The following is a 57,671-nucleotide window of genomic DNA, read 5'->3' as shown; positions in this document are numbered from 1 at the left end:
CCTTCGACGTGATTCACAACAATTCGCTGCATTACCTGCCCGTATCGATGGCCGATACCCTTCCGATGCCGATGGTCACGACCCTCCATACGCCACCATTCTGCTGGCTGGAAAGCGGTGCGCGACTGTGTGATGCTCCCAATCACAGCTTCGCAGCCGTTTCACGTTCCGTTGCCGGACTATGGGATCACGTTGCGAGAACAGACCAGGTCATTCTCAATGGCATAGACCTTCAGAAGTTTGCCTTCAGCGCAGCACCGCAGCCGTCGCCCTATCTTGTCTGGTATGGACGAATTGTCCCCGAAAAGGGGCTGCACTTCGCCATAGAGGCTGCAAAATTGATCGGCTTGCCGTTACGCATCGCGGGTCCGATTCTTGATCAGGAATATTTCAACGACTTGATCAAACCGCATCTTGGCCACGAGGTGTTTCATGTGGGCCATCTTGACCATAGTGCCCTTGCCAGGTTCGTAGGAGGGGCACGGGCCTTTTTGTGCACGCCGATGTGGGATGAACCCTATGGTCTGGTTGTCGCTGAAGCATTGGCCTGCGGGGTTCCGGTCGCGGCCTTTGGGCGGGGCGCAATCCCGGAAATTCTTGATGAAAGCTGTGGCGCGCTTGCGACACCCAACGATGTGGTCTCGCTCGCACAGGCTGTGCGAATTGCTGTCACGTTAAGCCGTGAGGATTGCCGCAGGCGAGCAGAACAGACGTGCGATGCCCGCCGAATGATCGATAGCTATGAGGCTCTCTATCATCGGCGGATTGCCGCCAATCATGGCGGTGCAGAAGCTGCAAATGCGGTGCCCTTGCTCCATGCGTAAGGAAAAAATGGCACCGCTTTTGGAAAAAGGCCTGGATTTGTGCGTGTGCGTTCCTGCCCGTAACGAGGCTGCGCGCTTGCCAGTGCTTTTTCGTGGGCTTGCTGCACAATCGAGACCTGGTCCGATCAAGGTGATTGTCGCACTTAACAACACGACGGACGACAGCCATCAGGTCCTTGCCCAGGCCCGATCGGACTATTGCGGTCGTCTCTACATTCATGTCGAGGAGGCGACGTTTGCGGCCGAGCTTGCCCATGCCGGCTCTGCTCGCCGTCTTGCTATGGATGCCGGCCTGACACTTTTGCCATCCCACGATCAGGGCATCCTCGTAAGTACTGATGCAGACACGTTCCCGCCGCCCCATTGGCTGGATAATATGGTGCGTGCATTTGCGCGCGGCGCTGATCTGGTAGGTGGGCGCATTGCGATTGATACAGCCGAGGAACTTCCGAAGAACGTTCTTGCCTTACGGCAGGCATGGGAAGCCTATTGGGAAGCGGTCAGGGCTATCGAGGATAGCCTGGATCCGTTGCCATGGAACCCGGCACCTCGGCATGGTGATCATACGGGGGCGTCTTTAGCTCTGCGCGCATGCCTTTATACTCGCTGTGGGGGGGTGCCGCTCCTGCGCACTGGCGAAGATCATGCGCTGGTTATGGCGGCAATTGCCCATGGCGGGCGCCTGGCTCATCCGGCCGATGTTTTCACCTGGGTATCGCCGCGTCGCGAGGGGCGGGCTGAAGGGGGCATGGCGCAGGACATGCAGGATCTGTTCGATCTGGCAGCGTCGGGCAGTATGCCGTGCGCCCCCGGTTTCGAGCATTGGCAGGAAAGGGCGAAGTGGCGAAAGCGTCTTCGCTCGCGACCGGAAGGCCACAAAAGGATCGTACGCGAAGAACCGCTATTGCCGCCGATGCCTCGCGATTTGGTTCTGGATGTGCTGTCGTGATTGAACGACCGATCGGCTACTACGTTCACCACCATGGTGCCGGGCATCGCCAGCGTGCCGAGGCAATACGCTCGGTAGCGGACAGACCTGTGGTCCTTTTAGGCACCGGCATGGACGACAGCGGCATCGATCTGCCCGACGATCGGCCTTTGTCAGGCCGGTTCGATGGAAACGATGCGGCCACGTGCCGCCCCAATGCGCTGCACTATGCCCCGCTCGATCATGACGGTGTTCGTGCGCGGGCTGCCAGGATCGTAAACTGGATTGCGCAGGCGAAGCCCAGCTTGATGGTCGTCGATGTTTCGGCAGAGGTCGCGATGTTAGCTCGGCTAGCGTCTGTGCCGACAGTCTATGTGCGGCTCGGTGGCGAGCGAAGCGATCCGGCTCACCTTGAGGCTTTCAGGGGCGCCTCGGCAATCCTGGCTCCCTTTCACGCCGCATTGGAAACCGACGGCACGCCGGATTGGGTCCGCGAAAAGACGTTCTACGTGCCCGGGATCGCCAGTTTGCCGGCTTGTGAGGAAACGGTATTTGACCGCATCCTCGTTGTTTTCGGCCAAGGCGGTCGCCCGGGCGATGGAACGCTGATTGCCGAGGCCGCACGCGCATGTCCACATTGGCAATGGCGTGTCATTGGTCCCGCCGTAGCGCCGATCGACTGCCCCGCAAATCTGGAGTTTGCCGGATGGGTCGTCCGCCCAGAGATCGAAATAGCTCGGGCAAGGATCATTGTCGGGGGCGCCGGAAATGGCGTGGTCGGAGCAGTCATGGCCGCAGACAAGCCCTTTATCTGCTTGCCGGAAGATCGTCCCTTTCAGGAACAAGCTGCAACAGGCAGGGGCCTGAAATCGTGGGGAGCTGCGCTCGTTCTTCCCGAATGGCCGGCAGGACGGTTCTGGCCGCGACTCTTTGAGGATGTGCTCGATATGCCGGCAGCGCCCCGGCGTGCGCTTTATGACCCACAAGCGGCGCAAAAAGTCGCCGCATGGCTTGGGCAGCATGCAGATATCTCGATCAAGCGTGCGGAGGTCGCGGCGTGAACCTGTCATCTATCCTTAAGAGCAAGACGGATACCCCGGTGGCCCGAGCCGGCGCGATAGCGGGACAACTCGAAGTTCTGGGCGCGCGATATGATGCCGCGCCCGTCTTTCCGTCGGAGAGTATGCGCACCTTGGCCAGAGCCGGGCTCCACCGGGACTTTGCTTGTGTCGATGCTGGCGGTACCGCTTTCGGCGATACAGCGCACCGCTATCGCTCTTTAATGGATGTCTTGCGAATAGTCGGCCGCGCGGATTTGAGCGTGGGCCGTCTGTTTGAAGGTCACGTCAACGCGCTGGCGCTGTTCGAATGGTACGGATTGCCCGAGCAGATTGCGCATCTTTCCGGTCGGCTTGCTGCTGGGGCCTTTTATGGCGTGTGGGCGACGGAGCCCGCCCCCGGCGTCAGGATTGTCGTTGGCACTGATGGCCGCAGGCTGCTTGATGGTTCCAAAACATTTGCGAGCGGAGCGGGGGGGCTTTCGCACGCTATTATCACGGCGAGGCCGGCGCAGGGAAGTCGGCAACTCGTCATCGTCGCCGGCGACGAGGCTGCACGTGCTGATCTTTCAGATTGGCGGGTTCGAGGGATGCGCGCGAGCAATAGCGGCAGGTATGATCTGACAGGAATGCCGATCACGGACCACGATCTCCTTGGCTTGCCAGGCGATTACGACCACGATCCCAGATTCACGACTGGAGCTTGGCGTTTCGCCGCTGTCCAGTTGGGCGGTATCGAGGCCTTGTTGACAGAAACGCGTAAGGCCATGTCCGATAAGGCACGCACTGACCCGCTCCAGCGCGCCAAATTCGCAGAGTGTGTTGTGGCAACTCGGACGGCTTATCTTTGGGTGCGCGAATGTGCGGCCCGTGCCGCCGCCGAAGATGCCGACGGGCCAGCATTTGCCCGGCTAACGCGCGGTGTCGTCGAGCGGGCCGGGCTCGACGTTATGGAGCTTTCCGCGCGCATCGTTGGCACCTGCAGCGCAATGGACGGTCAGCGCATTGACAAGATCACTCGCGATCTGTCGCTCTACCTGCGACAAGCGGGGCCAGACTATGCTCGCGATCAGGCGGCTTTGGTCTGGCTTGATCACGATGCATGGGGCTGCGAGGACAGCTTGTGGTAACCGGCACGCTTGGGGGCCGCCCTTGGGGCAACCGGCGATGGTTGGTCCTGGCACCGCACCCGGATGATGAGACTCTCGGCGCCGGCGCCCTTATTGCCCAGGCCGCCGCGCAAGATCGATTCGCGGCCTTGGTATATCTGACTGATGGTTCTGGCTCGCACCCTTGTTCCGATGGATGCGCTGGCAGGTTTATAGCGGTCCGCCGTCGCGAAGCTGCCTTGGCCTTGTTCCGACTGACAGGGAGCCGCAAGCACGTCCCTGTTCATCTGGATTGGCAGGACGCTAGGCCAGCCAAGCTGGGAAGCATGGAATTTCATCGAAGCGTTTGCGCGCTGGCTGCGCTCTGCCGTCAGCTGCGCGTCGATGCGATCGCCGTCACAGCACTTCACGAGCCGCACTGCGATCACGCGGCGGCAGCACAGCTCGCCTATGCAGCCGGCCGTTCTGCAAAACGACAAGTCATCGTGGCGGAATTCTGCGTCTGGTCCAGCCGTCCTACTGGAAGGCTCATTCGAGTCATTCGCACCGAAGCGATGCCGCCTGGAAAGCGCAGAGCAGCGCTGCGCTCGCATCGTAGCCAATTGACGGCTTCATATGGCCAAGGCTTTCGGCTTCCTGCCGAAAAACAGCGCATGCCGGCACGCGACACTCTCTATGTATGGAGGCATCGATGACCCGCCCTGAGACAAGCCTGCCTTCTGAATACTTCGAGAATATGTTTCGAGGAACGCTCGATCCCTGGAATCTGGAAACCAGCCCCTATGAGCAGCGCAAGTTCGCGCGCTCCGTCGAGGTTCTGGGGGCAAGAACATATGACCATGTCTTCGAAATCGGCTGTGCAAAGGGCGTTTTGACATCACGGCTCGCGCCGCAGGCGACCTCTCTTTTCGCGATAGATGTGAGTGGCACGGCGCTGCGGGCGGCGCGGGAGAGATGCGCAGATCTGGGCCACGTCGGTTTTGCCAACATGCGTTTTCCGGCGCAGGCGCCCCACGGCAAATTTGACCTCGTTGTCTTGTCGGAGGTCGCCTACTATTGGAATGACCGCGATCTTGGCGAAGCGGCGGAATGGCTTGAACGCCACCTGATCGCCGGGGGCGATGTGCTGCTGGTTCATTGGACCGGCAAGACAGATTATCCGCAGAGCGGCGACGGCGCCGTGGACAAGCTCAAGGCACATTTGGGTGAAACGATATCCGTATGCATAGCGGAGCACGGCGCTGACTATCGGCTGGACCTTTGGCGAAAACTGAAATGAGCATCAGCGTGTTGACGATCGTCCGCAACCGGTCAGGGCACCTTGCGCAGTTGATTGAAGGTTTGCGCCGCAGTGAGGCTTTTCCCGATGAACTGATTATCGTTGATATGGCAAGCGAGTCTCCCGTCCAGGTGGACGACCTGCCTTTTTCCTGCAGAACCGTTCGCTTGGCCAGCAAAGGACTGCCCTTGGCAGAAGCGCGCAATAAGGCTGCTTCGGTCGCTGCAGGTGATCAGCTGCTATTTCTTGACGTCGATTGTATTCCGATGCGCGGTCTGGTTTTGGCCATCGCAAAAGTGCTTGTTGATCACGATGCCCTGGTATGTGCCCAAGTCCGCTATCTAGGACCCAACGATGCTCGCTCCCAGTGGGATGAAACGGCGCTTCTGGCCCATGCCCACGGTCATCCTGCCCGCAGTTTCCCATCGAATGGATTGCAACAGATCGACAATCCGGGCTTGTTCTGGTCGCTAGTCTTCGGAATACGACGCGAGCGATTTAGAAACCTTGGCGGATTTGATGAGAGCTTCTCCGGTTATGGTGCTGAAGACACCGACTTTGGTTTCAGGGCCAAAAACGATGGATTGCCGCTCTTGTTTATGGGGGGGGCAGGTGCATTTCATCAGCACCATGCCAGCTCCGATCCTCCCTTGCAGCATTTTGAGGATATCGTGCGTAACGCGCACATCTTTCACAAGAAATGGGGCGTGTGGCCGATGGAAGGCTGGCTCGCCGCTTTTGCGGACGCTGGTTTTGTGATTTGGAACGAGGATATGCTGGCCATCGAGCGGTATCCCTCGAACGCCGAGATTATCGCGGCTAACGTGGCGTGAACACAAGCGCACTGTGGCAGCCTGAGCGGAATGAGTCTGAACATCTCGAACCATGTATGTCGCCGACGCGGTCTGAGCAGGTATGTCTCGGCCATGCTTGCCCGACTGGTTGGTCTGTTTCCTGTGTCGCGCTGGAGCTCCAGGACATAAAGAAACGGATGCGTTCGGACAATGTTACTTAATCCCATTGCTGCCGAGCGATCCGTATGAATGGGGATGTATCATCTATATGGCTGCCTTTAAGAAATAAACATATGTTAAATACTATGTTGAAAACTTGTATAAATCACTCTGGCATCTTTGTGCACAGGCAATATGATATTCGCTGGATCGTATTTTCGGAGGTGTCATGGCTCTTGATTCACAGGCCAATCAGGACACGATACAAAGTCTGGTCGCGGCGAATTTATCGACGTTTAATGGGCTTTCCGTGTTGCTGGTAAGACTTGCCAAAAAAGGGATGATCGACGTCGATGATGTACAGGCGCTAGAGCGGGCATCGCGGGTCCCGCTGGATCACCCAGATTGTGCAACGAGCGAAGTCATCTCCGAGCTATATCGTCAACATGATCAGCTTTTTGCATGGTTGCGGGACATACTGGGTGGTTCTGGTCAATCGTAACCGTCTGATAACCGCGTTTCAGCGCGACGTGGGCAGACACTTGTGTGCGACCACCAAGACAGAATTAATCGTTGAAGTATAGAAATGTTATAGCGCAGAGCACTGCAAGCCTTCAGTATTATTAGGCGACCCGAAGGGCCCTAGAGGCCTGTGTTGACCTGGAGCAGAAACTGCTCCAGGTCCTTTTTGATATTGCGCGCTCAAATTTCAGGCGTCGCGGGTGTCGCGCTTCTGGATGACCCGAGTAGCCCCCAGACCTTACGTGCGTGCGGTGAGGCTGGCCTCAGCCTCGGAGTAAGTAGGAAATGGGGGCACGTCGGAAGGGCCGGCGCCGATCCCCATGCTTAAACGAGGGCGAACCATGAGTATCCTCTAGACTGGATGTTCGTGCGGAAAGCTGTCCTCGAGTTACCGCCGGACCTGTTCCATTGACCATTTGCGGCCCGGTTTTGTAGATACGGTGTGAACTGATGCGGTGGATGCCTCCCTTCATCGGGCATCGTATGATGCTCAATAGCGCCATGGCGGCGCATGAAGGAGGAGCATATGGCGAATGCACACATGCTGTCGATCGACCTGGCAAAGCGTAGCTTCCAGGTCTGCGCGACTGATCGAGCAGGGTCGTGTGTGGATGCCTCCCAGATTGCAAGGTGATTTTCTGAGTTTGCTCGGCAGAGCGCTTCATCGGTCGTGTGTCAGGCCTCTGGTGTGGCTTGCTGACGCCACGGGCCGTTATGCAGTTCGAACGATCCGGGCCACATCGGTTCAGCGAGCTTGGTTTGCTCTCGCCCCGGGACTGGTTAGCCGTATCGTGAACATTGAAGTCCTTGCCGCATAGTATCAGTCGATCTCCTTGTCGGGGCCGAGGCCCCGAGCGCTATGGCAGTTACACCATCACGCCAAACGGTAGTCTTCCTCGCGGGTCATCATCGCCCAGATTGTCCGTGCCATTTTGTTCGCCAGTGCTACGGCGACCACCATTCTGGGCCGTCGAGCCATCATGCGGCCCAGCCAGTTGTCGGGGAGAACGCCTTTGCGCACGATCCATCGTATCCTGCTCATCGCACCGACGACGAGAAGTTTGCGAATGTCGCTTTGACCCATTTTGCTCATGGACCCGAGGCGGGATTTTCCGCCCGTTGATCGCTGCTTGGGCACGAGGCCGAGCCATGCTGCGAAGTTTCTGCCGCTGGCGAAAGTCCGCAGATCTGGTGCAAACGCCATGATCGCACCAGCGGTCACCGGGCCAACGCCCGGCACCGTGCAAAGGCGGCGAAGCTCGACGCCGACCGCCATTGCTTCCCGTAGTCTGAGTGAAAGCTCGTCAATCTTCGCGGACAGGGTGTCGATGTGCTCGAGGTAGAGTCTTGCGATCTCCCGTATACCGGGAGGCACGTCGACATCATCATCGTCCATGGCTGCGCGGATTTCCTTCAGATGAGGAACTCCTTGAGGGAATACCAGGCCGAACTCGGCCAAGTGTCCTCGTAGCGCATTGATAGTCTGCGTCCGCTGGCTCACAAAACACTGATGGGTACGATAGGCCACAGCTCTCGCTTGATGCTCCGCGCTTTTGACCGCAACGAAATGCAGGTTCGGGCGCACAGCAGCTTCGGCAATGGCCGCCGCGTCTGCAGCATCGTTCTTCTGCCTCTTCACGAAAGGCTTCACGTAGATTGGCGGGATCAGCCGAACCTCATGACCTTCCGCGCCAGCAAATCGGCCCCAAAAATGGCTCGTCGCGCAGGCTTCCGTAGCGACTATACAGCGGGGCTGCTCCCTGAGCAGTGCCTCCAGTTTGGACCGGGAGATTGTCCGATTATATAGAACCGACCCTGCTCGATCAGTCGCGCAGACCTGGAAGCTACGCTTTGCCAGGTCGATCGACAGCATGTGTGCATTCGCCATATGCTCCTCCTTCATGCGCCGCCATGGCGCTATTGAGCATCATACGATGCCCGATGAAGGGAGGCATCCACCGCATCAGTTCAGTTTTATCGAATGAAGATGTATTCGATTTAAATGATGCGCGATGATTGGTCGCGAGGCGTTATCGGCCGGGAAGAGATGAGGGGCTTTGATTTTTCACTGCCTTACGATTCGAAAATCCAGTCTCGCCCATACCAAGTAATACGGGAAGGACTGCGATCGCTACGAACGCAATCATCATGCCGGGCACGAATGGAGCGCTTAACTTATCACTCAGCAGTTGCGCGGTGTAAGGTGCGATCCCGCCGAAGATCGCGGTGGCGCCAGTAGCGCCGATGGCCAGTCCGCTGAGCCGGCTCGCAGTGGGAAAAAGCTCTGCGGTTGCCACTGCACCGACGGCACTGACAGCGCCGCCGAGCACGGCCAGAAGCAGAGCCGCGACAGGGATCATGCCGGAAGGGCCGCTGCTCATCGTGGCGAAGAGGGCGATGGGCAGCGGGATCGCGCAAAGGCACACCGTGAGAAGCACGGGTCTGCGCCCGATCCGATCACCGGCGATGCCGACCAATGGCGTTATCGCAATCACGGCGAGCGCGGCTGCCGTGGAGAGCCGCAAGGCGGCAACTTCCTGCATTCTGCCGATATGGGTCAGGAATGTGGGGACGTAGGTTATGCCGATGTAATACGTGATCGAACCCAGCGCGGAGATGGCAAAGCCCTGGGCGATCGCCCGGCGATGATGGCGCAGGGCGTCGAATAACGGGTTACTCGGCGTGCGACCGGTTGCGACCTGCTGCTGGAACGCTGGAGTTTCCTCCATGAATGAACGAGCGATCCAAAGCCCCGCTGCAAGCAGGGCGCCCAGGAAAAAGGGTATGCGCCAGCCCCAGTCGGTCAGTGTCTGCGGGCTCATGAGGCTGACCGTGATGGTGCAGACGGCCGCTGCCAGCAGTCCGCCAACTTCGCTCGCCGCTGCGGCAAGGGACGTGACAAGGCCTCGGCGACGGGAAGGTGCGCTTTCCAGCAGGTAGGCGACCACGCCGGTATATTCGCCACCGACCGAGAACCCCATCGCACAGCGCAGAATGACCAGCAGAATGCCCGCTGTATGGCCGATCGTCGCACGGGTCGGCAGGCAGGCAGTGGCAAGCATGGCAAGGCTCATCAATCCCATGGAGATTAGCATCATGCGCCGACGACCGAAGCGATCGCCGATATGGCCGAACACCGCGGCGCCCAGAGGGCGCATGAGATAGGCCACCGCAAAGCCCCCCAGTGTGGAGGCAAGAGCGGCGTTGCCCTGGCCGAAGAACACGCGGGAAATCACCGTCGCGAAGTAGAGGTAAAGCGTGAAATCGTACCATTCGACGATCGTCGAGAGCGCCGCGACGATGATCGACATCTTCGAAACTCTGCTTGTCTCGTTCGTCGTCATGCCCGACTCTGGGCCTTGCGCTCCAGGCGGCGTTGCAGGAAGGCCAGAACGAGAGCTTCTTCCGGGCGCAGCGTCGTGACATCTTCGCGCAGTTCCGTCTCCACGGCGTTCCTGGCTTCAAGCACCAGTTCGTTGTTCAGGTAGCTCTCGAAGATTTCGGGGTGGATATAGCACTTTCGGCAGACCGTGGGCGTATTGCCCAACCGCGCGGCGACGGCTTCGATCGCGCTGCGGACATTGCGCTTGGCAGCAGCCTCGCTATCCACCTTTTCATATTCCGCCAGCGCCATTGCGGCGAGCACGGTCCCGTTCCAGGTGCGGAAATCCTTCGCGGTGATCCGGGTGCCGGATATTTCTCCCAGATAGGTATTGATGTCGCCCGAAGTCACTTCGCATTCCTGCCCATCTTCGCCGATGTACTGGAACAGGTGCTGGCCCGGCAGGTCCTGGCTGCGTTTGACGATGGCGGCAATGCGCCTGTCTTTCAGTTTCAGGTTCCACTGCTTGCCGCTCTTGCCCTTGAAACGGAAGCGCAGTTCCGAGCCGTTCACCGTGACGTGGCGATCGCGCAGTGTGGTCAGTCCATAGCTCTTGTTCTGTCTGGCGTAATCGCTGTTGCCGATGCGGATCATCGTGCTTTCCAGCAGGTGAACCACGGCGGCGAGAACTTTCTCTTTGGGCAGGCCGCGCCGGGAGAGATCGGACGCGATACGGCTGCGGATGGCCGGCAAGGCCCGCGCGAAATCGAGCATGTGCTCGTATTTCGTGCTGTCGCGAACTTCGCGAAAACGCGGATGATAGCGGTATTGCTTGCGGCCCTTCGCGTCCCGTCCGGTTGCCTGCAGATGGCCGTTGGGGCGGGGACATATCCAGACATCGGTATAAGCGGGCGGAACGGCCAGAGCTGCCAGCCGATGCAGTTTCTTATCGTCCTTTATCAGGTGGCCTCGGGTATCGTGGTAGCGAAAGCGCCCGCGATAGGGTGTGCGGGTTATGCCTTTGCTCTCGTCCGAAACGTAGATGAGCCCCGCGTTTTCCGCGGCTTCGCGGGGATCGACGATGCCGCCGTCATACCGCTGTTCCGATTTTCCTGCCTTGGCCATACATGCTCAAGGCGTAACGGCGCTTCGCGTTCCTTAACCTAGGACCGGCCGCGCGATTTTCATTGCCCACACCGCCTAGGTGTCTTTCCGCCTTTGAAGAATCCGGCCACAGGCCCGCTTGATGTCTGCACGGTGCGTTGCCCACGATGCCATGATCATGCGGAAGGCGTCCGGGGACATGGCTTGTTCCTGCGCCCGTGCTTCATTGGATGTGGTGTGAGGGTTCATGCGTGGAACATCTCGGATCGCGGTTGTGATTGTCGCGATCGTAACATGATGCACGCGTGACCGGTTCCTCTATGTGGCTCTGCCAGCCCTTCTTATGGAGCAATCCGTCGCACAAAGGCGCTGTGAGGCAGAATGTTGAGCAGGGCATGCATCTTATCCGGCCCCTTGCCGTTACGAAGGCATGGCGACTGTACTGGAAACATCGCGTGCGCCCCGCAGCGCCGCATTTGCGCGCTTTCGGGCAGTAAGAGCGCTTTCGCAGGCGCTTGCCGATCCGCTCTCGGACGCTGATGCCACGGTACAGTCGATGCCAGATGCCTCTCCTGCGAAGTGGCATCTGGCGCACACCACCTGGTTCTTCGAGACTTTCGTGCTGCGCGATCATAGTCCGGGCTATCGCCTGTTCGATGCGGATTGGGCCTATCTGTTCAATTCCTATTACGAGGCCGAAGGGCCACGACACGCGCGTCCGCTGCGCGGCATGCTCACCCGCCCCTCTCTGGCAGCGGTGCTGGATTACCGCCATCACGTCGATCGGGAGATGGAGCGGTTGCTGGAACGGGACGACCTTGCGGACCTGATCACGCTTGGTCTCAACCACGAGCAGCAGCATCAGGAATTGCTGCTGACCGACATCAAGCATGCGCTGTCGCAGAACCCGCTTGCGCCTGCCTATTCTTCCGTATCGACGCCGCGCCCCTGCGTTGTCGATGCCGACGATTGGTGGCGCTGCGATGGAGGGATCAGGTCGATCGGGCATTCCGGCGAGGGTTTCGGCTTCGACAACGAAGGTCCGCGCCATCAGGTGGTGATCGAGCCCTTTGCGCTTGCGCGGCGGCTCGTCACGAATGGCGAATGGGACGCGTTCATCGCGGATGGCGGCTATCGCAATCCGGCGCTGTGGCTGTCCGATGGCTGGGCATGGATCAACGCGCAGGAGATCGAGGCGCCGCTCTACTGGCGCGACGAGCAGGCGTTCACGCTCGCAGGCCTGCAACCGCGTTAGCCCGATGCGCCGGTGGCCCACATTTCGTTCTACGAGGCCGATGCCTACGCAACCTGGGCGGGCTGTCGCCTGCCGACCGAATTTGAGTGGGAAGTGGTGGCCGGCGATCACGATCCCCTGACCGGTGTTCAACTGGACAAAGCAGAAGCCGTGGCGCCGTCAGGCTCGTCGGGACTGTTCGGGGACTGCTGGCAGTGGACCCGCTCGGCCTATCTTCCCTACCCGCGCTTCCGACCGGCGACAGGCGCGGTGGGTGAATACAACGGCAAGTTCATGTCGGGCCAGTGCGTGCTCAAGGGCGCCAGCTGCGCGACGCCGCGCGGCCATTCGCGCGCCAGTTACCGCAATTTCTTCCCCCCCGAGAAACGCTGGCAGTTCACCGGCCTGCGCCTGGCAAAGGACATCTAGACCCATGGCTACCGCAGTACACGATCTGATCGACACCGATCGCGACCTTTTGCGCGCGCAGTTCCGTCGCGATGTCCTGACCGGTCTGGCCCAGCGGCAAAAGGCCATCCCCGCACGGTGGTTCTATGACCATCGTGGCAGCGAACTTTTCGAGGCCATCACCCGTCTTCCCGAATATTATCCGACCCGCGCCGAGGCGGGTATCCTGATGGCGCATGCGCCCCGGATCGGACGCATGGTGGGATCGCGCCACCATGTCGTGGTCGAGTTCGGTGCAGGCAGCGCAACGAAGACACCGTTGCTGCTCGACGCGATCTGGACAGCGGCCTACGTTCCCATCGATATCTCCGGCGACTTTCTGGAGGAGGCCTGCGCTGCACTGGCGCAACGTTACCCCGATCTGCCGATCCATCCGGTGGAAGGCGACTTCGGCACGCCGACGCGTCTGCCACCCGAAGTGGAGGGCCATCCGCGCCTCGGTTTTTTCCCCGGTTCCACCATCGGCAACATGGAGCCGATGGCGGCGGCGGATCTGCTGCGCGCGATGCGAAGTACACTGGGTGAGGATAGCCTGCTGTTGATCGGCTTTGACCGGATCATGGCAACGACCGAACTGGTCTCGGCCTACGACGATGGCGAAGGTGTCACGGCGGACTTCAATCTCAATCTGGCGTGCCGGATCAATCGGGAGCTGGGCGGCAATATGCCTCTGGAAAGCCTCGCGCATCGGGCGGTCTGGAACGACGAGCGCGCACGGATAGAGATGCATATCGAGGCACTCGATCCCATCCGCTTCGATGTCTGCGGACGCCGCTTCACGATGCAGGCGGGAGAGACCATCCACACCGAGAACAGCCACAAGTACGACCCGCGCAGTGCCAACACGCTGCTGCTCGCTGGTGGCTGGGAGCCGCTGCACTGCTTTGGAGATGCAGAGGACAAATTCATGGTGATCCTCGCACGTGCCATCGGCAGCGAGCAAACGGCCTGAATTGACAAGAGCGCCGGTCGCGGGCGCTATCTTGCGGTTGTGAGCGCCCGGTACAGCGCGCGGAAATGCGGGTGTTTCGCGGCCAGACGCGCCGTGATGTCAGGGTCCGGGTCGATACGTGCGCTGACGGGGCCGGGTTTTGCGATACTGGCGATGTCGTCCTCCCCCAGCGCCAGTCGGGCAAGGTGCGCGGCGCCCAGCGCCGGGCCGACGGCAGCGCCGTCATGCCAGACGAGGGGACGGTCGAGTGCGCCTGCAATGATCCTGCCCCAGAGGGCCGAGCGTGAGCCGCCATTGTTCGAGAGGGTTACAACCTATGACACGGTTGTTGGGAGCACGGATATCAAGCCAAGCGAAGGGCCTTGATCTTGCGTGGAAATACTCGCAAGCGATGGGCTTTCCAAAAAGGATGTCCAGGCAGGTCTATGCAAGCCCCTTTGAACCGTGCCGCCTCGCTTGCCCATCGTGGTGGTGCAAGAGGTATGGATCCACGAACAGCGTTCGGCCTGTTTGCGGCGGTCCTGTTCTTCTTTGCCAGCGGTACAATTGCCTATCGCAATGTGACGATTCTTCGCGATGACATGCATCAGATCGTTCATTCACATGAAGTGATTGTGGCCCTGAACGCGCTGGAATCCTCATTGCAGAACGCAGAGACAGGCCAGCGAGGGTATCTGCTGACTGGCAAGGAAAAGTATTTAGACCCCTATAATGCCGCAATCGGCGATGTGGACGCCCGCTACCGGTCGATTGAAGGGCTCACACGCGACAATTCTAGCCAGCAGGCGCGCCTTATACCGCTTCACCGCCATATCGATGCAAAGCTGGCAGAGCTCAAGGAAACGATCGACGTTCGCAGATCGGCAGGCCCTGCGGCCGCGCTGATGATTGTGAACAGCGATCGCGGCAAAATCGAGATGGACGCTGTTCGGGCGCAACTGTCCGTCATGCAACAGGCCGAAATCCGCCTGCGGCAAGACCGCATGGTAGAGATGGATCTGGCCTACCGTTCGGCCTGGATCAGCGGCGTGATGTCCTGCCTCTTGGGAATTGCTCTGACCCTCGTCATAGGCTTTCTCATACGCCGCGCTGCACTGGCGACAGGTCGTCGCCAATGGCTGCAGCAAGGACAGGTGGACCTTTCTACAGCGATGCTGGGCGACAAGGGAACGCGCCAGCTCGGCGAAAGCGCCTTGAACTTTCTGGTGCGCTTTACCGGCGCGCAGGCCGGTGCCGTCTTCTCGGGACAAGGAGATCATTTCGCGCGTGCCGCCGTTTATGGCGTGCCTCCCGAAGCCGGTATCGTCGAACGTTTCTCGCTTCATCACGGGTTGCTCGGCGAAGTCGCAGCCGATGGCGAGCCTGTTTTGCTGTCTGATATCCCGGACGGTTATCTCACCATTGGCTCGACTTTCGGACGCGACAAGCCTCGCCATCTGCTGATCGCGCCGATGCTTGCGGATAACGCCGTTGAAGGCGTGATCGAGTTGGGCTTCCTGCACCCCGTGAGCGAACAGACGCTCGAATTCCTCTCGGAAATCTCGACGACGGTGGGAACGGCGCTGCGCTCGGCCCGCTATCGCACCCAACTGCAGCACCATGCCGATGAGCTTCAGGTACAAAGTGAAGAGCTGCGCGTCTCCAATGAGGAACTGGAAGAGCAGGGACGAGCACTCAAGCAGTCGCAGGCCAGTCTCGAGCAGCAGCAAGTGGAACTGGAGCAGACCAACTCGCAGTTGGAAGAGCAGGCGCAACTCCTTGAAACCCAACGCGATGATCTGGCGCGATCCAATGCCGCAGTGGAGCTCAAGGCGCGAGAATTGGAGCAGGCGAGCCGCTACAAGTCCGACTTCCTTGCCAATATGAGCCACGAATTGCGCACGCCGCTCAACTCACTGCTGATCCTCTCCAGGTTACTGGCCGAAAATCGTGCCGAGAATCTCAGTGACGACCAGGTTCGATACGCCACGACCATAGAGTCTGCCGGAAACGACTTGCTGGCGCTGATCAATGACATTCTGGATCTGTCCAAGATCGAGGCCGGGCATCTCCAGATTCAACCCGAGTCGCTTTTTGTGGAGCGTCTTGCCGGCGATCTGCGGACGATCTTCCAGCCGATTGCTCAGGAGCGGGGCCTCGCGTTCGAGATTGCGATCGCACCCGATGCCCCAAATTCGATCATCACGGATCGCCAGCGCCTTGAGCAGATACTCAAGAACCTGTTGTCCAATGCCTTCAAGTTTACAGCTGCGGGCAGTGTGCGCCTTGAAATCGAATGTGATGGGGCGCACGATATCGCGCTGTCGGTAGAGGATACCGGCATCGGCATTCCCGAAGACCAGCAGGCCGTTATCTTTGAAGCCTTTCAACAGGCCGACGGGACCGTCAGCCGAAAGTATGGCGGGACGGGGCTGGGGCTTTCGATCTCGCGCGAATTGACCAGGCTTCTGGGCGGAAAAATCGGGTTGTCCAGCATCGCTGGGAAGGGCAGCCGGTTCACGCTTCTGCTTCCGGTGACCTATGATCCGGACAATGTCGCTGCGCCGGCCCAGCCCGTTCGTCCCCTTGCCGCGATTGAAATCCCACCTATTCCTGCGCCATCTGCAGTATCGACCAATTCGCCGCAGGTTCTAACCCGGCAGGTCGCCGATGACCGCGATGCGCTGATGCCGGGGCAGAGGGTCCTGCTGGTGGTGGAGGATGATGCCTCGTTTGCCGCGATCGTGCGGGATATTTCGCACGACATGGGATTCCAGTGCCTCGTGACCAGCACGGGCGAAGATGCTTTGCAACTGGCTCGTACCTTCAAGCCGCATGCCGTTGTGCTTGATGTCGGGTTGCCCGACCAATCGGGACTGGCATTGCTGGATCGATTGAAGCGCGATGTGGCGACTCGCCATATTCCGGTCCATGTAGTTTCGGGTAGCGACCATACTCAAACGGCATTGTCTCTGGGGGCAATCGGATACCTCGTGAAGCCGGTGAGACGCGAGGATCTGGCTGGCGTACTGGAAGCCTTGGCAGCCAAGCTTTCGAGTGATGCGCGACGGGTGCTGATTGTCGAGGACGATGACGTGCAGCGCGATGCGGTCAGCAGGCTTCTGGCATCGGGCGACGTGGAAACCGTCGGTGTGGCCAGCGCCGCGGAATGCCTTGCGAAGCTCGAGGCTGGCACGTTCGACTGTATGGTGCTGGATCTCAACCTCCCGGATTCGAGCGGGTTTTCGTTGCTGGAGACGCTGGCGCGTGAAGACGCCTATTCATTCCCGCCCGTCATCGTCTATACAGGCTATGACCTTTCCGTTTCGGACGAGCAGCGCCTGCGCCGGTATTCGGACTCGATCATCATCAAGGGCGCCCGTTCACCAGAACGGCTGCTCGACGAAGTTTCGCTGTTCCTGCATCAGGTCGTAACCGAGTTGCCGGCCGAACAGCAGACGATGATCCGGGCAGCTCAGAATCGTGATGCCGTCCTGGAAGGTAGACGCATACTTGTCGTTGAAGATGATGTGCGCAACATTTTCTCGCTGACCAATGTCCTGGAACCCCATGGCGCTATCGTGGAAATCGCGCGTAACGGGCAGGAGGCTCTCGATTTCCTGGCCTCGCAGTCTGGCACGATGGAGCGACAAGTCGATCTGGTGTTGATGGACGTAATGATGCCGGTGATGGACGGGCTCACGGCCACGCGGGCAATCAGGCAGGATCCTCGATGGAGCAAGTTGCCGGTTATCGCACTTACGGCCAAGGCCATGCCGGATGATCAGGAGCAATGTATCGCCGCCGGTGCCAACGACTATATGGCCAAGCCGCTCGACGTTGACAAACTGCTGTCGTTGATCCGAGTCTGGATGCCACGCTGATCATGTCCGATAGGGAAGGTACGGGCGAGAGCGCCGAGGCTGCGCATCAGATCGAGGATATCGAGATCAGGCTTTTGCTCGAGGCGATCTATCAGCGCTATCACTACGATTTTCGCAACTACGCCAAAGCCTCGCTCAGGCGAAGACTGCGGCAAGCGCGCGACCGCCTGGGTGCGCGATCTTTTTCGGCGTTGCAGGAAGTAGTGCTGCATGATCAAGTGGCAGCCGCCAAGCTGATGCGTTTCCTCACGGTGCAGGTGAGCGATCTTTTTCGCGACCCCTCCTATTTCAAAAGCTTGCGCGAACAGGTTCTGCCGCGTCTTCACACTTATCCCTCGCTCAAGGTATGGGTCGCAGGATGCAGTACAGGGGAGGAATTGTACTCGCTTGCAATCCTTTTTCGGGAGGAAGGGCTTGAAGAGCGGACGATTTTCTATGCGACCGATATCAATCTTCAAGCGCTTGATGCCGCCTCGCAAGGAATTTATGCGGTTGATCGAATGGCAGCCTTTTCAGAGAATTACAGACTTTCGGGTGGGAAAGGCAGCCTCTCAGATTATTATACAGCAGGCTATGGTGGGGCAGTCTTCGACAACAGTCTGCGCGATCGTGTCGTATTTTCCGACCATAGCCTTGTGACCGATGCCGTATTTTCCGAAACGCAGCTTGTATCCTGTCGCAATGTCATGATCTATTTCGATCAGACGTTGCAGGACAGAGCCGTTGGACTGTTTCGCCAATCCCTGACCCGTGGCGGTTTCCTTGGCCTTGGAGCGAAGGAAAGCTTGCGCTTCTCCTGTCACGTCGACGCCTTTGTGGTCTTCGACCAGACGGAAAAGATCTATCAGCGACGCAGCACATGAAATGTCGCCGGGCGCAGGCCGTGGTCATAGGGGCATCTGCGGGCGCAATAGATGCCTTGTTGCGCATACTCCCTCGTCTTCCGGCAGATTATCCCATCCCGGTGCTTGTCGTTGTCCACCTGCCGGCAGGACGGCGTAGCGAATTGTCAGCGGTGTTTGGCGCTCGATGCGCGCTGACAGTGCAGGAGGCAGGGGACAAGCAGTCGGTTTCAGCGGGGGAGGTGATATTTGCACCGCCGGACTATCATTTGCTGGTGGAAGCAGGAGGAAATCTTTCGCTATCTGTCGATGATCCTGTCTTTTTTTCCCGCCCGGCAATAGACGTACTGTTTGAAAGCGCGGCCGATGCCTACGGGCCAGGTCTTGTCGCAGTGATCTTGACAGGGGCTAGCCGAGATGGGGCTGCAGGGTTGTCTGCAGTGGCCCGAGCAGGAGGAGAGACGATAGTGCAGGACCCTGATACCGCGTCTGCCCGAACGATGCCCGATGCTGCGCTCGGGGCCTGCCCGCAGGCGCGTGTTCTGGGCATCGATGAGATCGCTCTGGCACTATTGGACGTTGCCCGCCCGTGAATACGGTAGACCGTCCTGTTCCTGTATTGCTGGTCGACGACGTGCCAGCCAACCTTTTGGCTCTGGAGGCGGTGCTCGCAACGCAAGGCGTTGACGTACTTAAGGCCTCATGCGGAAATGAGGCACTCGAGTTGCTGCTGCAGCATGATGTCGCCCTCGCTTTGCTCGACGTGCAAATGCCCGAAATGAATGGTTTTGAACTCGCGGAATTGATGCGGGGGGCGGAAAGGACCCGTCATGTGCCTATCATTTTCGTAACTGCGGGTGGATCGGATCTGGAGCGCAGGTTCCGAGGGTATGAGGCAGGCGCCGTCGACTTCATTTCCAAGCCAATCGAGCCGACCGTGCTGCAAGGAAAAGTCCGTGTCTTTCTCGATCTCTATCGGCAACGGTGCCAGATTGCCGCCCAGCGCGATGATCTCGCAAGCGCAGCTGCGGCCCTGCAACAAGCCGATCGTGCCAAGGATCATTTCCTGGCTGTGCTGGCGCATGAACTGCGTAATCCGCTGGCGGCGCTCAAGAGCGGATTGAACCTGCTCGGAAAGCCTCGCGGACAGCAGCAGGCAGAAACGATTCGCAGCGAGATGGACCGGATGCTGGGCCATCTGTCCCGGCTGGTTGACGACTTGTTGGATATTTCGAGGATCACCGAGGGCAAGGTGATCTTGCAATTAGAACGGGTAAGGCTTGACGATGTCGTGCAATCGGCCATCGCGGGAAGCAGGCATCGATTTGAAGAGGCTGGTCACGAGTTCTGTGTGACGATGCCGGATCAGCATGTATGGCTGGAGGCTGACCATACCCGTCTTGCCCAGGTGCTTGCCAACTTACTGGGCAATGCCGCAAAATATACCCGTGCACCAGGTGTCATCCGGCTCGACTGCGATGTGGAGGACAACGAGGTCGTCCTTCGAGTACAGGATACTGGCATCGGCATTCCCCTTGAAATGCAGAAACACATTTTTGAAGTCTTTGCACAAATCGACGCTCACCGGGAGCATTCCCAAGGTGGCTTGGGTATCGGCTTGGCGCTTGTCCGCAAGCTGGTGATCCTGCATGGCGGCAACATTGAAGTCGCTAGCGAAGGAATAGATAAGGGCAGCACTTTTACAGTGCGCCTGCCCCTATCCGGTAAGGATGATCGGCTGTCGCCACGATCTTGATGGCCTGAAAAACATTGCGGAAAATGGCCACGACAGTGTCTCCCGACGGTTCTCCCGGCATTAGTTGACCGCAGGCCATCGCAAGCGCCCCTCGCGTTGACGCGTTTTTTCAGGTGCTACTTGCACAGATTTGGGCAGGTTGGCGCCTGGTCACCCACTCGCCGTTTTTTCGAACCGGGACGGTCAGCCATTGGTTTCCTGTGACATCCGCCACTCGATTCGCGTCTCCAACGACCGGGAGGCAATATGTTTGAGCAAGCAGGTATCAAGGCCTGCGGGCCGCGAGAGCAAAAGTGCGCATAGGAGCTTTTGCAATACGGCGGACGTTGAACGTGATGCAGAGGCATTGGCCCCCGCCAAAAGGAGAGATACGATGACCATCAAGGGTGAAATCAAGGAAGCCGCCGGCTACATCAAGGAAGAAGCGTACGAGCACGGCAAGTCTCCTGAAAGCCACAAGAAGGCGCAGGAAGGCCGCGAACTTCGCAACGAAGGTCGCATCGAAGATGGCAAGGCGCCGAAAACCACTGAGCCAGGCACTGGTCATCCGGACAAGTAAGGGAAAAGAGGTGCCCGTCTTGCCGACGGGCGCCTCATCTCTGTCGATAAGAGTTGGGTACGCGGTCAACCTGGACTCTCGCAGATCACGATTTCGTTTGCTTCTGACAGGCGAAAAATGGGGCAGCGCCTCTCTGCGTTCGTGGATTGAACAACAGATGGCTATTTCGTGGGGTTAAGGCCGCGTATCACTGGCAAGCAGCATGCCAGAGCCCAAATGTCCCCGCTGACCCGCGCCTTCCTCAAGCGTGTCGAACCGTTTTTCGCCGGTGACGAGATCGCCGGCGGACCTATGCTATTGGCGACTATTGCTGCGCTTGTACTGTCGACCAGCCCTTGGGGTGCCGCCTGGAAAGCTGCGTGGGATCTTCCCCTGCAGATCGGCCTTGGTCCCCATGTCGTGTCGCAATCCTTGGCTCAATGGGTCGATGACGCATTCTTGCCCATCTTCTTCGTGATCATTGGTGCCGATCTGAAACGTGAAGTGGTCAACGGCGCGCTGGCGCATTGGCGCACAGCCGCATTTCCGGTGTCGGGTGCGCTTGGCGGGATGCTTGTCCCAGTCGGTCTTTTTTTGCTGATGACCCGGCATGCCGAGGCTGCCAGCGGATGGGGTGCGGTAATGGTAACCGACACTGCATTCGGCCTTGCGTTACTTGGCATGTTTGCGGGGCGGTTCCCGCCAGGAATGCGAGCATTGTTGTTGGCATTTGCCGCTGTTGACGACCTGGGAGGCCTCATTGTCATCGCAGGGATATATACAAAACAGCTTGTTCTGCTGGGGCTCATCGTCGCAGGGGTGGCTTATCTGGCCATGATCGTTTTGCGCCGTGCGCGCTGGATTGGCTCCATGCCATACATCGTACTGGCGCTGGTGATGTGGGCAGGAGTGTTTGTATCCGGTGTTCATGCAACGATCGCCGGGGTTTTTCTCGGCTTCATAACGTCGAGCAAGCCGAGGCTTGCCGAAGGCGCTTTTGCCGGAAAAATCCAGGGCCAGATCGATCGCTTTCAAGATGAATATAAGCGAATGGAGGAAGCGCAGGACGATCCGCATGCGTATCGTCGAGAGCGACACGATGTGCAGTCTCGCCTGGGGTATCTTTCCGAAATGGCCTTGGCCACGGACGTGCCAGGCGAACGTGTGGTAAGTGTATTGACGCCTTGGGTGAGTTATATTGTGCTTCCCCTTTTCGTGCTCAGCAATGTGCATGTCCCGATGACGCTATCCGCTCTGGGCGAGGCGTTTTCCGGAACACTGGCCCCCGCGATCCTTCTTGCTCTTGTCTTGGGCAAACCCTTGGGATTTCTTCTTGCCACCAGTCTTGCGACATCCTTGCGACTAGCGCAACGGCCGGAGGGCGTGACCTGGATCATGGTCGCCACAATCGGCCTTTTGGCAGGTATCGGATTTACCATTTCGCTGTTTATTGCGGATCTGGCTTTTGATGGGAGCGATCTATCACATCAGGCGTCGATCGGAGTGATCGGCGCATCTGTACTGGCCGGATTACTGGACTTGGTAGCACTTCATTTTGTCTCTCGGCGCGAAAGCTGAAAAAAGCCGATGGATGTTCGCTTGGTACGACGCATCCCTGTTTCGCTCCTGCAATAGACAAGGGATGTCATAGCCTTGCAAACAGGGCTCAGGCTGCTACGCGCCCAGGGCCTTGACGCTTTGCGGTGTACAGCGCCGCGTCCGCACGGCAGATCGTTGCGGATAATCCGAGATTTTCTGGCAGGCTGAAGGCAGTACCCATGCTTACAGTCCATGGAGATGCACGGGGAAGGGTTCGGATACCATCCTCAAGGGTCTGCGAAACGATCCGTGCACCATGTTCGTCGCCGTCGGGAAGGAGAATCAGAAACTCGTCGCCTCCAAGACGGATCACTTCGCCATTATGGGGCCCGGCCGCTGCCATCGCCAGCATGGCGAGTTGTTCCAGAGCGACATCGCCAGCCGCATGGCCGAAGCTGTCGTTCAATGGCTTGAAGTTATCGATGTCGAGCGCGATGACGGCCCAAATTCCTTTGCCGTGCTTTCGTGCAGCGATTTCAGCAAGGCCGGCGCGGTTCCAGCACTTGGTCAAGGGGTCACGCAGGGCAGCCTCGCGAAGTCGGACGTGGGCCTGCTCATTGGGCACTGCAAGAAGCCCCAGGTTAAGCACGCCCAGCAACAACTGGTCGGAAACCATCGCGACCAGGGCGAGCCCACTTGCTCCGGACGACCACCCAAGCTCGGCAGCGATCGCCAGTAAATAGCCAGGAATATAGGCCAGCATGGCGCACCCTGCGATCGCGCCCGCCCGGGATGCGCTACGCTTGCCAGAGCGGATACATGCACCTCCGGTGACGGCCATGGACACGATCAGGCCTGACGCATGTGAAATCGGAATGAGCGAGACGGGCAATGCAGGCCAAATCCTGCAGGCCAGTACTGGAATGGCGAAGAATGCCATCGTCGCACCTGCGAGGCCAATCATCCACGGCGCAAATGCCGGGCGTCGTTCGATGCGGCGGAGCCCGGACACTGCCAGGATATTCACGACGGTCAGCATGCCGTACAGCATCATCCCAACGGCAAGCGGAGCCCTTGGAAAAACTTCAAAGCCGATGAGGTCCAAGGCATAAAGAAGCGAGCTCGCGGCCCAGTATAGCAGATGATCGTCCCTTCGCCGGCCGCGCCAGAGCGTCGCGAAAACCAGGCCAAATGCAGCGCTGGCCAATGTGCTGCTGAGGCGCAGCGTGAAGAGATCGAGTTCGGGGTGCATAACAGGTCATCTGCTCATAGATGACCAAACTTAAGAAATCCTGCTCTCTGTCTGTCTGCCGGCCCATGTTCGCAGCAGCCATTACGGGCAGGTCCATGACGGTATGACCCATTCTTATGTAGATGGCTATATGCTCACCTTTCTGCCTGAGTGCTGCAGCGAAAAGTGTCTGGCTTGATGGAAAGGCGCACCCCGAGCGAGACCCCCGCTCGAGGTGCGAAATGGTGTAGAAATTATTCTGTCCGCAGATGGGTAAGGTGCATGTCGGCCTTACCGAGGCCTGAAGTTTGCTCACCCTGAATTGAAACGGCCGAACCCATGCCAGGTGCGGTTGATTTGCCGCCCAACTTTGCACGCACCCCTTCTTCGATGCGTTCGCCGGTTTCCGCATCGATGTTTCGCCAGTATTCGAAGGCACGCAACAGCACCTTTTCGCTGACGCCGTCGCAAAGGTGCCCGACCACGTTTTCGACGAGACGACCACGGGCTGCCTCGTCCATGACGTCGCGCACCAACGCGCCTGCCTGGCTCCAGTCGTCGTCATCTGCGCGAAGGGTATAGGCCGCGCGAACCAGTTCGCCATCGGCCTGCCAGATCCCGGCTTCGTAAGGATCGGTCTGGGCTGCAGGGCCGCCGTAGCTGTTGGGCGCATAGACCGGATCGGAAGCTTTCTCGATGCGCATCGCACCAGCTGTCGAATAGCTGTTCACGGGTGCTGTCGGACGGTTCACCGGGATTTGCTTGTAGTTGACGCCAAGTCGCGCGCGATGGGCGTCTGCATAGGAGAATCCGCGAGCCAGCAGCATCTTGTCGGGCGAAAGGCCAACGCCGGGGACCATATTATTGGGTTCGAAAGCCAGTTGTTCGATTTCGGTGTGGAAATCGGTGGGATTGCGGGTGAGCGTCAGCTTGCCGACCTCGATCAGGGGATAGTCCTCATGTGGCCAGACCTTGGTGAGATCGAAGGGGTTGAGCCGATAGGTCTTGGCGTCTTCATAAGGCATGACCTGCCAATAGAGTGTCCAGCTGGGATGATCGCCGCGCGCGATGGCATCGAACAGATCGCGACGATGGTAGTCGCCGTCCTTGCCCGCCATCGCGTCGGCATCGTCCTGGCTGAAATAGGCATTGCCGTCGCCGAGATCGGTCTTGAAGTGGAACTTCACCCAGAACCGCTCGCCCTCGGCATTGATTAGCGAATAGGTGTGACTTGAATAGCCGTTCATCTCGCGCCAGGTCTTGGGAATGCCGCGATCGCCCATCAGATAGGCCACCTGATGGGCGCTTTCGGGCGAAAGCGTCCAGAAGTCCCACTGCATATCGTGATCGCGCAGGCCATTATCGGCGCGGCGCTTCTGTGAGCGGATGAAGTGCTGGAACTTCATGGGATCGCGGATGAAGAAGATCGGCGTGTTGTTGCCGACCATGTCGAAATTGCCTTCCTCGGTATAGAACTTCACCGAGAAACCGCGCGGATCGCGCCAGGTGTCCGGGCTACCGCGCTCGCCTGCGACGGTCGAGAAGCGCATGGCGGTATCGGTCTTGGCACCCGGCTGGAAGACCTTCGCCTTGGTATAGCGGGTGACATCACCGGTCGTCTCGAAATGTCCGAAAGCACCACTGCCCTTGGCATGAGGCTGCCGCTCGGGGATACGCTCGCGGTTGAAGTTGGCCATTTGCTCAAGCAGGTAGTGATCGTTGAGGACGATCGGGCCATCGGCGCCGACACTCAACGAGTGCTCGTCGCTCTGGATCGGGATGCCCGCATCGTTGGTTGTGCGCGGCGCGGTACGGTCGGTCATGGGAGGCTCCTGCTTTTGCTTTACAGCAAGGCTTACGGGTGAGCGGCGCAGATGTTCCCGGTCGCTATCGTCTATATGACGGAAGGGCGTTGGGGAGCCGGCAGAAGTGGAGGCAATGACTCGCGCTGCTTTTGCCGCATGGCCGCGTAGCTGGCGATTGCAGCCGAGCCGAGGAGCGCAAAGATATCTTCCGCAATGGCAACGGGGCGATCACGTCCGATAGCTCGGGCCAATGCGAGTCTCGCCCGGTAGCTGAGATAGCCTCCGGCGATGGCGGCTGCGGCCCCAATGCCTGCCGAAAGCCAGGCTTTGCCGGGCCGGGCGGCGGCTGCCCCTGAAACAGCGCCTCCAAAGGCGCGACCGGCAAGGGCGGCAGGGGTGGTTCGTGCTGCGATCCCCGGCTGTTTGTCCGCGAAGAATTCCGCAAGCGCTGCAGCGCCGAGCACCGTGCCAGTCCATTTCGAGTTGAGAATGGCCAGCGGCGTGCCGCCAAGGCCAAGGCCGCTGCCGGCAGCGGCCAGGGTAACGGTGGCGGGCGGCGTGAAAGTGCGCTGACCGTTGATGAAACCCAGCATCAACGGCATGGCGATATCCTCAACCGTTATCGTGCTGTACGTTGTCGCCGAGGTCCGATTGAGCCGCTCGCGCAGAAATCGGCGCGTCGCTTCCGTGGCCAGGCCGAACACCAGATGCGAGGCATAGCCGTACAGGTGGGTTCGCAGCGTATAGCGCCAGGGTGGCCGTGCCAGGCCGAGCAACGGCACAGCCAGTTGATCGACAAGCGTTGCCGCCACCAGACCGAAGGCGAGGCCATGCCATCGGGTCAGCTTTGGCTGTGTCTCCGCCATGGCACCGTAAAGGGCGCCGGTAGCCGTTCCGACGATATAGTGTACCGCCGTCCCGCTGGCGGTGCGATCTTCCTTGGAAATGCCTGAACCTGTCAAGACGATGGCGACGCGATCGGCAGCCCGCTCGGTTGCAGGGGCAAGCCCGGCACTGGTGGGCTCGAAGATCGGCGAAACCAGCCGCTGGAAACCGTTCATGATCGCCGATCCCGCGATGCCGGCTACACCGCCTGCTGCAGCACCTGCACCGATGTCGATCAGGGTGTCGACCCCCACGGTCGTGGGACGTCCCGGAGTTTGGGCGGCGTTCGAAGGGATTTGCAGCATAGCAATTTTGCCTCGTCAGATAGCGGGAAGGGCTCTGCGTTCACTAAGGGAAGGCTCGCGGCTGCCTCGCAGTTCCCGAGGCCAAGGAGACTTCCTTTCGTCGTAGGGGCAAAATCAAGGGCAACGGGAGGCGGAACGGAAGGTTACTTGCAAAGGCGATCGCGGTGCCGACACTTCTCGGGGAGACTAAGGAGCATGGACGAAACGGACGAACGTTGGATGCGCCGAGCAGTGGAATTGGCCACTAAGATCAAAGGCACATCGCCAGCGGATACGCCGATTGCCGCTGTCATCGTGAAAGATGGCGTGATGCTGGCGGCCTGTGTCAATCGCACACGCGAGACGTGCGATGCGACGGCGCATGCCGAAATTCTGGCGTTTCGGTCTGCCGGGCAAACGCTGGGCGACATGGAACTGCGCGGCGCCACGCTGTATTCCACGCTTCAGCCGTGCGGCATGTGCACAATGGCCGCGATCTGGGCGAAGGTTTCCCGGATCGTTTACGGGGCCGGTCGCGAGGATGTCCATCGCATGTATTTCGAGGATCGGCACCTCGATACCCTCGACTTTCTGGCCGATGCCTGGCGTCGGGATCTTCTGATCGAGGGAGGGTGCTTCGCGCAAGTCTGCGCGCAACTCTATTATCGCCCCGATGACAAGGTTCCCTTGGAAGAACAGGGGAATATCTGATCCAGCGGTTCGCGTGTTATCAAGAGCAGCGGGCTGCAACCATACGGCGTGCCTGTGCATTGCAAAGAGGAAGCGTCCGGCATCGTTCGGGTACGCGCTTATCCAACCCTCATTCTTGCAAGGAGCGCTTATGACCAAAGTGCGCTATGCCGTCGTTGGCGGTGGACAGATTTCGCAGCAGGCTTTCATGCCGGGTATCGGCAAGACCGATAATTCGCAGCTTGCCGCCTTGGTGACCGGCGATCCGGTCAAGGCCGAGAAACTCGCTGCAGCCTATGGCATCAAAGCCTGGCATTACGACCAGTACGAGGATCTGCTTGCCTCGGGCGAAATCGATGCCGTCTATGTCGCCACGCCCAATTTCCTTCATCGCCAATACGCCGAACCGGCATTGCAGGCAGGCATTCATGTCCTGCTCGAAAAGCCGATGGCCTCAAGCCTTGAAGATGCCCAAGCCATTGTGGCGGCCCAGAAAGCCTCGGGCGCCAAGATGATGGTGGCGTACCGGCTGCATCACGAGCCGGGCAATGTCGAGATGTTCACGCGGGCGAGGCAAGGAGACTTTGGCCTGTTGCGTTCGTTCTCGGCAAGCTTCACGCAGGATGTTCGCGAGGCCAATTCCCGCGGGCACAACGGCTATTGGGGTGGCCCTGTGCCGGATATGGGCACTTATCCCCTTAATGCGGTGCGCAATCTCTTCGGTGCCGAGCCGATTGCGGTACATGCGGTTGGATCGAGCGACCCCGCACGCGGCTTCAATTTCGACGATACCGTTGCCGTGACGCTGACCTTTCCGGACCAACGCGTGGCACAGTTCGTGGCAAGCTACGCGACCGCTTCTTCGGAGAACTTTACTCTGGTCGGGACGAAAGCGACGATCCATGCCTCGCCCTGTTTCATGTTCGGGCCAGATATTGCTGTGACTTATGTCGAGACGCGCGACGGCAAAGCCGAAACGCACCGGTTCGATCCAGTGGAGCAGTTCGGCAACGAGACGCAGTATTTCTCGGCCTGCATTTTGCAGGACATGATGCCCGAAGCGGATGGCGAAGAAGGCTTGATGGACATGCGGGTGCTGGCTGCCGTCGAGGAATCGCTCAAGACGGGCAAGACCGTTCAGCTCGATCCAGCCGATCGTGATCGCCGGGTGAGTGCCGATCAGGCCCTGCACCTTCCGCCTGCGGACGAGCCGGGCGAAGATGCGCTGATCAGCGTGATTCCGCAGTCGCCCTAAGTCACTAGCGTGGCAGGCAGACAAACAATCCGGCGGGTTTTTCCGCCGGATTTTTCCTGGTCAACGGCCTTGCCGGCTCGCCAGAAAGCGATCTGCGCAGCGCAGCGACAGCGCCATGACGGTGAGCGCCGGATTGGCGCAAAGCGCGCTGGGAAAGATCGAGTTGTCGCAGATATAGAGATTGGGCACATCGAAGCTGCGTCCGTCCCTGTCGACAACAGCAAGGTCACCATCGCTGCCCATTCTGCAGGTGCCGATGGTATGGGCAGAGCGTGGCATGGCGACCACGTCTTGTGCACCGGCAGCTTCCCAGATCGCGGTCATGACGCGACGGGCGTGTTGGTCTATGGCCTTCTCGTTTGCTCCATAGCTGAAATCAATCCGCGCCTTGCGCATGCCGAGGGCATCGACTTCATCGGACAATGTGAGCCGGTTGTCCTCGCTCGGCAGACATTCGCCGTTGATGCCAATCCCGGCTAGGTGGTTGTACCCAGTGAGATGGCGCACGAGTTTTTCGCCCCACAGGCCGCCTCGTGCAAATGTGTTGGCGAGCGTGACAGGCTGCACACCCAGACTCTGGATGAGATAGCCGCCTGCAAAGGTTACACCCGCGGGGCGCACCATGTCTTCGCTGATCAGCGAAGACGGGTAGCCCCGGTTCATGCGCATGTCGGCCGTAAACCGACCCCAGACCTGCGTGGCGACATGGGCCATGAAGTTTTGCCCGACCTGACCGCTTGAATTGGCAAGATCGAGGTTGAGCAGCAGCCTGGGCGTCTCGATACCGCCGGCGCACAGAAAGGCGGCGCGGCATCGCTGGCGATGATTGATCCCGCCCTGGCGATAAACCACGGCTGTGATGCGCCCTTCGCTGTCGCGGTCGAGATCGTGGACCATCGCGCTGGGGCGGATTTCCGCGCCATGTGCCTGAGCCATCGGCAGGTATGTCACGTCCATGCTGGCCTTGGCGGCATTGCGGCAGCCCTGATGGCAACTGCCGCAGTTCACGCAAGCATGGCGCTGCCCCCAATGGGGCACCATCGTGTCGCGCGTGACGAGCGCCGCGGGGGCGTCGGTGGCCATAAGATCTGTGGCGGCACAACCTTTTGCCATCGCTTCGGCAGGCGCATTTCGCGCAACAGGAGCCTGCGGATAGCGGCGGTTCGTATCCCACGGATAGGAGGAGGGGCCGGAAATGGCGAGGACCGTCTCGACTTCCTCGATATAGGTCATGAGTTCCGCATGGGCGATCGGCCAATCCTCAACCACTCCGCAGAGCGAGCGCAGTTTCAGGTCACGCGCATCGGGACGCGGCGTGAACGCGCCCCAATGCAGCGTGGAGCCGCCGACGCCCATGCCCGAATTGTTGGCGCCGAAGGCCGTGGGATCGTTGCCGCCGCTCAGGCGCTCGTCCATCCAGTAGATGTCGGCGGCGCGTTCATCAGGTGTATGGTCCGCCGGGCTGCAGCGTCGTCCGGCCTCCAGCACGACCACCGACAGACCGGCAGCGGCGAGACGCGAGGCAAGCGGCGCGCCGCCCGCACCGGAGCCGACGATTACGGCATCGACGATATCGTCGCACGCGAACTTGCGGGTCATGCGACGCCCTTGGGGAAGGGAGATTGCCACGGCTCGCGCTGGTCCGCACCGGTGAGGTGGTAGCCGACAAGCCGGACCCCATCAGCTCCAGTGGCAAAGCCGTCATAGCCGATCCGGGCCATGGTGTTCGGGTGCGCGATCCAGGTCTGGGCAATCAGGGCGCAGGCATCCTGGAACCAGTGCCGGGTCTGCTCGGGTGACCACGAGCCCAATCTCTTGCGTCCTTCGCTCATCGCCTGAAAGCACGTTTGCCGGGCCTGTGTCGATGAGCCGACAAGGTCGGACAGGCCATCGAGGGCTATAGACCATGCCTCGCGATCCGGGGGAAGATCTGCAAAGCGCCAGCCATCGCCCTGGCCCTCGCCAAGCGCCTTGGCGACCTGCCGAGGAAGCTCCATTTCGGTCGCGATGCCGGGCAGGATGAGGTTCACGAGGGTTTCCAGCGTTTCCATCTGGCACTCCGAGAAAGGCGGCGGCGAAGTCGGCGCCCAACGCCGTTGGTAATGCACCCGGCGAGTTCGCGTGCTGGTCCGCGAGGAGGCGATAAGTGTGCCGGTCTCGGGAGGCAGGATAAATGGCGCGCACCTTGCCCAATGCCCGATGATCCGCTGTGCCAGCTCTTCCGGCTTCTCGTAAGGCGCAAGGTGCGCGGTCCCGGCAATGGTTTCGACGGCTCCCCTGACATAGTGCGGCAAATTCAGGCGCAGCTGCGCATCTGTTCCCAGATCGCCGTCCTCGCTGCCGGCAAGAATCAGAGCGGGGCAATCGAGCGGTTCAAGTGCCGCAGACCAGTCCTCCCGGCATCCGCGCTCGAGCCAGGCTCGCCAGGCAAAAGGCGACGATCGCATGACATCGCGCTCGGCGCGATCGCGCCGGCTGGAGGAGAGCGGGTTGGCAGTATTGTCGCTGACAAATGTTCGGGCGTTTTCGACGTCGATCGGACCGTCGGCCACCCATGCCAGCATGCTCTCGCGCCGCGCCTCGTCGATGGGTTCGGGCGAGGGCGGTGATGCCGAAACGAGCACGACGCCGGACAGCTGGGTGAGGCCCATCTCCCCGCTTTGCGCACGTGCGGCGAGGAGGGTCGCAAGCTTTCCGCCCATGCTGTGGCCAACGATCATCCATGGACCGGTAACCTGCTCGCGTATCGTATCGGCGATTTCCTCGACCATTGTGATCGTTTCAAATCCCGTCGCTGCGGCACGGGCGCCAAATCCCGGCAGATCCAGTGCGAGACAGTCGGCCTGCGTACCAAGAGCCGCAATGACGTCATCCCATTCGCATGCACTGGACCCGAGTGCGTGAAGTAAGACCAGTGTCGGGCGAATCACCGGCCCTCCCACGCTGCCTCGACTTCCAGTGACTGGCGGTCGCGCCCGCAGGTGACGAGGGCCTGATCGTCTCCGTTTTCGCGCATCACAATGGCCACATCTCGCTCTGCCGGATCGCCGTCCACCTTGCGATCTTCAGGGCTGTCGACATGGCCGATATAGCGCAGATTGAGATCGTACTGGCCCGACCAGAAGAAGGGGAGGGCATCGAATTCGCCTTCGACCTCGCCAAGCAGATGGCGCGCCAGCCACTGTCCCATGCGCTGGGCCAGCGCCCAATGTTCGACGCGAATCGCATGCCCGAGACGCGGATCGGGAAACGCTGCGATATCACCGATCGCGTAGATGTCGGGCACGGACGTCTGTAACCTGCCATCGACGGCGATGCCGCCGATCTCGTCAGGCGCAAGGGTCAGACCGGCGGCCTGTGCCAGTTCCACGCGAGGGGACACGCCAGTGCCGAGCACCAGGAAATCGCCGGTAACGCTTTCGCCATTGTCGAGGAGCGCCCGCGTTCCGTTCCACTCCCGGATTTCGCGATTCAAATGAAAGCGCACGCCCTTGCTTTCATGGAGATCCTGCAAGACCTTGCCGAGTTCAGGACCTGCGGTCTTTTCCAGCGGAATGTCATCGGTCGAAACGACATGGACCTGAAGCCCCCGCTGGACAAGCGATGCTGCCACTTCAAGGCCTATGTAGCTGGATCCCAGGATGACTGCGCTTTTGGCCTCCATGCTGGCGGTAATCAGCGCCTCGGCATCATCGAGCGTGCGCAATTGATGAACGTCTGTCCGATCGCTGCCGGGAAAGTCGGGGGAGACCGGCGTCGCACCGGTGGCCAGGACCAGCACATCATAGGGAAGGATTTCTCCCTCGCCGGTTTCGACGACCTTGGCTTGGGGGTCGATGCGGGCAACGGCAACCTGCGTGCGGACAGTCGGGCGGGGCATACCGCCCTGCGTCTCCAGCGGGAGGTCGATAGCGTCGCGATCCGTAGCACCGGCAAGGAAGGCTTTCGAGCAGGACGTGCGATCGTAAGGCAGATGATCGTCGGCACTGAGCACGGTGACGTAGTCTCCGGCCCCGTGGCGCCCGAGCATTTCGGCGCAGGCATGACCGGCTGCACCACCGCCGATGATCACCACGCGCTTTGAAAACGCTGGTGCTGCGCGGGCGGGGGCTTGTGTGGCAGCAGCTTCTCCGGTGACAAGAATGCGTCCGTTGTCTTGGGCCACCTCGAACCGTGTGAGCGGTAGAAACGCCGGTGCGGCCACCGCCTTGCCGGTTTCCAGATCGAACCTGGCGTGATGGAAAGGGCAGCGGATCTGGCCGTCTGTCACGATGCCTTTGGCCAAGGGCGCCTGCAAATGGGTGCATTTTCCCGCCAGTGCGCAGACTTTTCCGCCGTGACGCACAAGCACAACATCCTGCCCGCGCCAGGTTCCGGCAAGTGGCTGGGTTTCCGTCAAGTCGCTGGCATCAATGCCGTGTTCGAAGTCTGGCATGGTCATGAGGGAAGCCTCCATCTGTCCTTTGCCGCTCCACAGCGCGCAAGCCATGGCGCTGCAAAAAGGGTTGCAGCGGCAAGCACTTCGGGCGGTGGGAGCAAGTTTGGGTGTTCAGGGATTGCAACTGGTCAGGGCAAAGATCGGTTCCCGGGGGCTCGCCTGTTCCTATGGTTCAGAAGCTTCGTCCTGCCTCAATCGCAGTCTTCAGCGCGGTCCAGCGTCGCCAGCGCGGTGAGGTGGGCAAGGTGGCTGAGCCCCTGCGGCAGATTGCCCAGGAAATCGCCGCTGACCGGATCGATCATTTCGGGCAAAATACCGCAGCCATGGGCAAGGCTGCGGGTAAGGGCGTCCATTCGCTCTCGCGCCTTTGCGCGTTCTCCGAGCAAGGCCCATGCTTCCACCATCCAGAACGAGCATGCCAGAAAGCAGCCTTCCTCCTGATCCATACCGCTATAGCGGTAGTGGAAAGCATCTGCACCCAGCGTACGGTCGATGGCCTCCATCGTCAGGCGCAGCCGCTCGTGGCCGTCGAAGCCGAAGCGTACGGCCAGCGCAAGCGAGGCATCGATATCGCCACTGCCGGGATACATGACAAAGGCGCGCAGATCCTCAGACCAGCAATTCTCCTCGATCCAGGCCTTGATGCGCTCGCGCTCACGCTTCCAGCGATCGCGACAAGTGGTGGGCAACTGCCCTTGATCGGCAAGTTCCACGGCGCGGGCGAGGGCCTGCCAGCAACTGATCTTGGACATCGTGTAGTGCTGTTCCTCCTCCAACTCCCAGATGCCTGCGTCGGGAAGGCGCCAGCGGTCCGCGCAGGCATCCGCCAGATGGGCGAGCAATTCGGCGCTCGCGCTATCGAGGATATTGCCGCAGTTCACGAACCGGGCCGCCGTCTCGAAGATATCGCCGTAAACCCCGTGCTGGATCTGCTCGCCAGCCCGATTGCCACTTACGACGGGGCCCCGTTCGCGATAGCCGGGAAGCGGCCAGAAGGTGGCTTCCGGGACCGGGCCGCCGGTCAGCGCATAGCAAACCCGGGGGCCATAATCGCGTAGCTGGCGCAAAAGCCAGGTAAAGGCCGCCTTCGCTTCCGCTTCTGCTCCTGCTGCCAGAAACGCATCGATCGTGTAGCCTGCATCGCGGATCCAGGCATAGCGATAGTCCCAGTTCTTGGGCGCCGAGAAGCTCTCGGGAAGCGATGTCGTGGCGGCAGCCGTGATGGCACCCGAAGGTGAATAGAGCAGCAACTTGAGCGCCAGAGCGCTGCGCAGGAAGACACTGCGGTCAGCCCCTTGGATGCCGACATGGCGCGTCCAGTCGCGCCATTCCTTGTCTGATGTGTCGATGCGGGCATCGACTTCCGCGATGCCCGGCGCAACGAGGGGTTCGTCGCTGCCAGCGACCACGGCGAAGGTATGTCGTTCGCCTTTGGCGAGCATGAGCGACCCGACAACGCCGTCATCGCTCCATTCGCAAGCGACGTTCTCGTCATGGATGAAAAGGCCCAGAACGCGATCGACATGGAAGACCGTGTGCTTGCCGATCGACGAATAGTAGGGGCTGGCGGTATCGCCGCGATGGCTGGGTCGCATGGCAAAATCGAAACGCACCTCGCCATCCAGCCCTTCGATGCGCCGGGCAAGTTCGGTCCAGGGCAGGCGTCCGGCATTGCCGCTGTTGAGCGCTTCCGTGAGGCGGGCGCGCCCGCTTTTGGTGATGAACTCAGTTTCGAAGACATTGCTGTCCTGGCGATAATGGCGCGTGGCAGTGAAGGGTTCGCGCGGCGTTATCGAGAAGTAGCCACCCTTTACGCCGTCGAGCAGCCGGTCGAAGAGAGGGGCCGAATCCATATTGGGCACGCACCACCAGTCAATGGATCCATCTGCGCCGGACAAGGCGATCGAGCGCCCGTCGCCGAGGGCGGCATAATCCGCAAGCGGCAGGTAGCCGTTGCGGCGTTTGGAATGAGCGGCCTGTGTGGATGGTGTTGAGGGGGCGGTCGCGACCTGTTCTTCGATCCTTGTCATGAAGACATAAAGCTGCGGGCTGCCGATTGTTCGCGCTCACCGCCGAATTCCGTCTCGATACTGGCCTTTAGTCTACAACCTTGTCTGTCTGGCCATGACCGACATCGTCACGAGGCTTGCCCTTCGATGTTCGTTGGGCATTGGCTCGTGCGCCGGCCAATACCGGCCCGCAGGCGGCTGATTTTGCATCGCCGGGGTCGACGAAAGCAAGAAGCCCGGCCACGGGTGTCGCGACAACGGCGAGGCCGATTCCCGCACCCGCACGTCCAAGCAACTGAGGGCTGATCACCTGCAACTTAGGCTGTGCGAAATGGCCGCCGAGGCCGACCGGTGACTGGCCCGAGAACAGACTGAATTTCTTGCCATCCGCCCGAAAGGCCATGTCTACGGCTTCGGTATCGAAACTGAAGCCCCCGCGCCCCGTGACGACATTCTTGCTCGTATCGATCAGGATCGGATCGGCGGCAGCTTTCCCGTTGCGCACCGTGAAGGCGATAAGGCCGCAATTGACTTCGATCGGTTTTTTCAGCTTCCCCTGAAACATCTTGGAGACGAACGTGCCAAGATCGAGTTCGGCAAGTTGGGCATTTTGGGTCCACAACGTGCCATGCGGCATGACGAAAGCGATACGGCCCGAGGCGGAGGCAAGGGAATCATGGATCGTATCGCCCCGACCATCCAGCTTTATTCGGCCGTGGATCGTGCCGGTGGTCCCAGAGTCCGCCACGCCGTACCCGGCCAGCAGACGGCCCATCGGGGTAGAGGCGAGGCGGATGTCATAATGTATAGCCGATGGGCGCTCTCGCGTGTCGAAAACCAGATCTGAAGATACGTCCCCGCGCGCCATCGAGAATGTCAGAGGGGATAAGGCAAGGCGCCCCCGGTCCAGTGAAAGGGCAAGCGAGATATCGGAAACCGGCACGTTCCGGGAACGAACTATTCCGATCTTCCAATCGAGAGAGGCGTCGAAGCGCTGAAGCATTGCCACGGGCAAGCTGGCATCGGGCAATACCCGTTGTGAACCAGCGCCGGATGCCGCTGCGGCCGCAACGGCGCCCTTGGCTGCCACCACGTCGGGATTATAGCCGATAAAAGGCGCCGCATCGATAATGTCGAGGCGTTTGGTGACAAGCGCTGCATCAAGTTTCAGGCGTTTGCCATTGGTGATCGAGAACTGCCCCGCCAGATCGGACTGCCCGAACGTGCCTGTCATCTCGGTGAAGCGGTAGGTGTCGCCGCGCTTCACGAGCTTGGCCTTGAGTTTATAATGGCGGGTCTGCGGGATCGCCACGTCGATCACTTTCAACAGCTCGGACATATCGCGCCCATCTGCGGCAACGTCGAGGGGCACGCCTTCGATATCGGTTAATCCCGGCAAGGTTCCCGATACGTCGATCACGCTGTTTGCAGCCCAGGCGCGAGCCTCGAGGCGGTTTGTCGTGCCAGCCAGAGTGGCATTGGGAGAGAGCAGGCGGGCGGACAACCGGAAGGGTGTTGTACGGAAACTGCCCGAACCGGTAATACCGACGGAATGGCCGATATGGGTGTTGCTGGCAGTGATCGGTGCGATCTCAAGATCAGCCATGAGGGGCATCGCCGGGTCGCTATAATGGACATGGGTATCGGTTATGCTGGCAGTTCCGATATTCGGCATTGCAAAGGGCTTGCCCTGACCATCGCTGGCGAAGGTCCATGTATTGCGGACATGTTGGGCGTCCCATTCGAAATCGCCTTTCCCGCCGTCGAGGACGAGCGAATAGATATGTCGCTGGCCAAATATCAGAGAGAGTGGCGCAACACGCGCATCCAGATGGCGTGCGGAAAATAAAGCGCGATCTTTTGCCCAGCCCGGATTTGAAATCGACAGTCCGTCGGCAACAAATTTCAGTCGAAAGGGGGCAAAGTACAGTTGGAAATCGCCGGCGACGTGAATTTTCCGTTGGGAAAGCGAGCTTGTGGCGGTTTCGAATGAGTGGCGCAGAAAGCGGCCTTTTGTGATGAACAGGACCAGCCAGACTGCGAATACAGCGACTATCACGCCCAGTATGATGTTGCGGGCGATGCGTTGCCATCGAGGCGATCTGCCAGCGTGCATGCCGGCAGCGGACAGTTCGGGGTCGGTCGCGGCGGACGTTTCCATGACAAGCAAATCGCCTGAGGACAGCTTTTGGTTTCAGGTGAAGCCCGATCAGCGTGTCCGGGCGGTAAAAACGGGCGACGCATCGCATTTTGAAAGAGCGTAAGGTCGCAGATCGCCCCGAAAAGGTGCCCATTTCTCTCAATGAACGGGCATCATGCCTATTGAGAGGGGCGGTTTTGCACGATTCCAAAGCTACATTCGAAAAGATCGAGAGCGGGGCCATGCCTACGAGGGGCCGGGATCGTCTCACGATGACAGCGAGCGGCTCACGGCGGATCAGGAGGCCACGCTGGTCGAGAACTTTACCCCCTTGTTGGGGCAGGCGGACAAGATTGTCGCGGTGTCCGACAATCACGACATGTTGGCGGAATTGGAAATTACGGTTGCACAGACGCTCGGTGACGATGCGACGGTGATCCGTTCGCACCCCCATTATCTCGATATAACCGCCGCGGCGGCCAACAAGGGCGATGGTGCCGCTACGCTTGCACGGGCGATGGGGGTGTCGTTCGAAGATGTGGCTGTCATCGCCGATCAGGGCAACGATCTCGCGATGTTCGCGAGTGCTGGTCTTTCTGTCGCCATGGGGCAGGCACCTGAGCATGTGAGAGCTGCTGCCGGGTTGAACGACGAAGATCGCGGGCTTTCACCCGACATAGAGGTCGACGGAGGGCAGGGTGCGAAAACAGTCCGCGCAGTTCGCGAAGCGGGGGCAGATGTCATTGTCGCGGGAAGTGCCATCTTCAGCCACACGGATTACGCGGCAGCCATCCGGGCGTTGCGAGGTGGTGAAATTTACGCTGACATGGCGGTGCCGAAAAAGGTCGTCAAATAGCTCGGATGGGCTCGCATGCGAGCGATGGCGCCGCCCGATGAGGTTGCCCATCGGCGAGCGCATCACAGGTCTCAAGCAAGTGCCTCGCCAGGCCTACGATGCGGTGTTGGCACAGTTTTTGACTTGAGCGGCTGTTGGGGTAAGTTTGGCCCTCGATTTTATATCGAACGCCCAATGCGATTATTTTTACAAAAGCATCTTTATTGGGATCGCCGGGCATAAATTGTCTCTGTTCCGGATCCTTGCTTGAGGGAGCGGCTTTAAGCTGACGTCAGGCTCGGCGGCCTTGCCGAGCGGTTGAACAGGGCGTTTTCCGCATGCAACTCGCGATTACTACTGCTTTGGATTACGCGGTTTCGGAACCCGTCGATATCTTGCTTCAACTCGAGGTTGCGATGATACCCGAACAGAGCGTGGTTCATGCCCATATCGAACTTCCTCCAGCTGATCATTTCGCCCGGGTGCCAGCGCAGTCGGGCATTGGTGAGCGAATTTGGTTGCGAACAGGTTTTCCGCTGGAGCTTCGCTATGAAGCGGTGGTTCAGATTAATCGAACAATAGCCGACATCGTTAATCTACCGGCCGTGCCGCCGCACCTTTTACCCGGAGAAACAGTCGATTACATGATGCCGTCGCGATATTGTTCCTCCGATACGTTCGGCGATATCGTTCAAAGTGAATTTGGCGGCATTGAAGGCGGGGCGCGTGTCACCGCCATTCGCGACTATATAGCGACACGCTTAACATATAAATCGGGTTCCAGCGACGCTTTCACCACAGCGATGGACACGTTCAAAAGTCGTAAGGGCGTGTGCCGTGATTACGCGCATTTAATGATCGCAATGGTGAGAGCCAGTGGCATCCCTGCGCGTTTTGCAAGTGTCTATGGTCTTGGTGTCGAGCCAGAGGACTTTCATGCCGTTGCCGAAGTATTTCTCGACGGCGCCTGGCACATGGTGGATGCCACGGACATGACAACGCCGGATCGCATCGCCAAGATCGGGGTGGGGCGTGATGCTGCCGACGTCTCCTTCTTGACTGGATACGGAAAAATCGAAATGCTCTCGCAAAATATCGAAGTCAGATCGGTTAAAGTTTGAATATAGTTTTTCGATAGTTTTATATAATTATTTGTTATATTTGTATTGTCTTAACTTAATAAAAAGTCCAATGTATAGTTGTGCGAGCTTGGATCTACTGTGAGCTCGCGCGATGGCCTGAATAGCACAAAGAGCACCGGAGAGCCTTCTTTGGGGGAGATTAGGACCAACAATTACAGGCACGCGGCGACGGTCCGTCATTTCCAAATCGGGCGGAAGAGGGCGAGTGGAAGTGTCATCACGTAACGGCTTCCAGACTGGCGAAGGCAGCCTGAAGCTCGGCCACGTAGCGATCGAACTCTGCGGCAGCATCTGTGTGGGATGGTAGTCGCAGGAGATAGCTGGGATGAACCGTAACCCAGCAAGGCGTGCCATCGCCAAGTTCGATAGCGGTCCCGCGCACCTGCCCGATGGTAATCGTGCGTCCAGTGAGGGCGCGCGCGGCAGTTGCGCCCATCGCGATCACAAGTCTTGGGCGAACCAGCGCGCGTTCCTGATCCACCCACCAGCGGCAGGCATCAATCTCGCCAGCGCTGGGTCTGGCATGCAGGCGGCTTTTTCCCCGTGGCTCAAACTTGAAGTGCTTCACGGCATTGGTGACATAGAGATGCGCCCGGTCGATGCCGGCTGCCGCAAGAGCGCGATCGAAGACTTCGCCTGCCGGACCGACAAAGGCGCGTCCGGCCTGATCTTCCTGATCGCCCGGCTGCTCCCCCACTACCATAACCTGGGCATCATGTGGCCCTTCACCGAAGACGGTTTGCGTTGCCGGTCCCCACAAGGGACAGCGGCGGCATGAGGCTGCCTCATTGCGCAAGAGCGAGATCGTCGCAGGGCCATGCGCTTTGCCAGGAACGGTGCGGGCCTGGTCGATCATGCCCAGTTCGCGCTTGCGGGCACCGGCGATCATTTCCGGGATCAATGCGGTCTCCGGCATGTTCTTCCAGTATTTCTTGGGCATCTCCTTGATCATCGCGTTCGTCATCAACCGCGCGGGATTGAAGATTGCCGCATAATAAGCCTTCCAGATGCCTTCGACGGGATCGTCGCCGGGCGCATCGCCGCGTTGGGCCGCCGGTCCTTCGGCAAGGGAGACGGTGTCCCAGTGGATCGACCCTCTCGGCGTCAGGATCGACCAGCGCATGTTTGCGAAGCGGTCGACAAAAAAAGGCGCATTGGCACGCATGATGTGGTGTTCAGGCTCGAACCAGGCGACGAAGCGCGTATCGTTGCCCTCGGGTACTTCGCGAAAACGGACGAAAGCGCGCATTTTGTGCATGTCACGGCCGATCGTCTGATCGAGATCCAGCACACGCCGCATCTGTCGATCCGCTCGGTCACGTAGGACCTGAGGGTGGTCGAGACAGCGCAGGAGCAAGGCATAGAGCAGCGAAAAGCGCTCAGGATCGCTGTGCAATATCGCCCGGCTTGCCAGATGAACGAAATCCCTGGAGACCCTCAAGGATGGCGCCGGGTCGCTCGTCATCGGCTCTATCGTGATGGGCGCATCGCCGAACAAGTCAACGCGCTGGCCGCCGACCTGCCACAGGACTTCCTGCGCGGGTATCCGTGCTGCCGCCAGCGCGCGTGCGGCTGCACGCCAGCCATCGAAATCATCTTCGGCTTCAAGCTGGACTACCCGCATGGCGCAGCTTGACCTTTCACGAGGCAAAGAGTTCGAGTTGGACAGTCCTCGGCTTTATCAGGGGGCGTAGATCGGCACTGTCGGCCAGTTTTACCGGACGCCAGTCAGCCGCAACAATGAACGGACGCAACTTCTTGAGGGAAACGGTCATCCGGCCGATGTCTTGCAGTGTCAGCGTTCGCCAGCGCCGTGCCGTGAGGATTGAGCTGACCGCCTTTGGACCAAGGCCGGGAATGCGCAGCAGCATTTCCTTCGGCGCCCGGTTTACATCGATGGGAAAAATGCCTCTGAACTTCAGCGCCCAGGCCAATTTCGGGTCTATGTCGAGCGGCAGCATTCCCGTTGCCGGATCGGCGGCCGCAGCCACTTCTTCCACCGTATAATCGTAGAAACGGATCATCCAATCCGATTGATACAGGCGATGTTCGCGCATCAAGGGCGGGCGCTGTAGCGGCAGTACCGCGCTTGCGTCGGGGATTGGACTGAAGGCTGAATAATAGACCCGCCGCAGCGCGAAGCGATCATAGAGCGTCGAAGCGCGGGCCACGATGTCACGGTCGGTCGCTGCATCGGCCCCGACGATCATCTGGGTCGATTGTCCACTGGGCGCAAAGGAGGGGGCAGACCGGAAGCGCCTCTTTGCGTCGGTCCCCTCCTCAATAGCAGAACGCATGTCCCTCATCGCGCCTTCGATCCGCTTTTCGGATTTTTCTGGCGCAAGGCGCTGCAATCCGCTGGTCGTCGGCAGTTCGACATTGATCGATACCCGGTCGGCATAAAGCCCCGCTTTCCTGATCAATTCGGGATCAGCATCGGGTATGGTCTTGAGGTGAATATAACCCCGGAAATCGTGATCATTACGCAGGCTTCGCGCAACCTCGACGATCTGCTCCATGGTATAGTTGGGCGTATTGATGATGCCCGATGACAGGAATAATCCCTCGATGTAGTTGCGAGCATAAAAATCGAGTGTGAGGTCGACGATCTCCTTGGCCGTGAAGCGTGCCCGGCGCACATTGGACGATTTTCGATTGATGCAATAATGGCAGTCGAAGATGCAGCTGTTCGTCAGCAAGATCTTGAGCAGGCTGATGCAGCGTCCGTCTGGTGCATAGGCATGGCAAATCCCCCCGCCGCCTAATGTCGAGCCGATGCCCTTGCCGCCTCTCGAATCGCGTTTTCTGGCGCCCGAGGAGGAGCACGATGCATCGTACTTCGCTGCGTCGGCAAGGATCGTGAGTTTTTCGGTCGTATTTAGCTGCGCCATGAGACGTAACCTTTGCGGGTCAGATCAAGTTCGGCGCGATTGTCAGGCTGCCGGAGGATGACGATAAGCCATCGTTGGCCGATTTCAAGAATTTTCGTTCTTTGTTTGTTCTGATGCTTGAGAGGTCCATGCCCCGCCTTGAACGCTTGCGCTTCGTTAGGTGCCGCGCTGGAAATCGACCTTATTGTGTGCGGCCGAGCCCTCAAATCCCGCTTCTACTTTGCAAGAGAGTGAGCTTTTGGCTTGCTCTTGCAAGAGGTGCCATCTTGTCTGCAACAATGATCCTGATGCTGGCCCGGAGCAGAAGAGACCAGCAGCGGGCTTGGCGAAGGATGTGATCCAAGTGCTTCTCTCGGCCGAGGATATGAGCCGATTTCAAAGAGAAAGTCCGCAAACCATGGCCGATATTTTCACATCGGCGGCTTGCGGACTTCGCTATCGGGATGCCTTGAAGATGGCGCTTTAGGGAATGCGCTTACCTCGGCCAAAGAAGAAGCCTGCAATCAGAATTACGGCGGCTACGAGCAAGAATACCTTGGCAAGGCCTGCAGAAAGACCTGCAACGCCGCCAAAACCCAGCAGTGCTGCGATAACGGCTACTACGGCGAAAATAACGGCCCAGCGAAGCATGAGGCCTCTCCCTTAGATAGTTTCACTGCGCCGACCTGTTTCGGCGAGTTCGCATCTATAAACCCGTTGCGCGGGGTTATGTTCCCCATTCGCCACAGTGCAGGTTATGGCTGGCTGCTAAGCTATCAGTGGGAGCCAAACGGTCGGTCCAGGCATTTTCAGGGCATGAACCGCTCCCTTGCATTCGTCGGCGCGGGGCCGACAGCCATCTATACCCTGCATGCTCTGCTGGATCAGGCACCGCCGCCATTTGCACTGACGATCTTCGAAAAGCAGGCCAGCATCGGGCGTGGAACGCCATATCGTCCCGGCTGGAATGACCCGGCCATGCTGTCGAACATTGCGAGTATCGAAATCCCGGCACTGGAGGAGCCGCTTGTGGCATGGCTGGCCCGTCAAGACGATGAGCGCCTGAAAAAATTGCACATCTCGCGCGATGAAATCGACGATCGTACATTCTTTCCGCGCGTGGTGCTTGGCGAATATTTTCACGAGCAGTTCCAGGCCATGCTCGATCGTGCGGGCGCCATGGGAATTCGGGTTACGGTCCAGACCCGCTGCGACGTGCTGGATGCGGTCAGTACCAGCGACGGCCTGACGTTGAGCGTACGGCCACCGCGTGGTGGTGTGTTCACGGAAAGCTTCGATCATGTCGTGCTGGCGACCGGTCATCAGTGGCCGGCCGAACCGGAAGTGCGCCCGGGCTACTTTATCAGCCCATGGCCCGCATCCAGGATCGCGAAGATCGCGCCGTGTCATGTCGGCATTCGCGGCTCGTCACTCACCGCGATCGATGCTGCCGTGGCCCTGGCGCTCGGCCACGGCGATTTCATGAGGGGGGAGGACGGGGTGTTGCGTTATGTCGCGGGGGCCGACACGCGCGATTTCCGCATGACGATGCTGTCGCGCAAAGGGCTGCTGCCGGAAGCCGACTTCTATTTTCCCATACCCTACGAGCCGCTCTCGATCTGTACCCGTGATGCGATCGCGAAACTGATCGAGCGGGACAGCGGCAACCTGTTGGAGAAGACTTTTTCCCTGTTCAAACGGGAACTGGTCCATGCCGATCCTTCCTACGCCAAAAAGGTTGGACTGGAAGAGCTCGACATGGACGGGTTCTGCGACGCCTATTTCGCAGAGCGCATGGCCAGCGATCCTTTCGACTGGGCGCAGGCGAACCTCGAGGAAGCCAGGGCCAACTATGCCGTTCAGCACACCGTCGCCTGGCGCTACGCTATCCTGCGCATGCACGAGGTGATCGAGGATATCGTGCCGCATCTCAGTGATGAGGATTTTGGCCGGTTCTCCTCCTGCTTCAAGACCATCTTTGTCGATGATTATGCAACGGTCCCACATGAATCCATCGAGCGGATGCTGGCATTGCATCGAGCCGGCAAGTTGGATGTGCTGGCTGTCGGCGAGGAATACCACCTCGACACGCATTCCTCCGAAGGTGGCGTCATCCTGCATGTGGGCGGGCAGTCGATCCAATTCCCGGCCTTTATCGAGGCGACCGGCCAGCGGGCGCTGGCCGTTGATGATTTCCCGTTCTCCGGGTTATGTGAACAGGGGATCATCCGCGATGTCGCCGATCCGGATGCGCCATGTCCTTCGCGCGGTATCGTCGTCGACGACGAATTCCATCCCATATCCCCTGCGATACCGGAAGATCAGCTGTTCTGCCTGAGTTTGCCGTTCATCATGGGGCGGCATCCTTTCATTCAGGGGATCACGAGCTCGTGCGAGATGGGGAAAATTATAGCCCCCCGACTGGCAGCGGCTCTGGCATCTGACGCTGCAGCACTGAGCAACGATCTGGGGGCGGCCGCATAATGAAGCTGTTCGCAATCTACATCGGTGGGGAGTTTCCCGGCGCCAATGTCGAAGTCCATGACGTGCGTTTCGTCGTCGCAGACTCTCTTGCAGAAACCTACGCTACTTTACGCCAGCAATGGTGGGGCGTGCCGCGCAGCCTTCACATCGACTGCTGGGCAGAGGTGACCCATGCCGACGGATATGATGTTTCGCTCAAGGAGCAGCCGTATCAAGGAAGCGAAAAACTCTTCTTCGTAAACCTCGGCGGATATGAGCCGGGGGACTTCTCGGAGCGACACAGAAACGTTTTCGTCGTTGCGGAAACCGAAGCCAAGGCCAAGTGGCGCGCCATGAAACTCGTCCGCCATTGGATCGATCCTCATAAGGACGACCTCTATGAGGCCGAGCACGCCTTTTGCCTGAGCGAGCTCCCGACTGACGCAAGCCTGTTCATCCATCTGACGCCGGCAGGGATGAATAGAGAGCCGGAGTTCACTTGCCAATATATTCCGATCAGGAAAAACTCCTGAGGAACAGATGGAAAGCTGGTTACTCGTGCTGATTGTAGCAGGAGGGACGATCAATTTGAGATTGTTCGGCGGCTGCGACCGGTTGAAAGGGGAAAAGGGCATTGAGCAGAACGTTTTGCCCAATCCCGGAGGCTCCCGCGCCCGAGCTCATGCATTTTGCGCAGAGGTGGCCAGGTGCAAAACAATGGGCCGGATGGCGCAACAGCGATTATCCGGCCGATTGTCCCCAATTGCCAGTCCAAGTGGCAGACCAGCTTCAGAGCGGGGTGTTTCCGCGCCGCTTTTCCTGATGCTTTTTGAGGGCGTACCCACCAACGGCCGCTGCCACCAATCCAACCGGACCCAAGCGGCGAATCACGGTGGCTGCGCCAACCCCCAGAAGAGCACCGCCGATGCCGGAGCCGCCATTGGCATCTTGTGAAATATGCTTGCCTGCGATGGCGCCGATAATCTTGCCGATCATATGATTCTCCTTCGCTGGAAGAAGTGGGCCCACGGCGTAAGGTTCCAAGGTATCGCCGACGTCAGGTGCCAAATTCGGGCGCCCGTATCTTTCGTCCTGTTTCTCGCTGCGGGCTCTCAGGCCCGCGTCACCCATTTCTATCAGATAGTCGATCGAGCATGGCGCCCTGCGGATGCTTTCGATGCACTAGGCGCTGCGATGGTACCCTCGTGGATAACGCGGGCATGCACGCCCCCTGGGCGTCGAGGTTCCGGTCGACCTTCTATTCCTTTTGATCTGGAACGTAGCTTGGCGTTCAAGGTTTTGGCTTTCACCGGAAATTGGGGGAAGTGGTGTGCCATGCGCAGGTTTATCGTATTGTCGTTCTCGCTGCTGACGGCGGTATGCGCCGACAGTGCCTGTGCTCAGGATGGAAGCAGCCAGGAAGCCAGCACGCTTCGAGAACTTTGTACCGAGCGGCCGGGGCTGACGACAGCCGCCTGCACGGTCGATCCCGGCCATCTGCAAATCGAGATAGGGCTTGCTACATGGGAGCGTGATCGAACGGCGCAGGAAAAGGACGAGACGCTTGATCTCGGGGAAATCCAGGCACGGTACGGGCTAGGACGATCTACCGAGGTCCAGATGAGCTGGACGGCCTATACACGCGATAGCGTCACCGATTTTTCCAGTGGGGTTTCGCAGCACGCAAGCGGCATTGGCGATGTGACATTGGGGCTCAAGCAGAACCTGCTTCATCCTCAGGAAAAGGCACCGGGGCTGGCTGCCGGCATCTTGCCGTATGTTGTCTTGCCGTCAGCGACTCACGGCGTCGGTGACGGGGACTGGAGTGCCGGCCTGACGGTGCCATTGAGCTACAAATTCGGCGATCTGGTCACAGTCGCGCTGTCGCCGCAGATCCAGGCGGCAGTCGATGAAGATCGCCATGGGCGCCATCTTGCATTCGGAGCAGCGGCGGGACTTCAGTTCAGCGTTACCGACACCTTGCGCCTGTCTCCCGAAATCGAAATCATGCAGGATCAGGACCCGCAAGAGGCTTCGACACTGGCACAAGCCGCTGTGTCGCTTGCCTGGCGTTTGGACACCGTGTCGCAAGTCGATTTCCAGACGACTGCAGGGCTGAACGACAATACGCCTGATGTGCAAATTGCCTTCGGTATCAGCCGCAAGTTCTAGCGCGCGTCTCGCAGTGGATCATCACAGGCGGCGTCCACGTGTTCCATCACCGCACAATTAGCGGAAAAAAGGTGAGGGTCGCTCTGCATGTGGCCATGCGGCGACGCCCCCCCCCCGCAATGCATCCGGCGTCCGGGCGTTTTGCCACATTCGCTGCCACTGCGGCGGGAGTAGTTCGCGCCGCGACATAGTCTTTTTCAACATGCCACCGCAGGTAAGGCGCGCAAGGACGCGGATCGCCGACAGGCGATGATAGGAAATGCAACCGATCCACCGTCTTCAGCATTCGGGGTCGGGTGGGTCAAAAAAGCTGTCTGCTTGCCAGTCCGCCACCCGGCACAGACATGGCTGATTTGGCCTGCATTTCGAAAACGGAGCGCATGGACATGACTTCCCATACCGATGAATCCGCTCAGCCTTCGCCCGGAGGGGAACAGCGGCACAAAAGACCGGGCCCATCGGAGGGCGAGGCTCGGGCTGCGGGCGGTGCCGGTAAAGATCCCCGCCGGGCGCAAGATGACGCCCGAGCGACCGAAGCGTTGCACGCAAAGGGTGTTTTTTCCGGCCTGCCTCGAGACGGAACCCACAAGTCTGAAAATTCCCAGATACCCACCGAGGATTGATCTCTCGGTTTAGGTTGTAGCGTCAAAGCCGCCTTCCCGCTCATGCGAAGCGCTGTGCGCTTGCTTGTCGACTGCCGGCGACCCGCGCGCCGTCGAGCCAGGCCAGGTAACTGGGGTGCCAGCCTGTATGGTCTTTGCGCGCGCTTTGCATTGAATTTCGATCGTCTGATTCGCACCACTCAGACCCTTGATCTGTCGGGAACGACCTTGCTCCTTGCGCATTGCGCGAATGACGACGTTCGGCCGTTTGCCTCGCCGAGCAAGGGCGCTCGCATGACATCTCCTGCTGTTTCAAACGATGCCAAGATGGCCGGTAGTCTCCGCTGGGGAGCAACGCATAAGGCAGATGGATCGTGGGCATTCGCCATCTGGGGGCCTGACGTTTCCGACGTTTGGCTGGAACTGGCAGGAGAAGCGTTACAGGCCTCACGTACAGATGCGGGCTGGTGGCAGGTTGAGGTGCAGGCTTCTCCATCGACGGCATATCGATGGTTGATCGATGGTCGCGAGTACCCTGATCCCGCCTCTCGTATCCAATCCGGCGACGTTCATGGCGCCTCGCGCCTGATGGACGTGCGTGAATTCACCTGGCCTGATCGCACCTGGCGCGGATTGAACTGGGCAGACGCGGTGATCTACGAAATGCACGTAGGCACCTTTACCGAAGCGGGTACGCTGTGTGCCGCGATACACGAGTTGCCGCGCCTCAAGTCGCTGGGCATCACGTTCGTGGAACTGATGCCATTGGCGCAGTTTGATGGCCAGCGCGGGTGGGGATATGACGGCGTGCTGCCATGGTGTCTGCACAACGCTTATGGAACGCCGCAGGATTTGCGGGCCTTTGTCGCTGCAGCGCATGAGTTGGGCATGGGTGTGCTGCTGGATGTGGTGCACAATCACTTGGGACCATCAGGCAATTATCTGGCCTCCTGGTGTCCATCGTTCTTCCATGTCGGGCGCAGTTCGATGTGGGGAGAGGGCATCGCGTGGGAAATTCCTGCCGTCCGAGCTTTTTTCATCGATAGTGCGCTCGCCTGGCTCGAGGACTACGGTTTCGACGGTTTGCGCCTTGACGCCGTGCACGCCATTGATGACCGCAGCCCTGTGCATTTTCTCGATGAGTTGGGGCAATGCATTCGGGCCCGGGAATGGGGGCGCCAAATCCATCTGGTCACCGAAGATGAGCGCAACACGGTGCGATATTTTACGCCCGATGCGCCGTTCGATGGCACCTGGAATGACGACTGGCATCATGCCGTGCACTGCTTGCTTACTGGCGAAGATGAAGGGTACTATGCGCCTTATGCCCGCGATCCGGTGGGAGATATCGAGACCGCCTTGCGAGACGGCTATGTCGAACAGGGGCAGGTTCGCAGCGAGCCTGCGCAACAGCAGGCTTTTGAAAATCCTGCTGCCGATCGGCGCGGCGAGCCGTCGGGGACATTGCCACGCACCGCATTCGTCAATTTTCTGGGAAACCACGACCAGATCGGCAATCGCGCGTGGGGCGAGCGTCTCCACCATCTTGTCGATCCCACGCCGGTCGGCCGGCACGGGCTCAAGGTCGCTTATGGCCTGACCTTGTTGTCGCCTTTCGTGCCAATGCTGTTCATGGGCGACGAATTCTTGACGGATGCGCCTTTCCTGTATTTCTGCGATTTTTCCGGTGATCTGGCGGATGCCGTGCGCAGCGGGCGAGCTGAGGAATTTGCGCAGTTCTCCTCGTTCGGCGGTCCGGTGCCGGATCCGCTGGAGGTGGCGACATTCGAAGCCTCGCGCATCGGTTTGCCCTCACGCGAGGAGCAACGGTTGCACGAAGCGTTCCTTACAAGGTTGCTTAAGCTGCGTGCCTCACATGTCGCACCTTTGTTGCGCAGCAATACGCAACCCGTTTGCGACGTCGCCCGGGAAGGTGCGACGATCGAGGCTTTGTGGGACTTCGGCGGTGATCGGATCGCACTTCGCGCCAAGCTTGGCGGGGGAAGCGAAGAGTTCATGCCATTTGAACACAGCGTGCTCACCCTTGAAGACCCCGAGAGCCCGTTTGCGTTGTCGTTTGCTGTCAGTTCACGCCATACCGGGGAGACCTTGTGATGCCCGAAATGATATCGGCTCCTGTTGCGACCTATCGCTTGCAATTGCGTGATGGGGTGGATCTTTTGGCTGCGCAAAAATTGCTGCCCTGGCTCAATGCTCTGGGTGTCAGTCACCTCTATCTGTCGCCCCTGATGGCCGCTGTCAGGGGCTCGTCGCATGGGTACGATGTCACTGACCCCACACGTGTGGACCCGGAGCTGGGCGGAGAGGCAGCATTCGCCGCGCTTGCCGTTGCGGCACGACAGGCTGGGGTCGGGTTGATTTTGGATATTGTCCCCAACCATCAGGCCTTTTCGCCACAGAACCCTTTTGTAGCGGACGTCCTTCGGTATGGGCCCGATAGTGAACATGCAAAAATGTTCGATATCGACTGGGATCGTGGACGTCTGCATTTTGCTGTGCTTGATCGCCCGGCGGTGGATTTGCTCGAGGGGGAAGCCCTCGCAATCTCTGGCACCGGCGAACTGCCTGCGTTGAAAATCTATGATGAGATCTACCCGCTGAACCCGACATCCTTGGCTGCGGCATTGGCCTCGGGAGAAAGAGCGCTCGATGCTGATGGGCTGGAGGATCTGCTGGCCCAGCAGCACTGGAGCGTGGGGCACTGGAGGGACAGTGCCGGGCAAATCATCCATCGTCGGTTCTTCAATATCTCCGGCCTCATCGGTGTGCGCCAGGAAGATCCGGTGGTGTTCGAGCTGACGCACCGCTGGTTATTCGAGCAGGTCGCTGCCGGGCATGTCCAGGGCGTAAGGGTGGACCATGTCGACGGTTTGGCACGACCCGGCAGCTATCTTAATCGCCTGCGTGCCGCGCTCGATGCCATCAACTCGACGCCCGTGCCGATATGGATAGAGAAAATCGTCAAAGCTGACGAGGCATTGCCGCGATGGCCGGTGGCGGGGATGAGCGGCTATGAATTTCTCGCTCCGCTCACGCGATTGCTGATGCCAGCCACAGGGTTGGCGGCACTGCACAAGGCGGCACATGGCGCGGTGCCTGCTGACGTGTCGGATGAAGTGCGCAACGTGCGTGGCCGATTGCTGCAGGACACGTTTGCCCCTGAGCGCGCGCGCGTGCTGCAGGCGGCGCGCACGGCTTTGGCATCGGATGCGGCAGATAGCGCAGGCCAAGCAGCACGACACAACGATGCAGTTCTTGCCGATGCCTTGGATTCGCTTGCATGCGATTGGCCGGTCTATCGCTCCTATGCAGCGGATGGATGCCCGCTTGAGCCAGGTCCGCAAGCGGCGTTGGCCAAGGCCCAAGGACATGGCGCCACTTTGCTGGCTGACCTCCTTCACGCGCCGGACGATACGTTATCACGAGCCTTCGCGACGCGCTTCGAGCAATTGACAGGGGCGCTCACCGCGAAATCGGAAGAGGACACCGTTTTCTTTCGCGCAGTGGCATGCCTTGCCTTTTGCGAAGTGGGGTCAGAGCCCGATCTTGGTGTCCTCGAGCCGATTGCCTTTGAGCGCGCGATGCAAAAGCGGGCAGATCAGACACCGCTGGGCCTTTCGACCCTGTCGACCCACGATACAAAGCGCAGTGCAGATGCCCGGGCCGCACTGATTGCTCTGGCGTGGAGGCCATCGCTGGCACAGGAGCTGTATCGCGCGGCGCGTAGCGAAGCAGAAGCGATGAACTTGCCTTCGCATGTTGGCCTATATGCCATGCAGACAGCACTTGTCATGCGTGGCGCCGACAATGCTGGCTCACGTATTGACGGGCATCTTGCCAAGGCACTTCGTGAAGGAAAGGTCTTGTCCTCCCATGAAGCGCCACAAGAGAAACTGGAAAAGATCGCTGGGCGGCTATCTCGAGGTTTCCTTCGCGATCTCGATGATCATGTTCTGTGGTCTCGCGAGCAAGAGCTCGATTTCGACACGGTGCGAGAGGCGATCATACTGGCGCAGGTCGCATTCCAAATGACTGCCCCGGGGGTGCCGGATATCTATCGAGGAAGCGAAGTGCTCCACGTCGCGCTGACGGACCCTGATAATCGCCGGTCAGTCGATTTCCATGCAATCGAAGCCTCTTGCCAAGACGAAACTTCGATTTGTGGGAGAAAGCTGGCATTAACCCGCCATTTGCTTGCCAGGCGCGGTCGCGATCCGGAACTGTTTGTGCGTGGCGATTACAGGCTGGAGGAGACCACCCAGCACTGGATCGTAACCAGGCGGCTGGATGGTCGAGAGGAAACTATATCCATTCCGCGCCCGGCAATGTGTACGAATGAGGGGCGCAGTACGCATCAGGCAATGCCAGCGCCCCCTGTCACCCCAAATACCTCGCCGGTGATGTAACTGCCTTCTTGCGAGGCCAGGAGCACATACACCGGTGCGATTTCGACAGGTTGGCCAGGGCGGCCGAAGTGGCTTTGCTCACCGAACTTGGATACCTTCTCCTGTGGCTGGCCACCCGTAGTCTGGAGCACTGTCCAGAACGGACCCGGGGCGACAACGTTGGCACGGATGCCTTTTTCGATCAGTTGCTTGGCAAGTGCCTTGGTATAGGCAACGATACCGGCCTTGGTCGTGGCGTAGTCGAGCAGGATGTCGGAAGGCTCGTAAGCTTGCACCGAGGCCGTTGTGATGACGGAAGCACCGGCCGGCAAATGCGGAACGGCGGCCTGCGCGATCCAGTGCAGCGCATAAAGGTTGGTCTTCAGGGTCATATCGAAGTCCTGCGAACTGACTTCCCCGATATTTTCCCTGAATTGCTGGTGTCCTGCATTGATGACGAGGATGTCGAGGCCGCCGAGATCATGAACAGCTTTTTCCACCAGCTGCTTGCTCCAGGCCTCGTCTGTCACGTCACCTGGTAGAGCGATGGCTTTGCGACCTTCGGCGGTGATGAGGGCGACGACTTCCTGGGCATCACGCTCTTCGCTGGGCAGGTAGGCGATCGCGACATCTGCTCCTTCGCGAGCATAGGCAATGGCGGCCGCTCGCCCAATTCCGGAATCGCCTCCGGTGATGAGCGCTTTTCTACCGTTGAGCTTGCCACTTCCGACATAGCTCTTCTCGCCGTGATCGGGTCGAGGGGTCATTTCGGCCGCGAGACCCGGCGCAGGCTGTGGCTGTCTGGCAAATGGCGGGGCGGGATACTGGGCGCGAGGGTCCTGCATCCTCAAGCGATCGGTCATGATGATTCCTTGATGTAAAAGAGCACGGGGGGAAAATGCGCAATGCGGCGCTGGCTGTCCGCCTTGCGCGACACGATGCTTACGAATGTCGCTAGAGGATTGTTCCAGCCAGGTGCGCGATGAGGTGCGAGTGAAAGGCCCAACCGTGCAAGAATGTCGGGGGAAGGCCGGGAAATGTCGAACTCACCTGTCTTGCTTGGCGCGCCCGCCGCTTTTGGCACAGCAAGCTGTAGCCACAAGGTTGGTACGTTGGTGCATGTGGCCGCTGACACGGGGGCAGAGCAGGGTGGAACGTGCCGGTGTCCTGCGTTTTGACGCAGCTCAGTGGAAATTTCTGGAATTTTCGGTGGCGATATCAGGTGGATAAAAGGTGTTCGGTTCGTCGCCCGCTCATGCCATGGTGCTGTTGGTTGACGAGAAAAACCAGATCCAGGCACTTGACCACATTCAACCGGGCTTGCCCCTCAAGCGCGGGCGCCGCACCATCATAACGCACGATCATAAACGTGATGGCACAACCACACTGTTCCGCCGCGCTCAATGTGTTGGATGGATCGGTGATCGGGTGCAACATGCAGCGCCACCGGCATCAGGAATCCATCCGTTTCCTCAGCACCATCGAGGCCGAGATGCCCGCGGACAAGGGAAGCCATGTCATCCTCGACAATTACGCCACTCACAAGCAGCCCCGCGCCTGGCTCGCCAGGCACTTGCGCTGGATCTTCCATTTCGTGCCCAGGTCCTGCTCATGGCTCAATGCTGCTGAAGGTTTCTTTACAAAACCCACCCAGCGGCGCCTGAAAAATGGCGTGTTCCACCCCGTCATCGATCTGCAGGCTACCATCAACCGTTTCATCAAAGAGCATCATCAGGAACCGCGTCCCTTCATCTGGAGGGCAGATCCCAATGAAATGATCCCCGCTGCCAGGCGCGGGCACCATACGTTGGTATCAATCCACTAGGTGTCACGGTCTTGGGACATTAGCGGTCAAAGAAGTGCCGGCACCTGTCCTGCTGCCTGCGGTATTTTATTGACTGGCTCGGAACCCGAAGGGAAGAGCTTAATAGACCCATGTAACACGAATTCAACGTGTGACCAAAAATGCGTTGTTACGTCATGCTAAAGACCAGTAATTCGTTGTGGCGCAATGTGCATTCGGTTAACAACGGATGCTTCTAAGTGCCTGTAAATAATGCACATTGCGCTCCAACTTTCGGCCTTTTAATCAGTAGGTCGCTGGTTCGAACCCAGCAGGGCTCACCATCCATATTCCCGATGCCTTATGATCTGCGTCCCACCGGGTGGCCGCAGAAAATATCCCGGCTTTCCCGGGACTTTGCGTGGACGGCTGGCGGGATTGCGAGGTCACGGAGACGCGCAGACCTTGCGTCTGGGGCGAGATTTTGCGGAAAATCTCTGCGGCCCAAAAAGCGACCTACTCTTTTATGATGGTATCAGGCGCCGCTGCTGTCAGCGGGTCGTGAAGCCGAGCAATTCGCGCTGTGCGCTCCAGAGCAGCGGGAGTTCGGCGATCCGCCACAGGCTCCGCGCGCTGAGCGTTGCGGGCTGGGTCCCACCGAGGATTGCCCGAACAATGCCGGGGTCGAGGTAGCTGAGTTTCGCCACCCGCTGGAGATGGCGCAGCTGGGTTGTCGGGAGCGTGCCAAGCGCCGCCTCGTCCATGTCCAGCAATTGTGTCCGGGCCGCGAAGGCGCGGGCGAGAAGTTCCACCAGACGCTCATCCCGCGGGGTGGGATGATGGCCGCTCGGCTCCAGTCGCAGACGGGGCTCATGCCCATAGTGGACTATGGAGGTCGGGATGACGATCGCCATGGCATTGGCGCCTCTCACCGCAAGCCTCGCCATCACCAGCAACGCGTCCGGCTGGATGCTCGCCTCGATCCGCGAGGGGCTGACGGTGATCGAGGTGGCCATGTCCGACAGGCTCTGGCGGGCCTGTGCGACAGAGCCCCCGGCAATGTCACGGGCCAGACGGGAGGCGACGTCCCTGAGTGCGTGGAGATCGCCGAGACTGTCGCCCGGCAGCAGCTGGCGCAAAGTATCGGCATTGCACAGCCAGTCGGCGATCCGGTGCCGGATCCCGGCTTCCAGCTCGCCGGCCGGCAGACGCTGTGCCGGTGCCCCCTGATCGTCGTTCCGGTTCGAAGCGTAGTAGGAATAACGCCGCCCGTGATTGCGGGTATGGACCGGCGACATCGGCCGACCGCGATCATCGCGGATCATGCCTGCCAGCAGCGACAGGCGTCTGCGCGGACCTTCGGTGACCGGCACCGCCGTGCGCTCAGCGAGCCGGGCCTGAACCGCTTCGAACAGCACGCGCGAGACAATCGCCTCGTGTTCTCCGGCATAGACCGCGCCCTTGTGGACGACTTCACCGACATAGACCCGGTTCGACAACAACCACGCCACCGCTCCGCGCTGCAGCGGCACCCCGCCCCGCACCTGGCCGCTGCGCATCACCCGGCGTTTGCTGACGACACCGGCACGGCGCAGCTCGTCGACCAGCGAGGCAATATTGGCGGCCTCGAGATATCGCTCCATTATCATCCGGACCGTCGCAGCTTCTGCCGGGACGATGACGAGCTTGCGGTCTTTGACCTCATAGCCGAGAGGCACTGCGCCGCCCATCCACATGCCCCGGGCCTTGCTGGCAGCCACCTTGTCGCGGATCCGCTCGGCAATCACCTCGCGCTCGAACTGGGCAAACGAGAGCAGGACATTGAGCGTCAGGCGTCCCATCGAGGTCGTCGTGGAGAAGGCCTGTGTCACGCTGACGAAGGATGCGCTCCCTGCATCGAGCACATCGACGATCCTGGCAAAGTCCGCCAGGCTGCGGGTCAGACGGTCGATCTTGTAGACCACCACTACATCGATCCGCCCGGCCCGGATATCGGCGAGCATCTGCTTCAGAGCAGGGCGTTCCATACTACCCCCCGAGAAACCGCCGTCATCGTAGATGTCGGGCAGGAGCACCCAGCCTTCGTGCTGCTGGCTCAGGACATAGGCGGCACAGGCCTCGCGCTGGGCATCGAGACTGTTGAAGGTCTTGTCCAATCCCTCTTCGGTCGACTTGCGGGTATAGACTGCACAGCGCAGGCGCCGCGCACCACTAGCCACCGCGTGCGACTTCCAGCGTTCCGAGACGCGGACTGTGCAGGCCAAAGAAGCGGGGGCCAGACCATGCCGCCCCCGTGATCAGCCGGGCAATGGCCGTCAGTGACCGATAGCGCACGCCACGATATTCGAAGGCGCCTTCCAGCACGACCACCTCATGAACCTCGCCATGCCATGTTCGTGAAAGCCAGGTTCCCGGCTTGATCACGGGTGCCCGAACCCCGCGCGGCATGCGCTGGTCCTTGCGGATCTGAACTTCGAGCTGGCGCAGGTCCTGCCGGGACAGGCCGCCTGATGCCTTCTCCTGCCACTGGCTGGCAATCGCGCGGATCAGCAGCGATCCGCTGAAAGCTGCCGGGGCGGGTGTCCCGAACACCCGGCGCCATTCGGCCTTGCGCTCCGGTAGCGTCATGGCGGACAGGCGTTCGATCCGCAGTTCCAGCGTCATGCATCGCCCTTTGCCAGGCGATAGACGCGCACACCGTCAGCCTTCTCGCTGGACAGCGCATGCCCTTTCTTCCTGAGGCCAGTCAGCGCCGCGCGGGTGGAGTGCGGTTGCCAGCCCGTGGCCTGCATCATCTGCGCCAACGTCGCCCCATCGTCACGGCCGAGCAGCGAGAGCAGCAGCTCTGTCCTGGGCGGAGGTCGGTCGTTTGCCGTGTTCTGTGCGACAACAGGCTCGCGCGCCATACGGCGCTTGCGGCCAGGGGAGGGACTCGTATCGGCCATGATCAGCTCCTGAGATGCAGGGGCTCAAGGGCCCCACCACCTCAGGCCCGGTCAGGTCGGACCTGACCGGGCGTCGGACCAGCATCCGCCGGTCGCACGACAACCCATGCTCGATCTCAACGTGAAGTCGAGTGGAAACAGCTCAGGACTTCGCCATGCTTCGACATTCGCGGCGGCCTTCGCTTCAATCGCGCTGCTATCCGCCTGAAACCTCCGGAATTACTGTGAAGGCCTCTGCCGGCGCGGGGAGCTTCGACCGGTTTACAGCGTCGGGTACGGTACCGTCCTATTACAGGCTTTGGAACTGGAGAAAGCTGATGGTGAAGAGCGCTGACGCGTGATACGCAAAGCCATGGACAGAGCCCGCAAAAAGTGGCGCGCCACGCCCGCCTCGCGCGCGATCAAGCAACTGGTTGAGATCGAGGCGTCTATCCAGGCGCTCGGCGATGAGGATCTGCTCGACCTGGCCGATATCTTCGTCAGGTCGAGTTCGCCGCTGTCCGACATCGCACAGGCCGAAATGGCAAAGCGCGGCATCCGCTTATAGGCAAGGCTGGGACATTCGCGACTGTCGGCTTACCGGCGACCGACGGAGGAAAGCCGACAATCCCTCCGCTGCTATACGAGTTTAGGTCAAGGGCCCACCTTGGGATCCCTTTCGCAGGAGCGGCTCGGGGCTTTAGGGCGTTAATTGCTGGCGCGCTGCGTAAGCGGGTCCATCAGGAAAAACGATTGCAATTAAACAAAAATTGGCGGTGGGTGAGAGCCTGCGGACAAACTACTCTCGCCTAAGCTGCACGAAGATAGGTGATGCTCGAGCGGAAAGCTGCGTAGGCGCTCGACAGGCAGACGTTCATTTGCCTACACGCATCACATGCCAACTGCATACCACAGCAAATACATAGCCTACGATCTGAACCGCCCCGGGATTGCCGGAGGCCAGTTTTGTCAAATTAGGCAGCTAGCGGGACGTCGTCCAGCGTAGCGTAGTAGCGTTGCTCGGCTTCAACCGGTGGAATGTTACCGATCGGTTCCAGAAGGCGCCGGTTGTTGAACCAATCGACCCATTCCAGCGTGGCGTATTCGACGGCTTCGAACGAGCGCCAAGGTCCTCGACGGTGGATCACTTCGGCTTTGTAGAGGCCGTTGATCGTTTCGGCCAAAGCATTGTCGTAGCTGTCGCCGACGCTACCAACGGACGCCTCGATGCCAGCTTCAGCAAGGCGCTCGGTGTACTTGATGGACACGTATTGCGAACCGCGGTCGCTATGATGGACCAGGCCGCCGCGATGAACAGGCCGTCCGTCGTGGATAGCCTGCTCAAGCGCATCCAGCACGAAGCTGGCGTGTGCTGTCCGGCTGACACGCCAGCCCACGATATAGCGAGCGTAGACGTCGATCACGAAGGCGACGTAGACGAACCCC

General features: G+C 59.8%; 44 protein-coding genes and 2 pseudogenes (1 of these 46 running past the window's edge). 27 read left to right on the top strand and 19 right to left on the bottom strand.

The window, feature by feature from the left end; all coding sequences use genetic code 11:
- The 8 genes from AC3EC3_RS17185 to AC3EC3_RS17150 form a co-directional block, all read left to right on the top strand.
- Nucleotides 1–824, top strand: the 3' portion of a protein-coding gene (locus AC3EC3_RS17185) for a glycosyltransferase (RefSeq protein WP_488490833.1). The gene continues 313 nt to the left of window position 1, outside the view; the window shows 824 of its 1,137 coding nt (coding positions 314–1,137); its start codon lies beyond the left edge, outside the window; it ends in the stop codon at nucleotides 822–824.
- Complete coding sequence (locus AC3EC3_RS17180) at nucleotides 778–1,773, top strand: glycosyltransferase family 2 protein (protein ID WP_488490825.1); 996 nt, start codon at nucleotides 778–780, stop codon at nucleotides 1,771–1,773. The genes AC3EC3_RS17185 and AC3EC3_RS17180 overlap by 47 nt, the downstream gene beginning before the upstream one ends.
- On the top strand, nucleotides 1,770–2,813 hold the full coding sequence (locus AC3EC3_RS17175; protein WP_488490824.1) for a glycosyltransferase: 1,044 nt from the start codon (nucleotides 1,770–1,772) through the stop codon (nucleotides 2,811–2,813). Before AC3EC3_RS17180 ends, AC3EC3_RS17175 begins: the two co-directional genes overlap by 4 nt.
- On the top strand, nucleotides 2,810–3,940 hold the full coding sequence (locus AC3EC3_RS17170; protein WP_488490823.1) for an acyl-CoA dehydrogenase family protein: 1,131 nt from the start codon (nucleotides 2,810–2,812) through the stop codon (nucleotides 3,938–3,940). The genes AC3EC3_RS17175 and AC3EC3_RS17170 overlap by 4 nt, the downstream gene beginning before the upstream one ends.
- The gene (locus AC3EC3_RS17165; RefSeq protein ID WP_488490822.1) at nucleotides 3,913–4,614 is read left to right on the top strand and encodes a PIG-L deacetylase family protein; all 702 of its coding nucleotides are present in this window, start codon (nucleotides 3,913–3,915) and stop codon (nucleotides 4,612–4,614) included. The genes AC3EC3_RS17170 and AC3EC3_RS17165 overlap by 28 nt, the downstream gene beginning before the upstream one ends.
- Nucleotides 4,611–5,198 (top strand): nodulation S family protein, encoded by a 588-nt coding sequence (locus tag AC3EC3_RS17160; protein ID WP_260929219.1) that lies wholly within the window; start codon nucleotides 4,611–4,613, stop codon nucleotides 5,196–5,198. Before AC3EC3_RS17165 ends, AC3EC3_RS17160 begins: the two co-directional genes overlap by 4 nt.
- Nucleotides 5,195–6,031 (top strand): glycosyltransferase family 2 protein, encoded by an 837-nt coding sequence (locus tag AC3EC3_RS17155; protein ID WP_488490821.1) that lies wholly within the window; start codon nucleotides 5,195–5,197, stop codon nucleotides 6,029–6,031. Before AC3EC3_RS17160 ends, AC3EC3_RS17155 begins: the two co-directional genes overlap by 4 nt.
- A gap of 349 nt (nucleotides 6,032–6,380) precedes the next feature.
- Nucleotides 6,381–6,653 (top strand): hypothetical protein, encoded by a 273-nt coding sequence (locus AC3EC3_RS17150; RefSeq protein WP_488490820.1) that lies wholly within the window; start codon nucleotides 6,381–6,383, stop codon nucleotides 6,651–6,653.
- Between the two features lie 894 nt (nucleotides 6,654–7,547).
- Here the strand turns inward: AC3EC3_RS17150 and AC3EC3_RS17145 are convergent.
- The 3 genes from AC3EC3_RS17145 to AC3EC3_RS17135 all read right to left on the bottom strand — a co-directional run bounded on the left by AC3EC3_RS17145 (nucleotide 7,548) and on the right by AC3EC3_RS17135 (nucleotide 11,120).
- Entirely contained in the window at nucleotides 7,548–8,561 is a 1,014-nt protein-coding gene (locus AC3EC3_RS17145) for an IS110 family RNA-guided transposase (protein ID WP_488490819.1), read from the bottom strand.
- A gap of 142 nt (nucleotides 8,562–8,703) precedes the next feature.
- Nucleotides 8,704–9,984, bottom strand: a complete 1,281-nt coding sequence (locus AC3EC3_RS17140; protein ID WP_488490818.1) for an MFS transporter — start codon at nucleotides 9,982–9,984, stop codon at nucleotides 8,704–8,706.
- Nucleotides 9,985–10,013: 29 nt separating this feature from the next.
- Nucleotides 10,014–11,120, bottom strand: coding sequence for a DNA topoisomerase IB (locus tag AC3EC3_RS17135; RefSeq protein WP_488490817.1), 1,107 nt, complete (start codon nucleotides 11,118–11,120; stop codon nucleotides 10,014–10,016).
- A 409-nt stretch (nucleotides 11,121–11,529) separates the two neighbouring features.
- On the opposite strand from AC3EC3_RS17135, the pseudogene egtB reads away from it, so the two are divergent.
- From egtB to nhaA, 8 genes and pseudogenes are all read left to right on the top strand, one after another.
- A pseudogene (egtB, locus tag AC3EC3_RS17130) lies at nucleotides 11,530–12,762 on the top strand (ergothioneine biosynthesis protein EgtB).
- Nucleotides 12,763–12,766: 4 nt separating this feature from the next.
- Complete coding sequence (gene egtD, locus AC3EC3_RS17125) at nucleotides 12,767–13,753, top strand: L-histidine N(alpha)-methyltransferase (RefSeq protein ID WP_488490816.1); 987 nt, start codon at nucleotides 12,767–12,769, stop codon at nucleotides 13,751–13,753.
- Between the two features lie 482 nt (nucleotides 13,754–14,235).
- Nucleotides 14,236–17,616 (top strand): response regulator, encoded by a 3,381-nt coding sequence (locus AC3EC3_RS17120; protein WP_488490832.1) that lies wholly within the window; start codon nucleotides 14,236–14,238, stop codon nucleotides 17,614–17,616.
- Nucleotides 17,617–17,618: 2 nt separating this feature from the next.
- A complete protein-coding gene (locus AC3EC3_RS17115) occupies nucleotides 17,619–18,479 on the top strand; it encodes a CheR family methyltransferase (protein ID WP_488490815.1) in 861 nt (286 codons plus the stop codon).
- Nucleotides 18,476–19,051 (top strand): chemotaxis protein CheB, encoded by a 576-nt coding sequence (locus AC3EC3_RS17110; RefSeq protein ID WP_488490814.1) that lies wholly within the window; start codon nucleotides 18,476–18,478, stop codon nucleotides 19,049–19,051. The genes AC3EC3_RS17115 and AC3EC3_RS17110 overlap by 4 nt, the downstream gene beginning before the upstream one ends.
- Nucleotides 19,048–20,214, top strand: a complete 1,167-nt coding sequence (locus tag AC3EC3_RS17105; protein WP_488490813.1) for a hybrid sensor histidine kinase/response regulator — start codon at nucleotides 19,048–19,050, stop codon at nucleotides 20,212–20,214. The genes AC3EC3_RS17110 and AC3EC3_RS17105 overlap by 4 nt, the downstream gene beginning before the upstream one ends.
- 373 nt (nucleotides 20,215–20,587) lie before the next feature.
- Entirely contained in the window at nucleotides 20,588–20,773 is a 186-nt protein-coding gene (locus tag AC3EC3_RS17100) for a hypothetical protein (protein WP_260929232.1), read from the top strand.
- A gap of 216 nt (nucleotides 20,774–20,989) precedes the next feature.
- Nucleotides 20,990–22,330 (top strand): Na+/H+ antiporter NhaA, encoded by a 1,341-nt coding sequence (nhaA, locus tag AC3EC3_RS17095; protein WP_488490812.1) that lies wholly within the window; start codon nucleotides 20,990–20,992, stop codon nucleotides 22,328–22,330.
- A gap of 88 nt (nucleotides 22,331–22,418) precedes the next feature.
- Here the strand turns inward: nhaA and AC3EC3_RS17090 are convergent, their stop codons facing one another.
- The 3 genes from AC3EC3_RS17090 to AC3EC3_RS17080 all read right to left on the bottom strand — a co-directional run bounded on the left by AC3EC3_RS17090 (nucleotide 22,419) and on the right by AC3EC3_RS17080 (nucleotide 26,466).
- Nucleotides 22,419–23,543: a GGDEF domain-containing protein gene (locus AC3EC3_RS17090; protein WP_488490811.1), complete on the bottom strand. Its 1,125-nt coding sequence runs from the start codon at nucleotides 23,541–23,543 to the stop codon at nucleotides 22,419–22,421.
- A 233-nt stretch (nucleotides 23,544–23,776) separates the two neighbouring features.
- Nucleotides 23,777–25,345, bottom strand: coding sequence for a catalase (locus tag AC3EC3_RS17085; RefSeq protein WP_488490810.1), 1,569 nt, complete (start codon nucleotides 25,343–25,345; stop codon nucleotides 23,777–23,779).
- A gap of 71 nt (nucleotides 25,346–25,416) precedes the next feature.
- Nucleotides 25,417–26,466 (bottom strand): DUF1440 domain-containing protein, encoded by a 1,050-nt coding sequence (locus AC3EC3_RS17080; RefSeq protein ID WP_488490809.1) that lies wholly within the window; start codon nucleotides 26,464–26,466, stop codon nucleotides 25,417–25,419.
- Nucleotides 26,467–26,712: 246 nt separating this feature from the next.
- Here AC3EC3_RS17080 and AC3EC3_RS17075 point away from each other — a divergent pair, with 246 nt between their 5' ends.
- Both AC3EC3_RS17075 and AC3EC3_RS17070 read left to right on the top strand, forming a co-directional pair.
- Nucleotides 26,713–27,207 carry a nucleoside deaminase gene (locus AC3EC3_RS17075; protein ID WP_488490808.1) on the top strand — a complete coding sequence of 165 codons (495 nt, stop codon included), beginning with the start codon at nucleotides 26,713–26,715 and terminating at the stop codon, nucleotides 27,205–27,207.
- Nucleotides 27,208–27,337: 130 nt separating this feature from the next.
- Nucleotides 27,338–28,441 (top strand): Gfo/Idh/MocA family protein, encoded by a 1,104-nt coding sequence (locus tag AC3EC3_RS17070; protein WP_488490807.1) that lies wholly within the window; start codon nucleotides 27,338–27,340, stop codon nucleotides 28,439–28,441.
- A gap of 60 nt (nucleotides 28,442–28,501) precedes the next feature.
- Here AC3EC3_RS17070 and AC3EC3_RS17065 read toward each other — a convergent pair whose 3' ends face one another.
- The 5 genes from AC3EC3_RS17065 to AC3EC3_RS17045 form a co-directional block, all read right to left on the bottom strand.
- Nucleotides 28,502–30,040 (bottom strand): GMC family oxidoreductase, encoded by a 1,539-nt coding sequence (locus AC3EC3_RS17065; protein WP_488490806.1) that lies wholly within the window; start codon nucleotides 30,038–30,040, stop codon nucleotides 28,502–28,504.
- Entirely contained in the window at nucleotides 30,037–31,371 is a 1,335-nt protein-coding gene (locus AC3EC3_RS17060) for an alpha/beta fold hydrolase (protein ID WP_488490805.1), read from the bottom strand. The genes AC3EC3_RS17065 and AC3EC3_RS17060 overlap by 4 nt, the downstream gene beginning before the upstream one ends.
- Nucleotides 31,368–32,882: an FAD-dependent oxidoreductase gene (locus AC3EC3_RS17055; RefSeq protein ID WP_488490804.1), complete on the bottom strand. Its 1,515-nt coding sequence runs from the start codon at nucleotides 32,880–32,882 to the stop codon at nucleotides 31,368–31,370. Before AC3EC3_RS17055 ends, AC3EC3_RS17060 begins: the two co-directional genes overlap by 4 nt.
- A 188-nt stretch (nucleotides 32,883–33,070) precedes the next feature.
- Nucleotides 33,071–34,909, bottom strand: coding sequence for a glycoside hydrolase family 15 protein (locus tag AC3EC3_RS17050; RefSeq protein ID WP_488490803.1), 1,839 nt, complete (start codon nucleotides 34,907–34,909; stop codon nucleotides 33,071–33,073).
- Nucleotides 34,910–34,976: 67 nt separating this feature from the next.
- Nucleotides 34,977–37,049, bottom strand: a complete 2,073-nt coding sequence (locus AC3EC3_RS17045; RefSeq protein ID WP_488490802.1) for an AsmA family protein — start codon at nucleotides 37,047–37,049, stop codon at nucleotides 34,977–34,979.
- Nucleotides 37,050–37,203: 154 nt separating this feature from the next.
- Here AC3EC3_RS17045 and AC3EC3_RS17040 point away from each other — a divergent pair, with 154 nt between their 5' ends.
- Together AC3EC3_RS17040 and AC3EC3_RS17035 are read left to right on the top strand one after the other, a co-directional pair.
- Nucleotides 37,204–37,884, top strand: coding sequence for an HAD hydrolase family protein (locus tag AC3EC3_RS17040; protein WP_488490801.1), 681 nt, complete (start codon nucleotides 37,204–37,206; stop codon nucleotides 37,882–37,884).
- Between the two features lie 317 nt (nucleotides 37,885–38,201).
- Nucleotides 38,202–38,984 (top strand): transglutaminase-like domain-containing protein, encoded by a 783-nt coding sequence (locus tag AC3EC3_RS17035; RefSeq protein WP_488490800.1) that lies wholly within the window; start codon nucleotides 38,202–38,204, stop codon nucleotides 38,982–38,984.
- A gap of 238 nt (nucleotides 38,985–39,222) precedes the next feature.
- Here the strand turns inward: AC3EC3_RS17035 and AC3EC3_RS17030 are convergent, their stop codons facing one another.
- A complete protein-coding gene (locus AC3EC3_RS17030; protein WP_488490799.1) occupies nucleotides 39,223–40,629 on the bottom strand; it encodes a UdgX family uracil-DNA binding protein in 1,407 nt (468 codons plus the stop codon).
- 16 nt (nucleotides 40,630–40,645) lie between these two features.
- Entirely contained in the window at nucleotides 40,646–41,896 is a 1,251-nt protein-coding gene (locus tag AC3EC3_RS17025) for a putative DNA modification/repair radical SAM protein (protein WP_488490798.1), read from the bottom strand.
- 423 nt (nucleotides 41,897–42,319) lie between these two features.
- On the opposite strand from AC3EC3_RS17025, the gene AC3EC3_RS17020 reads away from it, so the two are divergent.
- Together AC3EC3_RS17020 and AC3EC3_RS17015 are read left to right on the top strand one after the other, a co-directional pair.
- Entirely contained in the window at nucleotides 42,320–44,359 is a 2,040-nt protein-coding gene (locus AC3EC3_RS17020; RefSeq protein ID WP_488490797.1) for an FAD/NAD(P)-binding protein, read from the top strand.
- Nucleotides 44,359–44,871: a DUF1543 domain-containing protein gene (locus AC3EC3_RS17015; RefSeq protein WP_488490796.1), complete on the top strand. Its 513-nt coding sequence runs from the start codon at nucleotides 44,359–44,361 to the stop codon at nucleotides 44,869–44,871. Before AC3EC3_RS17020 ends, AC3EC3_RS17015 begins: the two co-directional genes overlap by 1 nt.
- Before the next feature lie 256 nt (nucleotides 44,872–45,127).
- Here the strand turns inward: AC3EC3_RS17015 and AC3EC3_RS17010 are convergent, their stop codons facing one another.
- A complete protein-coding gene (locus tag AC3EC3_RS17010) occupies nucleotides 45,128–45,334 on the bottom strand; it encodes a hypothetical protein (protein WP_260929265.1) in 207 nt (68 codons plus the stop codon).
- A 288-nt stretch (nucleotides 45,335–45,622) separates the two neighbouring features.
- On the opposite strand from AC3EC3_RS17010, the gene AC3EC3_RS17005 reads away from it, so the two are divergent.
- From AC3EC3_RS17005 to treY, 3 genes are all read left to right on the top strand, one after another.
- Nucleotides 45,623–46,510 carry a transporter gene (locus tag AC3EC3_RS17005; RefSeq protein ID WP_488490795.1) on the top strand — a complete coding sequence of 296 codons (888 nt, stop codon included), beginning with the start codon at nucleotides 45,623–45,625 and terminating at the stop codon, nucleotides 46,508–46,510.
- Nucleotides 46,511–47,283: 773 nt separating this feature from the next.
- Nucleotides 47,284–49,227 carry a malto-oligosyltrehalose trehalohydrolase gene (gene treZ, locus AC3EC3_RS17000; protein WP_488490794.1) on the top strand — a complete coding sequence of 648 codons (1,944 nt, stop codon included), beginning with the start codon at nucleotides 47,284–47,286 and terminating at the stop codon, nucleotides 49,225–49,227.
- Nucleotides 49,227–51,539, top strand: coding sequence for a malto-oligosyltrehalose synthase (treY, locus tag AC3EC3_RS16995; protein ID WP_488490793.1), 2,313 nt, complete (start codon nucleotides 49,227–49,229; stop codon nucleotides 51,537–51,539). The genes treZ and treY overlap by 1 nt, the downstream gene beginning before the upstream one ends.
- Here the strand turns inward: treY and AC3EC3_RS16990 are convergent.
- Nucleotides 51,488–52,381 carry an SDR family oxidoreductase gene (locus AC3EC3_RS16990; RefSeq protein ID WP_488490792.1) on the bottom strand — a complete coding sequence of 298 codons (894 nt, stop codon included), beginning with the start codon at nucleotides 52,379–52,381 and terminating at the stop codon, nucleotides 51,488–51,490. The two genes, treY and AC3EC3_RS16990, sit on opposite strands and share 52 nt — an antisense overlap.
- A 370-nt stretch (nucleotides 52,382–52,751) precedes the next feature.
- Between AC3EC3_RS16990 and AC3EC3_RS16985 the strand changes: the two are divergent.
- Nucleotides 52,752–53,343 (top strand): annotated as a pseudogene (locus tag AC3EC3_RS16985) (IS630 family transposase); the annotation flags it as partial.
- A gap of 509 nt (nucleotides 53,344–53,852) precedes the next feature.
- On the opposite strand, the gene AC3EC3_RS16980 reads toward AC3EC3_RS16985, so the two are convergent.
- From AC3EC3_RS16980 to AC3EC3_RS16970, 3 genes are read right to left on the bottom strand one after another with little or no spacing between them, the layout of a single operon-like run.
- A complete protein-coding gene (locus AC3EC3_RS16980; RefSeq protein ID WP_488490791.1) occupies nucleotides 53,853–55,520 on the bottom strand; it encodes a recombinase family protein in 1,668 nt (555 codons plus the stop codon).
- A complete protein-coding gene (locus AC3EC3_RS16975; RefSeq protein WP_488490790.1) occupies nucleotides 55,513–55,965 on the bottom strand; it encodes a DUF2924 domain-containing protein in 453 nt (150 codons plus the stop codon). The genes AC3EC3_RS16980 and AC3EC3_RS16975 overlap by 8 nt, the downstream gene beginning before the upstream one ends.
- A complete protein-coding gene (locus tag AC3EC3_RS16970; protein WP_488490789.1) occupies nucleotides 55,962–56,246 on the bottom strand; it encodes a DUF3489 domain-containing protein in 285 nt (94 codons plus the stop codon). The genes AC3EC3_RS16975 and AC3EC3_RS16970 overlap by 4 nt, the downstream gene beginning before the upstream one ends.
- Nucleotides 56,247–56,598: 352 nt before the next feature.
- On the opposite strand from AC3EC3_RS16970, the gene AC3EC3_RS16965 reads away from it, so the two are divergent.
- Nucleotides 56,599–56,793 (top strand): hypothetical protein, encoded by a 195-nt coding sequence (locus AC3EC3_RS16965; RefSeq protein ID WP_488490788.1) that lies wholly within the window; start codon nucleotides 56,599–56,601, stop codon nucleotides 56,791–56,793.
- A gap of 406 nt (nucleotides 56,794–57,199) precedes the next feature.
- Here the strand turns inward: AC3EC3_RS16965 and AC3EC3_RS16960 are convergent.
- Nucleotides 57,200–57,671 (bottom strand): IS3 family transposase (locus tag AC3EC3_RS16960; RefSeq protein WP_488490787.1); only part of this gene is annotated, 472 nt, incomplete at its 5' end.

The sequence above is a fragment of the Novosphingobium sp. BAM6 genome (genome assembly GCF_057784955.1).
This window is presented reverse-complemented; position numbering and strand designations above follow the sequence as displayed.

Excerpts from the sequence above, each read along its gene's own strand:
- AC3EC3_RS17065 (WP_488490806.1), bottom strand. The coding sequence starts at position 30,040 with ATGACCCGCAAGTTCGCGTGCGACGATATCGTCGATGCCGTAATCGTC.
- AC3EC3_RS17070 (WP_488490807.1), top strand. The coding sequence starts at position 27,338 with ATGACCAAAGTGCGCTATGCCGTCGTTGGCGGTGGACAGATTTCGCAG.
- AC3EC3_RS17075 (WP_488490808.1), top strand. The coding sequence starts at position 26,713 with ATGGACGAAACGGACGAACGTTGGATGCGCCGAGCAGTGGAATTGGCC.
- AC3EC3_RS17100 (WP_260929232.1), top strand. The coding sequence starts at position 20,588 with ATGACCATCAAGGGTGAAATCAAGGAAGCCGCCGGCTACATCAAGGAA.
- AC3EC3_RS17035 (WP_488490800.1), top strand. The coding sequence starts at position 38,202 with ATGCAACTCGCGATTACTACTGCTTTGGATTACGCGGTTTCGGAACCC.
- AC3EC3_RS17010 (WP_260929265.1), bottom strand. The coding sequence starts at position 45,334 with ATGATCGGCAAGATTATCGGCGCCATCGCAGGCAAGCATATTTCACAA.
- AC3EC3_RS17155 (WP_488490821.1), top strand. The coding sequence starts at position 5,195 with ATGAGCATCAGCGTGTTGACGATCGTCCGCAACCGGTCAGGGCACCTT.
- treY (WP_488490793.1), top strand. The coding sequence starts at position 49,227 with ATGCCCGAAATGATATCGGCTCCTGTTGCGACCTATCGCTTGCAATTG.
- AC3EC3_RS17055 (WP_488490804.1), bottom strand. The coding sequence starts at position 32,882 with ATGACCATGCCAGACTTCGAACACGGCATTGATGCCAGCGACTTGACG.
- AC3EC3_RS17180 (WP_488490825.1), top strand. The coding sequence starts at position 778 with ATGGCGGTGCAGAAGCTGCAAATGCGGTGCCCTTGCTCCATGCGTAAG.
- AC3EC3_RS17165 (WP_488490822.1), top strand. The coding sequence starts at position 3,913 with ATGGGGCTGCGAGGACAGCTTGTGGTAACCGGCACGCTTGGGGGCCGC.
- AC3EC3_RS16970 (WP_488490789.1), bottom strand. The coding sequence starts at position 56,246 with ATGGCCGATACGAGTCCCTCCCCTGGCCGCAAGCGCCGTATGGCGCGC.
- AC3EC3_RS17120 (WP_488490832.1), top strand. The coding sequence starts at position 14,236 with ATGGATCCACGAACAGCGTTCGGCCTGTTTGCGGCGGTCCTGTTCTTC.
- AC3EC3_RS17040 (WP_488490801.1), top strand. The coding sequence starts at position 37,204 with ATGCCTATTGAGAGGGGCGGTTTTGCACGATTCCAAAGCTACATTCGA.
- AC3EC3_RS17115 (WP_488490815.1), top strand. The coding sequence starts at position 17,619 with ATGTCCGATAGGGAAGGTACGGGCGAGAGCGCCGAGGCTGCGCATCAG.
- AC3EC3_RS16975 (WP_488490790.1), bottom strand. The coding sequence starts at position 55,965 with ATGACGCTGGAACTGCGGATCGAACGCCTGTCCGCCATGACGCTACCG.
- AC3EC3_RS17160 (WP_260929219.1), top strand. The coding sequence starts at position 4,611 with ATGACCCGCCCTGAGACAAGCCTGCCTTCTGAATACTTCGAGAATATG.
- AC3EC3_RS17150 (WP_488490820.1), top strand. The coding sequence starts at position 6,381 with ATGGCTCTTGATTCACAGGCCAATCAGGACACGATACAAAGTCTGGTC.
- AC3EC3_RS17135 (WP_488490817.1), bottom strand. The coding sequence starts at position 11,120 with ATGGCCAAGGCAGGAAAATCGGAACAGCGGTATGACGGCGGCATCGTC.
- AC3EC3_RS17110 (WP_488490814.1), top strand. The coding sequence starts at position 18,476 with ATGAAATGTCGCCGGGCGCAGGCCGTGGTCATAGGGGCATCTGCGGGC.
- AC3EC3_RS17025 (WP_488490798.1), bottom strand. The coding sequence starts at position 41,896 with ATGGCGCAGCTAAATACGACCGAAAAACTCACGATCCTTGCCGACGCA.
- AC3EC3_RS17045 (WP_488490802.1), bottom strand. The coding sequence starts at position 37,049 with ATGGAAACGTCCGCCGCGACCGACCCCGAACTGTCCGCTGCCGGCATG.
- AC3EC3_RS17145 (WP_488490819.1), bottom strand. The coding sequence starts at position 8,561 with ATGGCGAATGCACACATGCTGTCGATCGACCTGGCAAAGCGTAGCTTC.
- AC3EC3_RS16965 (WP_488490788.1), top strand. The coding sequence starts at position 56,599 with ATGGACAGAGCCCGCAAAAAGTGGCGCGCCACGCCCGCCTCGCGCGCG.
- egtD (WP_488490816.1), top strand. The coding sequence starts at position 12,767 with ATGGCTACCGCAGTACACGATCTGATCGACACCGATCGCGACCTTTTG.
- AC3EC3_RS17140 (WP_488490818.1), bottom strand. The coding sequence starts at position 9,984 with ATGTCGATCATCGTCGCGGCGCTCTCGACGATCGTCGAATGGTACGAT.
- AC3EC3_RS16990 (WP_488490792.1), bottom strand. The coding sequence starts at position 52,381 with ATGACCGATCGCTTGAGGATGCAGGACCCTCGCGCCCAGTATCCCGCC.
- nhaA (WP_488490812.1), top strand. The coding sequence starts at position 20,990 with ATGTCCCCGCTGACCCGCGCCTTCCTCAAGCGTGTCGAACCGTTTTTC.
- AC3EC3_RS17090 (WP_488490811.1), bottom strand. The coding sequence starts at position 23,543 with ATGCACCCCGAACTCGATCTCTTCACGCTGCGCCTCAGCAGCACATTG.
- AC3EC3_RS17085 (WP_488490810.1), bottom strand. The coding sequence starts at position 25,345 with ATGACCGACCGTACCGCGCCGCGCACAACCAACGATGCGGGCATCCCG.
- AC3EC3_RS17050 (WP_488490803.1), bottom strand. The coding sequence starts at position 34,909 with ATGACAAGGATCGAAGAACAGGTCGCGACCGCCCCCTCAACACCATCC.
- AC3EC3_RS17030 (WP_488490799.1), bottom strand. The coding sequence starts at position 40,629 with ATGCGGGTAGTCCAGCTTGAAGCCGAAGATGATTTCGATGGCTGGCGT.
- AC3EC3_RS17015 (WP_488490796.1), top strand. The coding sequence starts at position 44,359 with ATGAAGCTGTTCGCAATCTACATCGGTGGGGAGTTTCCCGGCGCCAAT.